Consider the following 56,865-nt stretch of genomic DNA (forward strand, 5'->3'; position numbering starts at 1 on the left):
CGGCCCCGAGGCGGAGTTCTACATCTTCGACTCGATCCGGCACTCGACCGGCATCAACGAGGGGTACTACCACATCGACTCGGTCGAGGGTTCCTGGAACTCCGGCGCGCTGACCGGCGAGAACGGCGGCCCCAACCTGGGCTACAAGACCCGGGGCAAGGGCGGCTACTTCCCGGTGGAGCCCTACGACCACCAGAGCGACCTGCGCTCGACCATGATGAGCAACCTCACCAAGGCGGGCCTCGAGCTCGAGCGCGGTCACCACGAGGTGGGCACCGGCGGCCAGGCGGAGATCAACTACAAGTTCGACACGCTGCTGCGGTCGGCCGACAGCCTGATGCTGTTCAAGTACATCATCAAGAACACCGCCTGGGCCGAGGGCAAGAGCGTCACCTTCATGCCCAAGCCGCTGTTCGGCGACAACGGCTCCGGCATGCACTGCCACCAGAGCCTCTGGATGGACGGCGAGCCGCTCTTCCACGCCGAGACCGGCTACGCGGGCCTGTCCGACATGGCGCGGCACTACATCGGTGGGCTGCTCAAGCACGCCCCGTCGCTGCTGGCGTTCACCAACCCGACGGTCAACAGCTACCACCGCCTGGTGCCCGGCTACGAGGCGCCGATCAACCTGGTCTACTCCGCCCGCAACCGCTCGGCCTGCACCCGCATCCCGATCTCGGGCGACAACCCCAAGGCCAAGCGCATCGAGTTCCGCGTGCCGGACCCGTCGGCCAACCCCTACCTCGCCTTCTCGGCGATGCTCATGGCCGGCCTCGACGGCGTAAAGAACAAGATCGAGCCGCCGGCCCCGGTGGACAAGGACCTCTACGAGCTGCCGCCCGAGGAGGCCCTGGGCATCGAGAAGGTGCCGGCGTCGCTGGACGCCGTCCTCGACCGGCTCGAGGTCGACCACGACTACCTGGTCGAGGGTGGCGTCTTCACCCCCGACCTGATCGAGACGTGGATCGAGTACAAGCGGGAGTTCGAGATCGACCCGATCCGCCTGCGCCCGCACCCGCACGAGTTCGCGATGTACTACGACATCTGAGTTCAGTATCGGGCTGACCTGCGGTTTTACCGCAGGTCAGCCCACTCAGTCCCCGACGAGTCCCCACGAGCTGCCAGCACAGCACCGACGGCGGCCCGTGCGGACTCGTCGCTGTCTGGCAGATCGGTCAACGGCGCACCCGATAGCGCAGGTGAAGCACCCGGTTGCCCTGAATCACCACGTCAGGATCCTCCAACAGGTGCTGCGCGTCGACCGACCCGAAGTAGCGCTTGCCGGACCCGAACACCACGGGTACGACGTCCATGCGCACCTCGTCGACCAGACCCGCGGCAAGCGCCTGGCCACCGACGTCGCCAGCGGCGACCTCGACCAAGCGGTCACCCGCAAGCTCCTGCGCCTTGGCCACGGCTGCCTCGACGCCGTCGACGAAGTGAAACGGCGCCTCGGGGTCCCAGCCCTCGGGCTCCGGCCGGTGTGTCACGACGACCACGTGGTCGATCCCGCTCGGAGGCTTCCCGTCCCAGCCGTCCGTCATGTCGAAGACGTGGCGGCCGGCGATTGTCACCCCGATCTGGTCCCAGTACGCCCGGATGTAGTCGTAGGACACCTGCGACACCTTGAGCGCGCCGCTCTCGTCCAACGGGACGTCACCGCTGGACAACCAGTCGAACAGCGGTCCGGGCTGGTCATTCTCGTCCGCGATGAAGCCGTCCACCGACACCGAGCTGTACATGACCACCTTGCCCACGGGGCTCTCCTCTGATTTTTGGTGTGCCCCCAAAAATTAGCGTGTCGTGAGCTGTCGCTCTTGTAAGAAATCAATCGGCCGGCAGCGGCCAGCCGTCCAGCGCGTGGCCGGGATGTTCGCGCAGGAACCGCCGCCGGACTTCGACGTACCGGGTCGGCGTGAGCCCGGTGAACGCCCGGAACTCGTGGCCGAAGTGGGCCTGGTCGAAGTAGCCTGCGCCACACGCGAGGTCGCCCCAGTCGATCGGTCCGGCGGGGTTGATCGCGAACACGGTGGCGGTGAAGCGGTAGGCGCGGGCCAGCCGCTTCGGCGTGACGCCGATGAGCTCCTTGAACCGCCGTGCCAGATGTGTGCTGCTGACACCGGCTGCCACGCTCAGGTCGCCGATCGCCACCGCCCCGCTGGTCGCCGCGATGACGCTGCTCGTGTGGCGGACCAGCCCCAGGCCGGCGGTCTCGCACAGCCGTCGCATCAGCTCCTCCTCGAGCAGCGTCAGCATCTCGTGCGGTCCGTCCGCCGTGGCCAGCCGGTCCCGCAGCTCAGCGATGGCGGGCCGGCCCCAAACCTGCTCTACCGTCACCGGCCGGTCACACAGCTCGGCCGAGGGCATCGGCAGGAACGGCGCCGGCCCCCACGGCTTGAAGTGCACGCCGACGGACCGGGTTCGGAGTGGGTATTCGAACTCCCACGCGCGGGTGGGCACGGTGACCACGCAGCCGTCGGCGTACTCGGCCGTCTCGATGTCGGTGCCGGCGCGGATGCGGAACGGCGCCCCGAGGTTGACGATGAGCAACGCCGACGGGCTCGGCGGCAGCATCAGCCGGGCGTACGGCGACGCACCCTCCAGGTAGTAGAGGTCGTCGATCAGCCCGTCCAGCGGCGGTCGCGGCACTTTGGACACGTACTCCACGCGCACAGCATCGCCGACGCCCGCCGGTATCGCGCGCGGGGATGCGGCGCCGACACCGCGTGAACAGCTTCGAAGGCACCAAACCCCGCCGAACGGTCAGTGAACTCGCGTCATGAAGTCCGCGATCTCCTCGCCGAGGCGTTCACCCGCGTCTTCCTGCAGAAAGTGACCGGCACCGGTGATCGTCGGGTGGTCGACGCCGGCCGCGCCCGGGACCCGCGCCCGCAGCACCGGCGCCATCGGACCGGTGATGGGGTCGCCGTCGCTGAACGCGCACAGGAAAGGCTTGTCCCACTGCCGCAGGACCCGCCACGCCGCCAGGTTCGCCGGCGCCGCCGGATCCTCGAGCGACACCGGCACCAGCCCGGGCATCACCTTCGCGGCGACCTTGTACTCCTCGGCCGGGAAGGGCGCGTCGTAGGCGGCACGGACCTCGTCCGACAGCGGTGTCCGGCATCCCGCCTGCACGAACCGGCCGATGTCCAGCGCCGACGCCTTCTCCACGGCCCGGCGGAAACTCCACCACTCGGCGGGCATCGTTTCCTCCCCGGTCGGCAGGCCGGTGTTCGCGGCCACGATCCGGGCCACCCGGGCGGAGTGCTCCGCCGCCAGGCGCAAACCGATCAGCCCGCCCCAGTCGTGCCCGACGACCGTCACGTCGCGCAGGTCCAGCACGTCGAAGGCCAGCGCGCGCACCCACTCCACGTGCGCGGCATAGGAATGCGCGGCCGCGGGTGGTTTGTCCGACCGGCCGAACCCGACCAGATCCGGGGCCACGGCGCGGATCCCGGCCGCGGCGAGCACGGGCAACACCTTGCGGTACAGGAACGACCAGGTCGGTTCCCCGTGCAGCAGCAACGCGACCGGCCCGTCCGCCGGGCCCGTCGAGACGTACGCCATGCGCACCGAACCGACCTGTGCGTACGTCGGCTCGTAGGGGAAGTCCGGCAGGGACGCGAACCGCGACTCGTCAGTACGCAGCATGGCCTTCAGGTTACGGCTCTATCAGCGGCACGTACGGGCTCTGTTCCTTCGACAGCGGGATGTTGTAGGTCTGCGCGAGGTGCGAGGCGATGTCGTGGAACAGCGGCGCCGCGGTCTTGCCCTCCGGCGGGCCGCCGACGTAGTGGGGCCGGTCGATCATGATGCCGACCACGAACCGGGGCGAGTCCGCCGGCAGGATGCCCGCGAACGTGATCCAGTGGTTCTCGCGACTGTAGCCGCCCCCGCCGTCCTTGACCTGCTGAGCGGTGCCGGTCTTGCCGGCGATCTGGTAGCCCGTCAGTGCCGCTTTCACACCGGTGCCGTTGTTGGGGACCGGTGCCTCCTGCATCACGGCGCGGAACATGTCCCGCACGGTCTTGGCGGTCTTCGCGTCGACCACGCGCACCGGCTTCGGCGCTGGCTCGGCGATCCGCTCGCCCTCCGGGGTGATCCGCGCGGCCACGATCCGCGGTGGCACGCGCACACCGTCATTGGCGACCGTCTGGTACATGCCGGCCATCTGCAGGATGGTCATCGACACACCCTGGCCGATCGGCAGGTTGCCGAACGTCGACCCCGACCACTGGCCGCGGGGCAGCACATGGCCTGCGCTCTCGCCGGCCAGGCCGACGCCGGTCCTCTTGCCGAGACCGAGCTTCGTCATCAGGTCGGAGAAGCGGTCCTGCCCGCACTCCTGGGCGAGCATCAGCGTGCCGACGTTCGACGACTTCGCGAAGATGCCGGTGGTGGTGAACTGCTGCGGGGGATGGCCCCACGCGTCCTCGATGGTGCGGTCCGACACCTTGATCGAGTCCCGCACCGTGTGCGTGTCCAGCGGCGAGGTGAGGTTGTAGTCGATCACGCACAGGGCGGTGATGATCTTGTTCACCGAGCCGGGCTCGTACGCGTTGGTGACCGCCGGGTTGCCGAGCAGGTCCTGGTTCTCGTTCCAGTTCGGCTGGCTCGGGTCGAACGTCTTGTCGTTCGCGAGCGCGTAGACCTCCCCGGTCTTGGCGTCCATGATCACCGCGCTGCCGCTGCGGGCCTCCGCCTTCGCGACGTAGGCGGAGAGCGCCTGCTGCAGGAAGTACTGCAGGTCCGCGTCGATGGTCAGTTCGATGTCCGAACCGTCCTTCGCCGGCCGCACGTCACGCTCCGTGCCGGGGATGACGACCCCGTCGTTGCCGCCCTCGGTGGCCACGGTCTGCCGACCGGGTGTGCCGGCGAGCTGGTTGTCCCGCAACGACTCCAGCCCCGCGAGACCATGCAGGTCGTGCTTCTCGACGTCCTTGTTGTCCATCCGCCAGTTGGCGATGCCGATGATGTTCGCGGCCGTCGACTTGCCGGGATACTCCCGCTCGGCGCGGTACTCGGCGATGATCGACGGGAACTCGTCCTGGATCGCCCGCGCCACCGCCGGTTCGACGCCGTCCACCAGGTACACGAACGACTTGTTCGCACGGAGCTTGCCGAGCAGCTTCTGCTCGTCGATGCCGAGTTTGCCCGCGATTCCCTTGGCGATCTTCGCGGTCTCGGCGTCGAAGTCCAGCCGCTTGCGATCACCGTCCTCGAGCTTCGCGTTGGCGCTCTCGATCTGCGCTCGCATCGCCCGTGGCTGGAACGCGAGTGTCCGCGACTCGACGCTGAACGCCAGCTGCGCCCCGTTGCGGTCGATGATGGAGCCGCGCTTGGCCGGAAGGTCGATCTCGGTGGTCCGCTGCTGCTCCGCCTTGGCGGCGAGCGCCTCCGCCTCGAACCCCTGGACCTGGATGAGCCGCACCCCGGCCGCGACGAGCGCCGCGATCAGCAGAAACCGGACGACCACCACCCGGATGTGGTGGTTTGCGGGCCGCCGCCTGCGCGCGAGCCGCCGCGGCCCGACCGGATTCCGGCGGGGCGGCGGGTACGGCCGCCCGGACCCGTGAACCGCCCCACGCGGCGGCGCCCCACCGCGCGAGGGCTTGCCGGACACGGCGACCCGTGGCACGGGCCGTCGGACAGGCGCGCCAGGCCGGCGCCCACTCTGCTGCCCCGCTCTCCGGGGCTGTCCGGGCATCAGCGGTCCCCCACCGCCGGCCGCCCAGTGCGCTGAAGGACGCCTTCCTCACGCTGGGCGTCACGAAGGCGTCCTTCAACACATGGCCACCGGCGAATCCGCGCGGTCGCGTGCATCAGCCGGCTCCCTGCCCGGCGGGTTGCTCACCCTGCTGCTCGGTGCCCTCGGGTTGCGCAGCACCGGCCGCCGGGTCCGCCGGCGGCTGGGCGGGCGGCGGCGCCTGCGCCGGGACGGGCTCACCGACGAGGGTGACCGTGCCGTCCGGGTGCACGACCAGCCGGGCCGGGTCGCCGGACGGGACCATGCCCATCGCCTGCGCGCGTTCGGCCAGCCAGGCAGCCGACTCCTTCTCCGTCACCTCGCGTTGCAGGTCGGCGGCACGCTCGGCAAGGCGGTCGGCCTCGTCCTTCGTCTGCTCGAGGCGGTAGGAGTCGGCGATCGCCTGCGTCGACAGCCACAGCGTCGCCGCGACCCCGACCGTGAGCACGACGATGATCGACACCACGAACGACGCACGACCGGCGCCGGTGTCGAGGTCGTCCTCGATCGGGCGCTCGATGCGTCGTCCCTCACGCTCGGCCCGTCGGGCATACGCGCGTTGGGCCGCCGCCGTGCGGGACCGGCTCGGCACGACCGGCCGCTTCTCGACGGGCCTGGGCGCCGTCTCACAGATGACTCGGCCACGCGTCGCCGGGCCCGCGTCGACTCGGTCTGGATAGTCATGCTGCCTCCAGAATCCGCTCGGCCGCACGCAACCGCACCGAGGCCGCCCGCGGGTTGTGTTCGGTCTCCTGCTCGTCCGCCTGCTCAGCGCCTCTGGTCAGCAGCTTCAGCTGTGGTCCATGGCCCGGCAGCTCCACCGGCACCCCGGGCGGGGTGCGTGACTTGGCCAGCGCCGCGAGCGACTGCTTGACCAGCCGGTCCTCCAGCGACTGGTAGGACTCGACGACGATCCGGCCGCCGACACGCAACGCGTCCAGCGCCGCCGGGAGCGCGGCACGCAACGCGTCCAGCTCCCCGTTGACCTCGATGCGCAACGCCTGGAAGGTCCGCTTGGCGGGGTGTCCGCCGGTGCGTCGCGACGCCGCCGGCACCGCCTCGTACAGCAGCTCGACCAGGCGGCCGCTGTTCGTGAACGGCGCGCGGGCACGCTCGCGCACCACCCGGTCGACGATCCGCTTCGCGAACCGCTCCTCGCCGTACTCCCGCAGGATCCGCACCAGCTCGCCCGGCGGGTAGGTGTTCAGCACCTCGGCCGCGGTCAGCGACGCGGTCTGGTCCATCCGCATGTCCAGCGGCGCGTCATGGGCGTAGGCGAACCCACGCGCGGCCACGTCGAGCTGCATCGACGAAACGCCGAGGTCCATCAGCACGCCAGCGAGCGAGCCCCGGGCCGCGATGCCGAGCCGGGTCAGCACGTCCGGCAGCTCGTCGTAGACGGCGTGCACGAGGTGGACCCGGTCGCCGTGGCGTGCGAGGCGCGTGCCCGACCGGTCGAGTGCCTCCGGGTCCCGGTCGAGCCCGACAAGTGTCAGCGCGGGGTGGGCGGCGAGCAACGCGTCCGCGTGGCCACCAAGGCCGAGGGTGGCGTCGACGAGGATGGCGTCCGGGGTGTCGAGTGCCGGCGCGAACAGCGCGAGCACGCGGTCCAGCAGCACGGGCACATGCGCCGTTCCGTTTTCGGACATGCCGAAGACACCCCCTCTCCCGCCTCATAGATGTCTACGCGGATGCCGCCAGGTCCCCGCCCGCTCGTCGCACCTGGCGCCGGGGAAGGTGTGCCAGGGTCGAAAGCGAGCGGAACGGAGGCCTCACGACACCCGCGTCGGTTGCCCGGAAACGCACGTCAGAACACGCCGGGCAGGACCTCCTCCCGAGCCTGGGAGTAGTCGTCCTCGTGTTCGTCCAGGTAGGTCTGCCACGCTTGCGCGTCCCAGATCTCCAGCCGGGTGATCGCACCGATGACCACGCACTCCTTGGTCAGCCCGGCGTAGCGCCGAAGCTCCGGTGCGATCGCGATCCGCCCCTGCCCGTCGGGTCGCTGCTCGTCCGTGCCGGCGAACAGGTACCGCTGGTAGGCGCGCACCGCCTCGTTCGTCAGGGGCGCCGCGGCCACCTTGCGTGCCATCTCCTCGAACTCGGCACGCGGGAAGACATAAAGACAGTGGTCCTGTCCCTTGGTGACCATCAGCCCACCCGCGAGCGCGTCCCGGAACTTGGCAGGCAGCGTGAGCCGCCCCTTGTCGTCCAGCTTCGGGGTGTGCGTACCGAGGAACACAGGGTCCGCACCTCCCCACCGGTCCAGGCGGACCAGCCATGGAGCCCCCTTCCGCCCCACTTGCGGCCACCGTACCCCACTTTTCACCACAGTCAACGGCGAATGACCGGGTTCGCCGGCGTGTCGACCGTCATTTGCCCTGGTAAACGCATGGGGGTGAAGGTGGGGGGCGGTGGAGGGACTCCCCCGACCGGGTGCCTTCGCGGACACCGTTGGCTGCCCTCAGGGGCAACCGAACCGGCAGAACATACGTCTATGAATGCGCCAGGAGGTTCGCCGTGGGGCGATGTGGGGAATCCGGAACACCCCGGCCCCACGAGGCGTAGAAGATAGAAGGACAGCCCACCGCACTCCCCGTATCCTGAGGGGTGGGGTACTTCTCACAGGTTTGACACACTTCGTAGCAGGCTTGCGCCGAACGAAGTTCACAGGAGGTCGCGTGACGTCGAGTACCCCGCCATCGGCGCTGTCCGGCAACCCTTACCCGGTGAACGGCGGCGACCCCTACCAGGTCGGTGCGACCCACCCGACGGTCGAGCACACACAGAACAACAACCACTACCGGCCGGTTTCCGCGCTCGACGAGCTGGGCGCCGCCGCGCAGCGGATCGCCGCGAACGTGGAGCGGGTGCTGGTCGGCAAGCCGGAGGTCGTGCGCATCGCGCTCGTCACACTGCTCGCCGAGGGTCACCTCCTGGTCGAGGACGTGCCAGGCGTCGGCAAGACGTCTCTGGCCAAGGCGCTCGCCCGCTCCATCGACTGCACCGTCAGCCGCATCCAGTTCACCCCGGACCTGCTGCCATCCGACGTGACCGGCGTGTCGATCTTCAACCGGCAGACCAACGAGTTCGAGTTCCGGCCCGGCCCGGTCTTCGCGAACATCGTGGTCGGCGACGAGATCAACCGCGCCTCCCCCAAGACGCAGTCGGCGCTGCTCGAGTGCATGGAGGAGGAGCAGGTCACGGTCGACGGCAACACCTACCAGCTCGAGTCGCCGTTCATGGTCATCGCGACCCAGAACCCGATCGAGATGGAAGGCACCTACGCGCTGCCGGAGGCGCAACGCGACCGGTTCACGGCCCGCGTGTCGATCGGGTATCCGGACCCGGCCGCCGAGCTGGCGATGGTCGACGAGCACGCCGGCCACAACCCCCTCGCCGACCTGCAGCCCGTGTCGCACGCCGAGCAGGTTAAGCACCTGGTCGAGACCGTGCGCGCGGTCAAGCTCTCCCCCGACATCCGCCGCTACGCCGTCGAGATGGTCTCCGCGACGCGGCGGCTGCCGGAGATCCGGATCGGCGCCTCACCACGGTCCACACTGCACCTGGTGCGCGCCGCGCGTGCCCAGGCCGCCCTGTCCGGCCGTGACTTCGTCGTCCCCGACGACGTGCACGCCGTCGCCGTGCCGGTGCTCGCCCACCGGCTCGTGCTCACCCCGGAGGCCCAGGCGAGCCGCCGTGTGCCGGCCGACCTGATCCGCGCGCTGGTACAGCGGGTGCCGGTGCCGCAGGCAACACGCGGGACCAGGTAGGACTCCTGTGAGCGGAGCTTGCGCAGCGAACCATCAAGACTCACGGCGCCACCGCACCCGCGGAGGGTGCCGGAGGAGCGGAGCCTGCGGAGCGTTCCGGTGCCACGGAGCGGGTGAGGAGGCGCTGTGGCACGGCCACTGAAGGGTGCGCTGTCGGGCCTGACCACGCGGGGACGATGCCTGCTCGCGGCCGGGCTCGCGGCGGCGCTGTGCTCGATCGTGTTGAACGAACGCGACCTGCTGCGCGTGTCCGTGTTCGTGGTGGCCCTGCCGATCATGGTGTGCCTGCTGACCGCCGTGGCGCGAGTCGGCCTGCACGCACAGCGCCAGATCCTCCCGATTCGTACCCCGGTCGGGGGGCGGGCCGAGGTGACGTTGCACATCACGTCGACCGGTCGCCTGCCGACGGGCGGGCTGCTGGTGTCCGACGGGGTGCCGTACTCGCTGGGCGGCAAGCCGCGGTTCGTCATCGAGCACCTGCCCCGGCACACCGGCACCCGGCTGCGCTACCACGTGCAGCCGATGCTGCGCGGCGTCCAGCAGCTGGGCCCACTGAAGGCGACGATCACCGACCCGTTCGGGCTGGCGGAGTTCGAACGCGAGCTGGCGCACACGTCCCGGCTGATCGTGGTGCCACGTGTGGTGAAGCTGGTCGGCGTGCCGGGCGGTTCGGGTCTCGGCTCGGGCGACGACGGCTCGGTGCGCCTGAACGCGGGTCAGGGCGAGGACGACGCGATCGTCCGGCCGTACCGTCAGGGCGACGACCTGCGGAAAGTGCACTGGCGGTCCACGGCCAAGCGCGACGAGATGATGGTGCGGGTCGAGGAGCGGCCGTGGCGTGGCGGTACGACCGTATTGCTCGATCACCGTGCCTCCGCACACCGAGGGACCGGCGCGAACTCCAGCCTGGAATGGGCCGTGTCGTTCGCCGCGAGCGTGTGCCTGCACCTGCACCGCTACGGCCAGCGGATCCGGCTCATCACCGAGTCCGGCGGCATGATCGTCCGTGACTCCGGCGACGGCACACACAACGACAACGCGGTGCTCGACGCGCTGGCCGCACTGCAGGCCACCCCGTCGGGGACGATGGACAACCCCCGCGACCCAGCCGGCGGACAGGAACTGATCGCGATCCTGGGCGCCACGACCCCCGAGGCCCTGTCGCAGCTGATCAGCCAACGCTCACGCAGCACCCGCAACCTGGCGGTGCTGCTGGACACGGCGGCGTGGGCCGCTGCCGGCGAGACCAGCCAGGCCACCGACCTGGACGGCGCGACCGCGCTGCTGCGTGGCGCGGGATGGGGCGTGACGGTGGCCCGGCCGAACATCCCCATGACGGCGACGTGGGCCACCCTGTGCCGCACGCACGGCTCCCGCGCGGACGCGGTGATCCCGAGCTGACCGGAGCGGACATGACGACGACCCGCACCCAGGAACGCGACGCTGTGGCGACGACCCGATTGGCGAGACAGTGACGACAGCAACCCCAACCCGCCCGCCGTCGGGAGTCCCCGGCGGCGGGAGAGGCGGCCGCGGTCCCGCTGGTGGCCCGCCCGTCCCGCCACCACCGTCCGGCGAGCTCACCTCCGCCCAGTGGTCCATGACAGTCACCCCGGTGGTGGCGGCCATCACCACGCTCTGCGCGTCCCTCGCGCTGTCGGGTGTCATCGATGGGCTGCGCTGGTGGGGTTACGCGGGCGTGGCCGTCACCGTGGTCACCGCGACCGGGCTCGGGTTGCGCGCCATTCGCACACCGGTGTTCCTGGTCGGGCTCGCGCAGCTGTTCGCTCTCCTGTGCCTGCTGGTCTCGCTGTTCACCGACAACGGGATCCTCGGCCTGCTCCCGGGGCCAGCCGCGCTGGCCGAGCTCGGCGGGGTACTCGAGAACTCCATCGAGGTCGTGCGGACCGGAGTGCCTCCCGTGCCGGCGGGGCAGGCCGTGCTGTGCCTCGTGGTGATCGCCATCGGGTTGGTCGCCGTGCTCGTCGACACGCTCGCGGTGTCCGCCGGCACGCCAGCCGCCTGCGGTTTGGTGCTGCTGTGCGTGTACGCGGTGCCGGCGTCACTGGCCGACGAGATGCTGCCGTGGTGGGCGTTCGTGCTGGGGGCGCTGTCCTTCGCGGCGCTGCTGGCGGTGGACGGGACGCACCGGCACCAGATGTGGCGCAACCGCCCGACGGTCCAGGGCACGAACGGTGGCCTCGGAGGTCCCGCGGCCCTGGTGTCCGGGGCGGTCGCGGTCGCGTTGTTCGCGGGCGCGACGGTGACCGTGATCGGCACGGTCGGCCAGCTTCCTGGCGGCAGCGGCGGCAACGGGCAGGGCGGCTTCGGGCTGAACCCGTTCACGTCGCTGCGCGGCATGCTCGACCAGGACGTCAACATGGAGCTGTTCCGCGTCCGCAACATGGATGACGACGACGCCCGCTACCTACGTGCGATGACCCTGTCGGTCTATGACACCAACGGTGGCTGGAAGCTCGAGAACGAGCGCGAACTGCCGAGCGGCGACCCGGTCGACGAGCCGCTGAAGTTCCCGCCCGGCTACGAGGGACCGCAGTCCCGTGACACCACCGCGGTCACGATCGAGCCGATCAACTTCGAGGACCACTGGGCGGTGCTGCCCGGGGTACCGGTCCAGCTGCGCGGGCTACCGGACGACATGCGCTACGACGTGACCAGCGGCATGGTCTACGGCGAGGACTCCCGCAAGCTGGCGACGTACACCGTGAACGCGGACCTCAACGCACCGACCACCGAGGAGTTGTCGGCCGACGGCAACTTCGGTCAGACCGCTCAGATCCCGGACATCTACACGGGCTCCGAGGGGATCAGCGAGGACGTCACGAAGCTGGCGCAGACCCTGACCGGCGACAAGAACACCACCTTGGAAAAGGTCCGGGCCATCAAGGACTACTTCCTCCCCACGAACGGCTTCAAGTACGACACCCAGACCGCGGTCGGCAGCGACGAGAGCGGGCTCGAGGACTTCCTGTTCGACAGCAAGTCCGGGTTCTGCGAGCAGTACGCGTCGGCGATGGGCATCCTGCTGCGGGCGGCCGGCATTCCCTCGCGCCTCGCCATGGGCTACACGGCCGGCTACCAGAGCGGCGACTACCGGACCATCACCACCCAGAACGCGCACGCGTGGGTCGAGGTGTTCTTCCCGTCGTCCGGCTGGATCACGTTCGACCCGACGCCGCTGTCCGACGGCACGACGTGGAACCCGCCGTACGCTTCGGACACCGGCCCCATCAGCAGCCCGTCGGACGACCCCGAACCGACGCAGTCGTCGGCGCCGCCGACCACGGCGTCCGCCCCGAGCACCACCGCGGCCGGCGACGGGGGCCCGGACAACCAGGCCGGTCCCGGGAACGCCGACGGCAGCGGCCCGGCACCCTGGCTGTGGGTCCTGATCGGCCTGGCGGTGGCGAGCGCGGTCGGGTTGACGGTGGCCGGTGCCACCTCAGGCAACCGGCCTCGCCGCCGGGGCATGCTGCTGCCGCTCGCGATGGGTGCTTGGGGCCTTGTGCTGGTGTTCGCCGCGGCCGTGGTGTCGTGGTGGCTCGCGGTGCTCGCGGTCGTGCTGCTGGCCGCCGGGGCTCCGGGCCTGATCCGGGAACGCCGGCGGCTGTCGCACCGCCACGAGATCCACGGCGGCGGCCCGACGGCGGCGACGTCGGCGTGGTCGGAGCTGCTGGCCGAGTCCCGCGACCGCGGCATCGAGGTCGGCTCGACGGAGACGGTCCGCGCGGCCGCCCGCCGGATGGCCCGCGAGCACTCCCTCGATGACGGCGGCAAACGCGCCCTGCGCACGGTCGTCAGCGAGGTGGAACGCTCCTGGTACGGCGGCGCGGACCAACCGACCACGACCCTGGCCCCAGCCTTCGACGAACTGATCCACGACCTCCGCCAGAACTCCCCCCTCGGCTGGCGAGCCCGCCTACTCCCCCGCTCAGTACTCCGCCGCCCCTAACCCGCGCGAGTCCAACCTCCCAGACCCGCGTGTCCAACACTGGAGACCGCTGAGTTCAACAAATCGCGCATCACCGATTTGTTGAACTCAGGCGTCCAGATTGTTGGACACGCGGGTCTCTGGTGTTGGACACGCGAGGTTAGGTGGGGTGTTCGGGTGGGCCAGTGGGCGTTGGGACCAGGCCACGTCGTGCCAGGCGTCGTGTTTCCAGCCGATGTGGCGGTAGGTGCCGATCGGTTCGAAGCCGAGTACGTGGTGGAGGGCCGTGCTCGCCTCGTTCGGCTGGGTGATGCCCGCGACGGCGGTGCGGTAGCCACGGTCGGACAGGCGAGCGAAGAGCGCCTCGTACAGGGCGCGGCCCGCACCCGTGCGGCGCCTGCCCTGCTCGATGTACACGCTCACCTCGCACGACCACCGGTAGGCGGGGCGCGCCTTGTACGGTCCCCCGTACGCGTAGCCGACCACCCTGCCGTCGATCTCGGCGACCAGCCACGCGTGGGTCTTCCGTGACGCCTCGATCCGTGCGGCCATCTCGGTCTCCGTCGGCGGCTCCAGCTCGAACGTGATCGTCGTGTCCAGCACGTACGGCGCGTAGATCGCCGCGCATGCCCCCGCGTCCCCTGCCTCAGCAGCATCCCGAACCAACATGTCGAAGATAGTAAACACACCATCCACTATCGTGGAAGCATGACGGACGCTCTCACGACGGCGATCGCCACCACACTGCATGCCGCCCGCCAGGCCCGCGGCCTCTCCGGAGGCGCGCTCGCCGACCGCTCCGGCGTGTCCCGCGCCATGATCAGCAAGATCGAGCGCGGCGAGACACAGCCGACCGCCGCCCTGCTGGCCCGGCTGGCCGGCGCCCTGGGCATGACGCTGTCGGAGCTCGTCGCGCGGGCCGAGCAGGACCAGAAGAGGCTCGCCAGGAAAGAAGACCAGCCCGTCTGGACCGACCCGGAGACCGGCTACGTCCGGCGCGCCGTGTCACCGGTCGCCGGCGGGCCACTCGAACTGGTCGAGGTCGAGCTGCCCGCCGGCGCCGAGGTCGCCTCCCCCGCCGCGTCCTACGAGCTGGCGCACCACCAGATCTGGGTACTCGACGGCCGGCTCACCTTCCGCGAGGGCGACACTGTGCACCGACTCGGACCGGGCGACTGCCTCCAACTCGGTACGCCGCAGCCGTGCGCGTACGTCAACGACTCCGGCGCGCCGTGCCGGTACCTGGTGGTGCTCGGCCGCCGCTAGACGGCCGGGTAGCGGTTGTAGTCCGGGAAGTTCCCGTACAGCAGCTCGTCCGCCGGGCCCTGCGTCACCGCGTGGACCAGGTGCACGCCACCGACGAACGCGCCCTTCCACGACCCACCCCGGCCACCGAAGGGCTCCTCCCGGTCCCCACGGGAGCGCGGCTTGTTGACGCCGACCTTGAACGCCTGCACGTGCTCTGCCAGCTCACCCGCCAACACCTCGTCGTCACAGGCGATGCTGGCCACGAGCGCGCCGTTGGACGCGTTCATCTGCGCGAGCAGCTCGGCCTTGGTGTCCACCACGACGATCGTGTCGACCGGCCCGAACGGCTCCTCGTGCATGAGCCGCGACGCGCCGGGCGGGGCGAGCAGCGTGGTCGGCGCGACGTACGCGGACGTGTCCTGCCCTGGCAGGAACCGGCCATGGTCCAGGCTGCCCCGATACAGCGGCACGGCCCCGTGGCGCAGCGCCTCGTCCACGCGACGGCTCAGGTCGCCCGCCTTGGCCGAGGAGATCATGGGCCCGAAGTCCAGGACGGGCGGCTCCCCCGACTCGTCGACCGCGAGCGGGTGGCCGAACCTGATCGACTGCACGACCGGCAGGTACGTGGCGAGGAACGAGTCGACGAGGTTGCGCTGCACCACGAACCGCGGGTAGGCGGTGCACCGCTGCTTGGCGTACTCGAAGCCCTTCTTCAGGTGCGCGGCGAGCGTGTCCCAGTCGGAGAACTCCCAGATGCCCCAGCAGTTCAGGCCTTCCTGCTCCAGCATGTGCCGCTTGCCGGTGTCCACGAGCTGTGTGGCGACCTTGCCGCCGTTGTCCCGGCCGCCGACGAACGCGAGCGCGCCGATCTCCATCGACCTGACCAGCGCGCCGGACAGCTTCGAGCCGTCCCCGGACAGCAGCGTCACCGGCAGGCCGGCGTCGTTCATGAGCGCGTGCGCGACCGTGAGGCACACCGCGCCGCCCTGGGTCGGGGTCTTGGCGACCACCGCGTTGCCGGCGAGCAGCTGTACGAGCTCGGCGTGCACCAGCACCGACATCGGGTAGTTCCAGCTCGCGATGTTGCTGACCGGGCCGGGCAGCGGCGTCCGCTCGAACGGCCGGCCGTGGGCGTCGGTCGCGAGCATCTCGTCGATGTTGTCGAGGTACCAGCGGACGCCGTCCAGCGCGCGGTCCACGTCCGCGCAGGCGAGCTTCCACGGCTTGCCGATCTCCCACGCGAGCAGCAACGCCAGGTCGTCGCGGACCTCGGTCATCGCGTCGACGGCCGCGGTGACCCTGGCCTTGCGTTCGGCGAGCGGCACGTCGGCCCACTCACGGTGCTGCTGGTGCGCGGCCGAGACGGCCTTCAGCGCCGTCGGCTCGTCGATCTTGGACAGCTGCCCGATCGTGGACTGGTCGACCGGCGAGACCATGGGCGACCGCTCGCCGCCGTCCTGCCACCGACCCTCGTACAGGTTCCGCAGACGGTCACCGGCGAAGCCATGGGGCGCCACCTCGGCGACCCGTTCCGCCAGTCGCGCCCATTGTGCGTGCTCGGGGATGCGCAAAGCCACGGCCAACCTCCATCACTGAGACGGGTGCTCCAGCGATAGTTACCCGTCAGTACGGAGAAGTCATCGACTCTGCGTCGGACGTCACGCACAAAAGTGCCGGGCGCCCCCCAGCATGAGGACGCCCGACTGTTCTACGACGCTATGGTCCGTCTTCGAACCGCTTGCGGAAGCGGTCCTCCATACGTTGTGAGAACGAGCTTCGGCGCGCTTTGGGCGGGCCTCCGCCTTCTGTCTCCACGGCGCCCTCCTCGCCCTCCCCGCCTCGTCGCATGGCGGAGAGCGTGAGCAGCGCACCAAAGAACATGACCAGGAAGCCGAGCAAGCTGACTACGGGGACACCGCCAGGCTTCAGCGGCAGGATGACTCCCAGGACCAGAAGCGCGACACCCAGCACGAACAGCGCGATGCCCTGAAGGCGTCGACGCCGTGAGGGGCGGCGCAGTCGTGCACCCCGCACACTGGATGCGAACTTCGGATCCTCGGCGTAAAGCGCACGCTCAATCTGGTCGAGCAGTCGCTGCTCGTGCTCGGAGAGTGGCATCAGTTCCTCCTCCGGCACAGCGGTCGCGAGCGCCGGGCGATCACGGGTCAAGGCCGCCGGACCCGGCGGGCGCCCCACTCTGGAGGCGTCACCCTCAAGGATACGAGTCCCGAGGCTCCGCGACTACCCGATCCGGAATCATGGTCGTATGCGTCAGCAAAACCCGGCCTTCGGTCAGTTTGCCATGAAGCCCGTCGCCCCTTGTCAGGTGGGTTGAGTGGACCCCATGACGGCGCTTCGCCAGATCGCGTTCCTACTTGAACGTGTTGGCGAGCCCACACACAAGGTGCAGGCTTTTCGCCGCGCGGCGGGGGTAATCGGCGGTCTGGACGCCGCCGAACTGGCTAACCGGGTTCGTGCCGGGACCCTCACGGCGCTGCCGAGCATCGGCAAGACGACCGCTGCGGTGATCACCGAGGCCGCCCGAGGTGAGTCGCCCGCCTATCTGCAGCGCCTGCTGGCCGGCGGGCTCGAGCCACTCGTCCCGGGCGGCGAGGCGATCCGGGCGGAACTGCGGGGCGACTGCCACACCCACTCGGACTGGTCGGACGGCGGCAGCCCGATCCGGGAGATGGCCGAGACCGCGATCCTGCTCGGCCACGACTGGATGGTCCTGACCGACCACTCCCCCCGGCTCACGGTCGCGAACGGGCTGTCCGCCGAGCGGCTGCGCCGACAGCTCGAGGTGGTCGCCGAGCTCAACCGCGAGCTCGCGCCGTTCCGGCTCCTGACCGGCATCGAGGTCGATATCCTGCTCGACGGCTCGCTGGACCAGGAGCCGGAGCTGCTGGCCGAGCTGGACGTGGTGGTAGGGAGCGTGCATTCGAAGCTGCGGATGCCGGGTGCGGAGATGACCGAGCGCATGCTTGCGGCGATCGCCAACCCGCACCTGGACATCCTGGGTCACTGCACGGGCCGGAGGGTGCGGGGCCGGGGCCGCCCTGAGTCGGAGTTCGACCCGGAGGCGGTGTTCACCGCGTGCCGCGACCACGGGGTGGCCGTGGAGATCAACTGCCGCCCGGACCGACTCGACCCGCCGCGACGGCTCCTGCGGATGGCGGTGGAGATCGGCTGCGTGTTCTCGATCGACACCGACGCCCACGCGCCGGGTCAGCTGGACTGGCTGCCGTACGGCTGTGAACGCGCCGAGGAGTGTGGGGTGCCACTCGATCGGGTAATGAACACGAGAACGGCCGACGATCTCCTCACATGGACACGCTCATGACGCCATCGCACCCGCTCCGTGGCACCGGAACGCTCCGCAGGCTCCGCTCCACCGGCGCCCTCCGCGGGCTCGATGGCGTCCTGGATATCGATGATTCGCTCCGCAGGCTCCGCTCATGAGAGAACCGGACGAGCTGGCGGACGGCATCGCGGTGGTGTCCGAGGCGAAGCGCGTCGCGGTCCTGTCCGGCGCCGGAGTCTCGACCGAGTCCGGGATCCCGGACTTCCGTGGCCCGAACGGCCTGTGGACGCGCGACCCGAGCGCGGAACGGATGTCGAGCTTCGAGGCCTACCGCGACGACCCGGAGGTGCGGCGCCGGTCGTGGCAGGCGCGGCTCGCGCACCCCGCCTGGTCGGCGGAACCGAACGACGCGCACCGGGCGCTGGTGTCGCTGGAACGCGCCGGCCGACTGGTGGCGCTGGTGACGCAGAACATCGACGGGCTGCACCAGCGGGCCGGCTCGGTGTCGGTGCTGGAACTGCACGGCACGATGCACGAGACGGAGTGCCTGTCGTGCGGTGACCGCAGGCCGATGCTGGAGGCTCTCGACCGGGTGGCCGCGGGTGAGGTGGACCCGCCGTGCCTGGTGTGCGGTGGCGTGATCAAGTCGGCCACCATCTCCTTCGGCCAGGCACTCGACATGAACGTGTTGATGGCGGCCAGGGATGCCGTGACGTCGTGCGACCTGATGCTCGCCGTCGGCAGCTCGCTGTCGGTGCAGCCGGCCGCCGGCCTGGTCGGACTCGCCGCCCGCGCCGGCGCGACCGTGGTGATCTGCAACGCCTCGGAGACCCCGTACGACGACCTGGCGGCCATCGTGCTGCGCGGCCCACTCGGCGAGGTGCTGCCGGCGCTGGTCAGCTGACCCGCACACCCGCGGCGCGCAGAGCCTCCTCGATCCGCAGGCGCTCGACCTCCCGGTCGAGCCCTTCGGCCACCGTGTCGAGCCGGTGCGGCACCTCGAGGGCGGTACACGCCTGCACCAGCAACGCGTCGTAGGCCTGCCGCGTGGCCACCCGCCGGACCGCCGGGGTGCCGGGCGGGAACTCGGCAAGCGTCCGGTGGACCCGCCGCAGGTCGGCGGCGAGCTGCTCGATGGGCGGCGTGGCCGGCTCCGGCCCACGGCGCCTCCTGCGGACGTAGGCCCCGACGGCGTCGACCGTCCCCGGCGTCCGCAACAGGAGCCAGAACAGCAGAGTGGGCGCGACCACCGCGGCCACGAACAGCAACAGGTTCCCGAAGGGCACCATGCCCAGGAATTCTACGGCTCGTTCGGCGTCCACGAGGCGAGCGCATCGGACACGAACGGAATTACCTCCGCCGCGGTGGCCTGCCACATCGTGGCCTGCGCTCGTGCATGGGCACGGTCACGAGCGAGGCCACGAACGCTTCGATCTCGTCGGTGAGCTGGGTCAAGCGCGCTCGCCCCACCACCGGGTCGCCGTTCCGAACGCCGCGATCGTCTCCTCGGCATGGCGCCACATCCTCCGCCGCGGCTCGGACATCGCCACGATCGCCGCCGAGGCACGATCCGCGGCGAGGAAGTCGAGGATCAGCCAGGGCTGGGCGATGGTCCACACTTCCTCGGTGTAGAGCTGGGCCATGTGGGAGGTCCTGGGGCTCACCGAGATGCCGTCGAGCAGGGCCCGCAGGTCGGTCATCGACGCTCACAGTTCCCCCGCCAGCTCTCGCGTCCGTACGGCGAGCAAATCCTCGCGCGCCGGCTCCGCGCACCTCTCCGCCGCCGCCGTCACGCGAACGAAGGCGGTGTGCACGACCGAGTTCAGCTGCTCGGTCGTCGGTCCGCTCCGAGGCTTCTCGCCGTGCGGCCCTTTCCGCCCGAACAGCCACGCCATCGCTTGCCCCCAGTCTTCGCGCCCTGCCCGCCAGGAACGTTACTCACCGCCGGGGGCTCGTCGGGTCGGATCTGTTGTCGAGCAACGAGGCCGGGCGAACGGCCGCGCCGCCGAACTTCGCACGGGCCTGGTCCGCGGCCTGGTCGGCGTCACGCCAGCCGCGTTCCGGGGCGTCCAGTAGCAGTTGCTGTCCCCCGGTGCCCTCCTCCAGTTGTTCCATGCGCACGCCGATGAGCCGGATCGCGCCCGGCGGGGTCTGCTCGTCCAGCAACCGGCACGCGGTCCGGTAGATCTCCTGCGTGACGTCCGTGCCGACCGGCAGCGTCCGCGAGCGGGTGATCGTCGTGAAGTCACCGAAGCGGACCTTGATCGACACCGTGCGGCCGCGCAGTTCCCTGCGGCGCAACGTCGCCGCCGTGCGTTCGGACAGGCGTAACAGCTCCTGTTTGAGCCCGTCGCGATCGGTCCGGTCGGTCTCGAACGTCTCCTCGGCGCCGACCGACTTGTCCACCGACTCCGGCTCCACCGCGCGGTTGTCGTGGCCGTTGGACAGCGAGTGCAGGTGCTCGGCGGCCGCCACGCCAATGGCCCGTCTGAGCCGGGCGAGCGGCATGGCGGCCACGTCCGCCACCCGGTTCAGCCCGATGGCCGACAGTCGCTCCGCCGTCTTCTTGCCAACGCCCCACAGCGCGGACACCGGCAGCGGGTGCAGGAACTCGAGGACGTCCGTCTTCGGCACCACCAGCATCCCGTTCGGCTTCGCCAGGCCGGACGCCAGCTTGGCAACGAACTTGGACGACCCGACGCCGACCGAACAGGTGATGCCCCACTCGTCCGCCACCCGTGCGCGGACCTGTTCGCCGATCTGACCCGGCGTCATCCGCAGCCGCCGCAGCGCACCGGCCACGTCGAGGAACGCCTCGTCCAGGCTGAGCGGCTCCACCAGCGGCGTGATCTCCCGGAAGATCGACATCACACCGGCGGACGCCTCGGTGTAGAGCGAGAACGTCGGCGGCAGGAACACCGCGTGCGGACACAGTCGGCGGGCGTGTGCGGTGGGCATGGCCGACCGGACCCCGAAGGTCCGCGCCAGGTAGTTGGCGGAGCTGACCACCCCTCGGCCGCCGGTGCCGCCCACGACGACCGGCTTGTCCGCCAGCTCCGGCCGCTCACGGATCTCCACGGACGCGTAGAACGCGTCCATGTCCACGTGCAGGACCGGACAGCCGGTGTCATCCGGCCACGTGCCGTCCTTCGCCTTGTAGCGGTCGACCAAACCGCGCGGCAGATCTCCGCTACGACCCATGGGAGGCAGCTAAGCAGAGGCCACCGACAAAGTCGCACCGCCGACCTTTCCGAGCGAAAGTCCCATTCGCTCGGGTCCGTTGCTGACAACCACCACCGCCTCCCCGCATCGTGGAGGCATGACACCAGCGAACCACCTCGTCAGCTACCCACGACCGGTTTCCGTGCCATCGCGTGCAGTCGGGCCGCGATGTCCCGCAGCGGTGGGGTCAGCGCCAACTTCACCTCCAGCGCGGCCAGCGCGTCATGTGCGGAGGGGTCCTGTTGCAGCACTGAACCGGGCACCAGGTCGCTCAACACGCCATGCCCCTGTACCAGCTCCACCGTCAGGCCGGCGTCGGTCAGCAGCGCCAGCAGGCCCTCGGTGTCGAACCGGCGCAGCAGCGTCTCGTCCGGGAGTCGGCCCGCCGGGTCCTCCGCGAGCCGGGCCGCCTCACCCAGCCGGCCGGCCAGCGCGCGATGCAGCAGCGCGGCGGTCCGGTTGGCGACCAACACGGACACCGCCCCTCCCGGTGCGGTGGTGTCGGCCATCGCCGCGATCGCGTTCTTCGGGTCGTCGACCACCTCGAGCAGGCCATGCGCGAGCACCAGGTCCGCCGTACCGGCCGGCATCACCTGACCGAGGGCGTCGCTGTCCGCCTGGACGGCCGTGATCCGGTCGCTGACCCCGGCATCGGTGGCACGGCGGGACAGTGTGGCGAGCGCGTTCGGGCTCGGGTCGACAACGGTCACCACGCAGCCGGCGGCTGCGAAAGGGACCGCGAGCACGCCACTACCCCCGCCGACGTCGAGCACTCTCGGCGGTTCGCCGTCACGGCGCAGGCGTGCGGCGGTCAGCTCCGCGTCGAGCGCGAGGCGAACTGCATCCGGTCGCATGAACCGGAAGCGTAGGCCCCGTAGGGTGCATAGCGTGCAAACGGTGGCGGTGCTCAGCCTCAAAGGTGGTGTCGGTAAGACGACCATCGTGCTCGGCCTTGCTTCGGCCGCGCAGCGTCGAGGTACACGCACCCTGGTGGTGGACCTCGATCCGCAGTGCAACGCGACGGCCACGCTCGACCCCGAGGACACCAAGGCGACGCTCGCGGAGGTCCTGGAGACGCCGCGGCCCTCGGTGCTGCGGGACGCGATCGCGCGCAGCGGTTGGGGCGAGGAAGTCGACGTGCTGGTCGGGTCCGAGGATCTCGAGCTGCTCAACGACCAGGACCCCGATCCTCGGCGGCTGGACAAGCTCAACAGAGCGCTCACCGAGGTCAAACACCTGGCGGAGGACGGCGAGCAGCCTTACAAGCTGGTGCTGCTCGACTGCCCGCCTTCGCTCGGTCGGCTGACCAAGTCGGCGTTGAGAGCGGCGCAGGGCGCGCTGCTGGTGACCGAACCGACCCTGTTCTCGGTGTCGGGCGCGCAGCGTGCGTTCGAGGCGGTGGAGCAGGCGGCCGAGGACCACAACCCGGAGCTGTCGCCGCTCGGTGTGGTGGTGAACCGCGTGCGGCCGCAGTCGTACGAGCACCAGTACCGCATCGCCGAGCTACGTGAGCACTTCGGCAGCCTGGTCATGCCGGTCGCGCTGCCGGACCGGCTGGCCGTGCAACAGGCGCAGGGCGCGTGCGTGCCGATCCACTCGTGGGGCACGCCGGGATCGAGAGAGGTGGCACTGGCGCTGAACCTGCTGCTGGCGCGCGTACTGCGCACGGCGGGTCGAGCTCGGCCACGCCCGGTCATCCGAACCGACGAGACAGAGGTCGACGAGGACGAGCGGGTAGTCCAGGACGGCTGAGATCACTCGATACAGATCAACGACCGACACGTGGTCGTGGTTGTCGGCGGGGTGGTGGTCGCCTGACGCGGTGTCGTGGTCGTCGTGGTGGTTGTCGTCGTCGCGGTCGTGGCGGTCGTTGTAGTCGTGGTTGTCGTCGTAGTCGTCGTCTTGGTGGTCTCGCTGACCGACGACGGCTGCGACGACGTGGGTCTCGCGGTGGTGGTCCGGGCGGGCTGCGAAACGGGCGGGATCGGCTCCAGGGCGCCCAACTCACCGGGATCGCCCTCGGGTCTGTCATCACCCAACGTGCCGAAGGCGAACAACGTGCAGACGACCGCACCCACGACGGCGCCAACGGCCAGCCGGCCGTGTCCGCTTTGCAGGGTGGACCCCATGTTGGTGTCCTTCGGGTAGGTCCAGCGGCCACTGGATAGTTGACCAAGGAATGTACATCACCCGAATGGGTGAGTCACGTTCGGATCACGAGTCGGTCCCGGCTTCTGCCGTGAGTGAAGCGCCGTAAATGACTTTGCCGACTTGGCCCAGCGCCCGTAGTGTCGGATGTACACGAGAAAGGAGGTGGTCCGAAGGTGTATTCACATAGGACTCGTGAGGTGGCTGTCCGCTAGGACCACCCGAACCGGACATGGTGTTACCGGCTGCGCTACACGGCTGACATCGGCTTTGTCGATGCCGTAGACGCGCAGTGTGGTCGGCGAATACCAGGCAGTCACCCAGCCCTCGGTGCTCTCAGGGACCTAGTCCGCCCCTGGGCCTGCGCAAGCAGGAGAAAGCCCGAGGGCTGCACTATTTCCAGGCCCAGGGCACCGAATTCTCAGCCCCACAAGCACCGCACGGCGACGGCACCTCACTTACCCAACTCAGCCAGCCTCCGCTGCACAAGCCGCCACGCCTGGCCCGAAGAACGCTCGGCACCCTTCACCGAACGGCCCGCCGCACCAACCCCAACCGCGGGCGAATTCTCAGCCCACAAGCACCGCACAGCGACGGCACCCCACTCACCCAACTCAGCCAGCCTCCGCTCCACCTGCTTGCACAAGCCGCCACGCCTGGCGATTCTTCACCGAACGACTCGCCGCACCCACCCGACGACGAACGTCCAACCCGACCGAAACCGAACTCCCAGCCCCACAAGCACCGCACGGCGATGGCGCCTCACTCACCCAACTCAGCCAGCTTCCGTTCCGCCTGCTGCACGAGTCGCCACGCCTGACTCGCACGGCGTTCAGCATCTTTCACCGAACGGCTCGCAGAGCCGACCCGACGACGGGCGTCCTTCTCCGCCGATTCCGCGGCGTCGAGTTCCTCGTAGACCTGTCGCACCCGTTCGGTGGCCTCGTCCGCGCCCTTCTGGGCCTGCGCCAGGATGCGTTCCTCCTCCTTGCGGTCCGCCTCGGCCTCCTTCACCGCGGCGCGTGCCTTCTCCAGGTCCTCCTGTGCGGCCGCTCGGCGGCGGTCCAGTTCGGCTTGTTCGCGGTCGGTCCGTTGCTTCTTCGGTGCCGGTTTCGCGGGTCGCTTCGCCGGGGCCATGTCTGTCGATGGCCACGCCGCGGCCGTCGCGGCCAGATCCTTCGCCGAGGTCAGTCGGCCGGCGAGCAGTACACGGGCCACGTCCGGATCGGCGATCGCGGTGGTGAAGATGTCCTCCAGCTCCCGCATCACCCCCTCGGTGAGCTGGCCGCCGAGCTCACCGGCCTGCCGGACCAGCGCGGCGACCAACTTCGTCCGCTGCTGTGACAGCGAGCGCAGCTCCCCGCCGTCCAGGTTGGCGTGTGCCTCCCGCAGGGCCTCGCCAAGTGTTGCCAAGCGGTCGAGGTCCGCGTCCGGGTCACGGGCCAGCTGGTTGGCCAGCCACGCGGACGTGGTCGGCTTGGCCAGCTTCTCGATCGCGGCCGCGAGCGTGGTGTCCCCCGCCGCTTTGGCTTCCTTCGCCAGTTCCTTGCGGCGTGGCGTGAAGTCCTCGCGGGTGCTGGCGTAGAGCTCGTCGGCGGCGGTGTCCAGGTCGGCAGGCACACCCCCATCCTGCCGCGCCGCCTGCGATGAAACGATGCTCGGGTGGTCTACCAGCGGATTGTGCGACCAGTGTTGTTCCGAATGGGTGGTGGGGACGCCGAGGTGGCGCACGAGCGCACCCTCAGGCTCACCACGCGGCTCGCCACCATGCCACCGCTCGTGGCCGGGCTGCGGCGGTACTTCGGCGGCAGCGGCCCGCGGACCGTGTTCGGTGTCCGGTTTCCCGGCCCCGTCGGGCTCGCGGCGGGCATGGACAAGGACGGGCGTGCGCTGCGGGCGTGGCCGGCGTTCGGGTTCGGGTTCGTCGAGGTCGGCACCGTCACCTGGCACGCACAGCCTGGCAACCCGAGACCGCGCCTGTTCCGGCTGCCGGCCAGCGAGGCTGTGATCAACCGCATGGGCTTCAACAACGGCGGCGCCGAGGCCCTGGCGGCGCGGCTGCGCGAGCTGGGGCCCCTGACGGTTCCGCTCGGCGTGAGCATCGGCAAGTCGAAGGTGACACCGGTCGAGGAAGCCGTCGAGGACTACCGGTCCTCGCTGCGGGTGCTCGAACCCCACGCGGACTACTTCGCGGTGAACGTCAGCTCCCCCAACACACCCGGGCTGCGCGGCCTGCAGGACAAGGCCGCGCTGGACACGCTGCTCGGTGCACTGTCGACAACGGTGCCGCTGCTGGTGAAGATCGCCCCGGACCTGACCGAACCAGCGATCGCCGACGTCCTCGAGGTCTGCACTGCCCACAACGTGGCCGGCCTGATCGCGACGAACACCACCCTGTCCCGCGACGGCATCGCCGCGGCCGACACCGCGACGGCCGAGCAGGCCGGTGGGTTGAGCGGCCGGCCCCTCACGGCCCGGGCACTGGACGTGGTGACGTTCGTGGCGAAGGAGACGGGCGGCAACCTGCCGATCATCGGAGTCGGCGGCATCCACACCGCGGACGACGCCCAACGCATGCTCGACGCGGGCGCCTCACTCGTGCAGCTCTACACGGGCTTCATCTACCGCGGACCAGGCCTGGTCCGGGCGATCAACCGCTCAACACAACCCCGCTGACCACGGACGGACGAGCGGCCGCAGGGGCTCAGTCGGGTCAGACGGTTCCCGCAACGCCATCACCAGACCAGCCAAACGATCAGTCGCATCGACCAACACCTGCTTCGGACCCACCAAAGAGGAGACCACCCCCGACCCGCCACAGCCACCCAACAGCGGCAGCCGATCAAGCCATCCACAACCGCTCACAAAACTGGCAAACTCCCTCGATCAACGATCCACGTTCCACGGCTGTCCCAGACAGGGCGTGTCAGCGCGGATCGGACAATTCCCGCAACGCCATCACCAGACCAGCCAAACGATCAGTCGCATCGACCAACACCTGCTTCGGACCCACCAAAGAGGAGACCACCCCCGACCCGCCACAGCCACCCAACAGCGGCAGCCGATCAAGCCATCCACAACTGCTCACAAAGCTGGCAAACACCCTCGACGGTCCACGTTCCACGGCTGTCCCAGACAACCGCAGGGGCCTGTCAGCGCGGATCGGACAATTCCCGCAACGCCATCGCCAGGCCAGCCAGATGGTCAGTCGCGTCGGCCAGTTCCTGCTTCGGACCCGCCGAGGAGCTGGCCGCCACCACCCGACCCGCCGCGGCCACCAAACCGCAGCAACCGATCAAGCCATCCACAACCGCCCACGAAACTGACAAACACCCTCGACGGTCCACGTTCCACGGCTGTCCCAGACAACCGCAGGGGCGCGTCAGCGCGGATCGGACAATTCCCGCAACGCCATCGCCAGGCCAGCCAAACGATCAGACGCATCAGCCAACACCTGCTTCGGACCCGCCGAAGAGGAGGCCACCACCCGACCCGCCACAGCCACCAGGCTGCGGTAGCCGATCAAGCCATCCACAACCGCCAACGAAGCTGGCAAACACCCTCGACGGTCCACGGCTGTCCCAGACAACCACAGAGGCGCGTCAGTGCGGGTCAGACAGCTCCCGCAACGCCATCGCCAGGCCGGCCAGGTGGTCAGTCGCGTCGGCCAGTTCCTGCTTCGGCCCTGCCGAAGAGCTGGCCGCCACCACCCGACCTGCCGCGGCCACCAGGCTGCGGTAGCCGTTCAGGCCTTCCTCCAACTGCTCACGAAGCTGGCGGACACCGTCGATCAAGGGTCCGCGTTCCATGGGCGGCGCGTGGTCGCGGGCCAGTTCCACGGCGGCCAGCTGCGCCGCGACCGCACGGAGGGCCTGTGCTGCCTCGGCGCCCGTCCGCTCCGCCTCCGCCACCGAGTCCAGTGGCACTGGGCCCTGCGTGCCGGACAGTTGCCGGACCAGTTGGGCCAGCGCGTCCTCCGCCTCCGCCAGCCGCTGCATCGGCTCGTGGGCCGCCGAGTCCTTCGGGGGCATCGGGGGGCGTGGGGGTGCGCTGACCGCCGCCGGCTTGTGCTGGCGGTCGAACTCGGCGCGGGCGCGCTTCAGCAGCACCATGCGCCGGGTCGAGCGGATTGACAGCGCGCCGGTCGCGGCCACGCCGGCCACCCCGCCGGCGATCATCGTCGGCTCCGGGCCCTCGCCGACCATGCCGGTGAAGGCCATCGCCACGTACACGACCAGGAACACGCACACGATCGCCCACGCCAGCGCCCACCGGGACGCCCACAGCTGCTTGCGCTCGAGCCGGCGGCGCTGCCGTTCGATGCGGACGCTCTCGTCACGGCTGCGCGCCAGGGCCTGCTGGCTGCGCGCCATCGCGTCCTGGACCTGCGCCATCACCGAGTTGCGCACGTCCGCGTTCAAGTACTTCCCGACCATCTGGGTCAGCTGATAGATGTCCCGACCACGCGGCGCCATCGGCAGCCTCCCCTAACCCTATGAATCGCGACCGGGGCTCAAGAGCCCTGCTGGTTCGCCTTCTGCTCCTGCGCGACCCGCTGTGCGATCTCGGCCTGGATGTTCTGCTGGGAGGACGCGCCGCCCGACGCACTGCCCGACGCGGCGCCGCTGATCTGCGGGGCACCACCGGACATGGACGCGCGGATCTGGTCGAGCCGCGATCGGCCTGCCATCTCCGTGGTCGACGCCTGGACCTCCATCATGCGGCCCTGCACCGAGTTCTGGGCGAGCTCCGCGGACCCGAGCGCGGTCGTGTACCGCTTCTCGATCTTGTCGCGGATCTCCTCCAGCGACGGCGTGTTGCCGGGCGCGGCCAGCTCGCTCATCTGGTTGAGCGACTTGGACACCTGCTCCTGCATCTTCGCCTGCTCGAGCTGGCTCAGCAGCTTCGTGCGCTCGGCCAGCTTGTTCTGCAGCATCATGGCGTTGCGCTCGACCGCGGTCTTGGCCTGCGTCGCCGCCTGCAGCGCCTGGTCGTGCAGCGTCTTGAGGTCCTCGATGTCCTGCTCGGCGGTGACCAGCTGGGTCGCGAACGACTCGGCGGCCTGCTCGTACTGGCGGGCCTTCTCCTCGTCACCCTTCGAGCGGGCCTCGTCGGCGAGGACCAGCGCCTGCCGAGCGGACGACTGCAGCTTCTCGACGTTGCCGAGCTGCCGGTTCAGCTTCATCTCCAGCTGCCGCTGGTTGCCGATCACGGCCGCGGCCTGCTGGGAGAGCGCCTGGTGCTGCCGCTGGGCCTCCTCGATGGCCTGCTGGATCTGCACCTTGGGGTCCGCATGCTCGTCGATCTTCGACGAGAAGGCCGCCATCAGGTACTTCCAAGCCTTCACGAACGGGTTGGCCATCTCCTCCGCCTGCCTTCTCCACGCTGTCGCTGTTCCCCGGTTGGCCATACCACCGGTAGCCGGTTGGTATGGCAACGCCCCGTCATCACTGTGGGTTCCATCGTGTCAGGTGCGCGGTGCATCTCACCACTGGACCCGGCAGAAATCAGGACCTATTCAGGGATGGCCCTGACCTGCCGGACCGATCTCGGGGTTGGTGAGTGGTCGCACCTCGACAAGACCATCCCGCAGGCCGTCGAGCCTACCTGTGGGCTCGACGGCGGCACCGGAACTCACGGTCAACGAAATGCCAAAAGAAGGCGCGTTCGGGTGAACGCGCCTTCCTCGAGCGTGAACTCAGGCCGCGAAGATCGCGGCTGCCTTCGCACCGAGCGAGGACTCCATGTGGTGGCTCAGCACCGGCTGGAGCCGCAGGTCGGCCAGGTTGTCCCCGACCACCGCGGGTACCAGGCGGCCGCCTTCGACAGCTCCGACAGACGCACGTGGGCCAGACTTCTCCCCCGCCCCCACATCGCTCCGCTCGACCTGCTCCGCGGTCTCCGGCAGCTCGACCGACTCGAGCGCCCCGATGTCGGTCGCGACGTTGTGCATCAGGACTGACAGCGGCAGGTCCAGCGCCTCGCAGATGGCCGCGAGCAGCTCGCTCGACGCCTCCTTGCGACCACGTTCGACCTCGGACAGGTATCCCAGGCTCACCCTGGCGGCTCGGGAGACCTCACGCAGCGTGCGTCGCTGGTTCGTGCGGGCGTGCCGGAGCCGATCACCGATCGCCTCGCGCAACAGCACGGTCATCGCTCGCCTCCCTTCAAGATCATCCGCCGGATCGGGTGGGTCCGGCATGGTGACCACGTTACCGAGACCTTGCGATCATCGGCAGCGACATCACGGTCCGTACGCCAAGGGCGAACGACCGAACACCGTCGGGTGTTCCCTCAAGTATGGCGAACCCGCTTGAGCCCGACACTAGTCTCGCTGGTCCGCGAGCGCTCTGAGCAGGTCCAACGCCGCCTTGACGGCACCGGAACGCACCTGGTGGCGGTTGCCGTCGACCCCGATCGTGCGTACTTCGGCACGTTCCGGTCCCGACACGCCGATGTGCACCACTCCTGGCTCGATCCCATCCTGTGGGTCGGGTCCGGCCACCCCGGTCAACCCGATCCCCCAGGTCGCCCCGCACACAGCCCGTGCGCCGTCCGCCAGTTGGGCGGCCACGTCCGGATGTACGGGACCGTGCTCGGCCAGCAGGTCGTCGTCGACTGCGGCCAGCTCGCGCTTGAGCTCGGTCGCGTACACGACGAGCCCGCCGCGGACCACGGCGGACGAGCCCGGCACGCTGGTCAGCAGCGCCGCGACCAGCCCACCCGTGAGGGACTCGGCGGTGGCCACCGTCTCGCCCCGCTCCTTCAACACGCCGATCAGCTCGGTTAGTCCCCTCGCGTCGACGCCGACGGTCTCGGCGAGGGGGTTCCTAACCACGGGCCGCCCGCAGCCGCAACGCGCGCACCACGTAGTCGACGCCGGTGACCATGGTCAGCGCGAGCGCGATGCCGATGCCCACCCACAGCAGCGGGTCGAACGCGGCAGGCAGCGGCAGCAGGTACAGACCGATCGCGATGATCTGCGCGAACGTCTTGACCTTGCCGCCATAGCTCGCGGCGATCACTCCGTAGCGGATCACCCAGAAGCGCAGCAGTGTCACCGCGACCTCGCGGCCCGCGATGGAGAGCGTCACCCACCACGGCAGCTCGCCGAGTATCGAGAGCCCGAACAGCGCGGCGCCGGTCAGCGCCTTGTCGGCGATGGGGTCGACGACCTTGCCGAAGTCGGTGATCAGCCCGTACTTGCGGGCCAGGTGACCGTCGACGAAGTCGGTGATCGACCCGACGACGAACACGACGAACGCCACCATGCGCCAGCCCAGGGAGTGACCGCCGCCGGCGAACAGGGTCACCAGGAACACCGGCACCAGCACCAGCCGGGTGACGGTGAGGATGTTCGCGATGTTGACCAGCGGAACCCGGGCGACAGCCGCGCCCAACGCCTCCGACGGCGTCGAGCCGTCGGCAGGCTGCGCACTCATCGGAGCACCTCTAGCGGCCGGACCATCAGATCCACACCTTCTGACCCGACGACCTTGCCGACGACGAAGTCACCCACCGACGCGTCCTCGGCGTCCAGCAGCAGGCATTCGCCGTCCACCTCGGGACCCTGGTGCGCGGCGCGGCCGGCGACGCCGTCCTCGTCGTTCCGCTCGACCAGGACCCGCACCTCGTCGCCGATCCGGTCCTCGGCACGCTGCGCGGTGAGCTGTTCGACCAGGTCCGACACGCGGGCGACCCGGGCGCCGACCTCGTCGGGATCGAGCTTGTCGCGCAGTGTCTCGGCCTCGGTGCCGTCCTCGTCGGAGTAACCGAACACGCCAACCACGTCCATCCGTGCCTCGGTGAGGAAGTGCTCCAGCTCGGCGAGCTCCTCCTCGGTCTCGCCCGGGAAGCCGACGATCACGTTGCTGCGGATGCCGGCGGCGGGGGCGAGCGCGCGGATCTGGTCGATCAGCGCGAGAAACGACTCGGTGCCGCCGAAGCGGCGCATCCTGCGCAGCACGGTCGAGCTGGCGTGCTGGAAGGACATGTCGAAGTAGTCGGCGACGCCGTCGCTGCCCGCGATGGCCGCGAGCAACTGCGGCCGGGTCTCCGCGGGCTGCAGGTAGGACACCCGCACCCGTGCGACACCCGGGATCGCCGCCAGCTTCGGCAGCAGATGGGCAAGCGCGTCAGGGCCGCCGTGCTCGCGGCCGAGATCCTTGCCGTAGGAGGTGGAGTTCTCGCTGACCAGGAACAGCTCGCGGACACCCTGCTCGGCGAGCCAGACACCCTCGGCGAGGATCTCGTCCGGCGTCCGGGACACGAACGCGCCGCGGAAGGACGGGATCGCGCAGAACGAGCACCGCCGGTCACAGCCGGAGGCGATCTTCAACGACGCGAACGGCGCGTCGTCGAGCCGCTTGCGCAGCACCCGGGGGCCCCAGCCGTGGCCGGGGACGGACAGGTCGGTCGGCTTGCGCTCCACCGGCGTGATCGGCAGCAGCGTGCGCCGGTCCACCGGCTGGTGCGCCGCGATGGCCCGCCCCGCGACCACGTCGTCGAGCCGCTCCCCCAGGTTCGGGTAGTGGTCGAAGCCCAGCACGGCTGCGGCCTCGGGCAGGCTCTCGGCCAGCTCGGCGCCGTAGCGTTCGGCCATGCAACCGACGGCGACCACCTTCGCGCCGGTCTCGGTGGCGTCGAGGAGCACGTCGACGGAGTCCTTCTTGGCCGACTCGACGAACCCGCAGGTGTTCACCACGACCACGTCGGCGCCCTCGGCGTCGTCGGTGACCTCCCAGCCGCCAGCGGCGAGGCGACCCGCGAGCTCCTCGGAGTCGACCTCGTTGCGGGCGCAGCCCAGAGTGAGCAGGGCGGCACGGCGCGACGGCGGTGGTGTTGGCACGGGTTCAGCCTAACTGTCCGTGTACCGGGGTCGATGTGTGCCGCGTGAGTCCGACGTGGCAGGTTGGCTCCGTGAGCGGAGCTTGCGGAGCGAACCATCGGCACCACGCCGACGAACGGCGTGACCGAGCCTGCGAGGGGACGGCGTGCGCGGCGTGATTGAACCGGTGGTTGTCCGAAGAGCACGGGTCAGTGACGTGCGGGGGATCAAGGCCATCATCGACACGTTCGTCGGCAAGGTGCTGCTGGCCAAGGAACTCGTGACCCTGTACGAGGACGTGCAGGAGTTCTGGGTGGCCGAGGTCGACGGCGAGCTGGTCGGCTGCGGAGGGCTGCACGTGCTGTGGGAGGACATCGCGGAGATCCGGTCCATCGCGGTGCTGCCGAGGGCGGCCCGGCTCGGCATCGGCGGCCTCCTGGTGGAGCGGCTGCTGGCCACGGCGCGGGCGCTGGGACTGCAACGCGTGTTCGTGCTGACCTTCGAGACCGCGTTCTTCGGCAAGTTCGGGTTCGTCGAGATCGACGGCACCCCGGTGGCACCCGAGGTGTACGAGCAGATGCGCCGCTCCGCGGACGAGGGTGTCGCCGAGTTCCTGGACCTGCCGTACGTCAAGCCGAACACGTTGGGCAACGCACGGATGCTACTGGAGTTACCCCCGATAGATACCCAGATGTAAGCCTCTCGGGGGTTTGCGGTTCGGGTGACACGAGGCGTAATGGAGCGGACACCTTCCACCGCCGTGAGGGAGATCTCCGTGGCCACGTCAACCCTGCGCCGTGCCGCCAGAGCCACCATCACCAGCCTCGCCGTCGCCGGTACCGTGCTCGCGGGCACCACGACCGCGTCCGCCGCGCTCGACGCCGGCAAGTTGCGCCAGGTGACCGACCAGTACGTCTTCTCCACCGGGCTGAACCCGTTCCAGACCATCCGGACGCAGCGGCCATACGCCGACCAGCTCAACTGGACCTCGGACGGCTGCTCGAACTCGCCGGACAACCCGTTCGGCTTCAACTTCGTGAAGGCCTGCTACCGGCACGACTTCAGCTACCGCAACTACAAGAAGCAGAGCCGGTTCACCGAGACGACGCGGCTGTCCCTCGACAAGAAGTTCAGGTCCGACATGTACGAGGTCTGCGGCAGCAACTGGGCGTGCAAACGGGTCGCCGACGTCTACTACGCGGCCGTCCGCGAGTTCGGCGACAACGCGGTCAGCACCGCGCAGGCGGTCGACAGGGCCATCGCGGCGATCACGTGAGTGGCCGGGTGGGGCCGCTGGGAGGCCCCACCCAGGTTCACGTCGTCGCCCCCTCGCCACGACACCGCGACGGTAACGGCCCGACCGGCCCCGCGGAAACCGCGGCGAGGGAAGCTGCGTGAAAGTTGCGGCTCGCCCGGACGATGGTTCGTCCGGGCGAGCGAGGTTCAGCAGTTGCCCGTGACCGACCGGCCGGCGAGGCGGTCCGCCACCCAGCCGGTGACGCTCGGGCTCATGAGCGCGGCCGTCGCGAAGTGGCCACCGGTGTTGGTGCGCCAGAAGGTCACGTTCCCGCCGCCCGCGCACCACGCCGCTCGCAGGTTCACGCTCACCTGCACGGGCAGGATCTCGTCGCCGTTGGAGTGGTAGAGCAGCACAGGTGTCCTGGGCGTCGCCCCGCCGAGCTTCTGGGCGTCCACCTTGGCACTCCACTCGGGACGGTTGAGCAGATCCTCCGTCAGGTAGTCGGACAGCGTGTGGCCCGCGTACTTGTCCGACTGCAGCTCGTCGACGCAATCGTCGGCGAGGTCGGCCACCGCGGCGCGCCCGGTGTCGTTGAGGTACGGCGTCATGTCGAGCTCCGGGTAGGTCATGTCGACGCCGTAGCCCGCGGCGAACACCAGTCCGGCGTTGTCCCCGCCGTCGTTGTGCTCGGCGACGATCTTCAGGTCCGCCGGCGGCGCGCCGACCGCGTAGGCGGCGATGTTCAGCTCCGGCGCGTAGGTCGGCGCGAGCTGCGCGGCCCACCCGGCGCCGTGCCCACCCTGGGAGTAGCCGACGATCGCGACCTTCGTGCCGGCGGACAGCCCGGTGCCCGGCAGTCGCAGCGCGGCCCGCACGACGTCGAGCGTGACGTTGCCCTCGGAGCGACCAGCCATGTAGGTGTGCGGCCCAGGCGTGCCGATGCCCTCGTAGTCGGTCACGGCGACCGCGATCCCCCGGGTCGCGTACTGGTGGATCAGCAGCCCTTCGGTCTCGTCACCGGCCTCGAGATGCCGCGACGGCGCGCACTGGTCGCCGAGGCCGTGCGTGCCGGGCGCGTACCCGACGATCGGCGTGCTGGCGGTGGCGCCCTTCGGCACGATGACGGTGCCACTGACGGTGATCGGCGCCCCCGTGGTGGACGTCGACCGGTAGGTGATGGACCAGACGTTGGCGTAGAAGAAGCCCGGCGCACTGATGGCCCGGGCGGTGATGACGTCACCGGCCGCCCGTGTCTGCGCCGCGGCAGCCGGCACCGTAAGCCCGACAAGGGCCAACAACGCACTGGAGAACAGGACCAACACACGGCGAACGGACATAATCGCTCCTTTGCGATCGGCAGGGATTCCGGTTCGCGGCCTTTGCTACTCGAAGGTAGCTACTCCACAGTAGGCAATCCGCACCTGCCGGCATAGGTCCGTTCGGCCGTCAGTCCTCTTGGAACTCCGTGGTCAGATCACCTGCCGCACCAACGCCCACACGCCGGTCGACGGATTGCGACTGTGCTCGGTCCCCACGTCGTCGCACCTACCCCTGGCCCGCTGGACCGCGTCATCGACGCCCGGCGCGAAGTCCGCGAAGCGGAGGCTGCTCTTGTGGTATCGCGGTACGTGCCTGATCAGCCGAGGCTCGACATCGTCGTAGCAGGTCAGGGGTGCCGTGCACAGTTCGAAGTGCAACAGAAGCCAGTACTCGAAGCAGGGGTTGGAGATCGCCAGGCTGACGCGCTTCTGGGCGGCTGCCACCAGCGCCTTGGGCACGTCGAACTCGTCCACGTCGATGACACACCAGACCTCGTCGCAGCCCATCATGTCCCGCTTCTGAGCAGCGAAGCGAACCAGCGAAACAGGATCGACACCCTTGGCCTCCACGACCACCTTGACCGCGGGATTTCGTCGCTCCTTCTTCAAACCGCGGAAGTATTCCGGCTCGGTCGCCTTGGCGCCACAGACAACGAGGATCTGGCTCCGCTCCTCGCGTACCGGCGCTCGGCGGGTACGCCGGTTCTCTCGTCTGGTCATCGATCCCGCACGGCATTCACGAAATCCTGGTGGTCGAGCACTGGGACCGCCCCATAGCTGCCGCCCAAATACCTGCGCTCAAGGTTCTGATCCCGCCTAGGCTTGAAGTCGGTCAGCGGATAAAGCTCCGTGGCGCCATTGCTGTTCTTCTGCACAAACCAGATCTGGTCGCGATTGAGTACATTGTCACCGATCATCGTACCCAGCAGACTCGTGTCGTGAGTGGTGAAGATGAGCTGGGCGTTCTTGCTGTTCGTCTCCGGATCCCGAAAGAGCCCAACCAACTGAGCCGTAAGCAGGGGGTGCAGACTCGTGTCGATCTCGTCGACCGCCACCACCGCTCCTTCGTCGAGCGCTTCCAGTACGACTGGCAGCAACGCCAACCAGGAGAGCGTCCCGTCCGACTCGTCGCCGATTCCGAACAGTTCGCCTTCCACACCGTGTTCGAAGCGCAGTTCGACCCCGGCCCTGTCGACATAACGCGAATCGACCGTCTCTTCGACGCGGACTCCGGTGATGCCGACATCGGCTGCTGACAGCAGAGAAACTAGGCGATCATAGTTCCCGGGACTATCATCAAGGAAACGCTGGACTCTTGTAGCCAAGAACCGCGGCCGCCGAGCACTTCTTATACGCAAGCCAGTCCGGAACCATCTATAGATCGGAAGCAGCGGATTCAAATTAAGTCTAGCGGCCGCACTCAAGAACAAAGAGTTCGACCTCGTGAGCTCTTCCAACATTTCCAGCTTCGGCTTGAATTCACCAAGGGTACTTCCGAAGCTAATTTCGTCATGCCGCCGACTGAACAATGTCCTTCGTCGTTTTTCCGGATAGGAGTACAACCATTCCTCGAGCACTTCATTGTCATCAACACTGAACCCGTACATATACGGCACACCGTCGACGACGACTTCAACCACGAAGACGGACGGCTCAGTTCTGTTCGCCACATTCAGACGGAATGGTTTTCGGGGGATTTTCTCATCGGCTTCCCAACTGGCGAACGAAAGCCGCACCGCTTCCTGCATGAACGCGAGGCCACCGATCACGTTCGACTTGCCGGAGGCGTTGGCGCCGTAGATGGCGGTCACCGGCACCACAGGGTTCTCGGACTGGCGCGAGGGCATCAGCAGAAGCTCCTGCTCCTCCGCGATCGAGCGGTGGTTGGCCAGGCGGAAGCTGCGCAGCACGCTGACCCCCTTCCAGGACGAGCTTCAGGCCGTTCTGTACCAGTAAACCGCACAAACGGCTGTCAAGCTCTCCCAGATCGGGGCTTTCAGTCCTCTTCGAAGGTGTCGTCCTCGTCCGACGGGGGTGGGCCGCCGCCGCGGATGGTGTACAGGACTGCTTCCAGTTCGTCTGGTTTGACGAGGACGTCGCGGGCCTTGGAGCCTTCCGACGGGCCCACGACGCCTCGGCTCTCGAGGAGGTCCATGAGGCGTCCCGCTTTGGCGAAGCCGACCCGTAGCTTGCGTTGCAGCATGGACGTCGAGCCGAACTGGGAGGTCACGATCAGTTCGGCGGCCTGCAGGAGCACGTCGAGGTCGTCGCCGATCTCCTCGTCTATCTCCTTCTTGTCGCCTGCCTTGGCTGCGGTGACGCCGTCGGTGTACTCCGGTTGCCCCTGTTCCTTCACGAACGAGACGATCGAGTTGATCTCCTCGTCGGTGATGTACGCGCCCTGGATGCGGACCGGCTTCGACGCGCCCATCGGCAGGTACAGGCCGTCGCCCATGCCGATCAGTTTCTCGGCGCCCGGCTGGTCGAGGATGACCCGCGAGTCGGTCAGGGAGGACGTGGCGAAGGCCAGCCGGGACGGGACGTTCGTCTTGATCAGGCCCGTGACCACGTCCACGGACGGGCGCTGTGTCGCCAGCACGAGGTGGATGCCGGCCGCGCGGGCCTTCTGTGTGATCCGGACGATCGCGTCCTCGACGTCGCGCGGGGCGGTCATCATCAGGTCCGCCAGCTCGTCGACAATCGCCAGGATGTACGGGTACGGGCGGTACTCGCGCTCGGAGCCCGGCGGCGCGGTGATCTCGCCCGACTTCACCTTCTTGTTGAAGTCGTCGATGTGCCGGACCCGGTTGGCCTGCATGTCCTGGTAGCGCTGCTCCATCTCCTCGACGAGCCAGGTCAGCGCGGCCGCCGCCTTCTTCGGCTGCGTGATGATCGGGGTGATCAGGTGCGGGATGCCCTCGTACGGCGTCAGCTCCACCATCTTCGGGTCGATCAGGATCATCCTGACCTCGTCCGGGGTGGCCCGCGCCAGCAGCGACACCAGCATCGAGTTGACGAAGCTCGACTTGCCGGAACCCGTCGAACCCGCGCACAGCAGGTGCGGCATCTTCGCCAGGTTCGCGGTGACCATGTGGCCCTCGATGTCCTTGCCGAGGCCGATCACCATCGGGTGGCTGTCCTTGACCGCCGTGTTGGACCGCAGCACGTCCCCCAGCCGCACCATCTCGCGGTCCGAGTTCGGCACCTCGATGCCCACCGCCGACTTGCCGGGGATCGGCGCGAGCAGCCGCACGTTGTCGGTGGCCACCGCGTACGCGATGTTCTTGGTCAGCGCGGTGATCTTCTCGACCTTCACGCCCGGGCCCAGCTCCACCTCGTAGCGGGTGACCGTCGGACCGCGGGTGAAGCCGGTGACCTGCGCGTCGATCGCGAACTGGTCCAGCACGCCGGTGATCGCCTCGATCATGGCGTCGTTGGCGCGGCTGCGGGACTTCGGCGCGTCGCCCGCCTCCAGGATGGTCGGGTCGGGCAGCGTGTAGTCGCCGTCAACCACGCGCGGGGTGAGCGCGAGCTGCCCCTGCTGCTCCTTGGCCTGCGGAGTCTCCTTGACCTCGGCTGCCGGCTTCGCGCGCTTGCGGGGCGGCTTCGGCGGGGCCGGGGGCTCGGGCGGCGGGGGGATCTCCTCGCCGACGCCGGTCTCGGGAAGCGGGAGCTGCTCGCCGTCCTCGGCCATCGTGGCCTGGCGGCGGCGCGACGGGCGGCGCAGGCGAGACGGCTCCGCCTCCGGAGTCTCGGCCTCCTCTTCGCCGAGCAGGTCGATGCCTTCGGCTTCGCGATCCTCCGGGTCCATGCCCAGTTCACGTAGTCGCGTCGGGATGTCACGGAACCGGGTGCCGGTGAACACGAGCACGCCGAACCCCAGCACGAGTACCAGCAGCGGCAGCGCGACCCACGCCGTGACGCCCTTGGCCAGCAGCCCGCCGGAGATGTAGCCGAGCGCGCCACCCGCGTACATCCGGCCGAGGTTGTCTCCCGGCAGGTCGGAGAAGATGTGCAGGACGCCGAGGAGGGCCAGGACGAACAGCAGCGTGCCGATCACCAGCCGCGGCCGCTTCTCCGGCTGCGGGTCAGACCGCATCAGCGCGATGCCGATCACGAGCAGCGTCAGCGGCAGCGCCATGGCGGCGGCGCCGACCACGGAACGCGCGCCGATCTCGAAGTAGTGGCCGATCGGGCCGGCCGCTCGCCACCAGATGCCGGCGCCCGCGATCACCCCGAGCGCGATGAGCGCGAACGCGAGCCCGTCCCGGCGGTGTGCCGGGTCGAGCTCCTTGGTGCGTCCGACCGTGCGGGCGATCCCGCCTGCCCCTTTGGCGAGCAGGCCCCAACCGCCACGCAGGCCGCGGTACAACGCGCCGCTGGTCGAAGCCTTGCTGGTGGTCCTGCGGATCGGTTGGCGGGCCGCCGGGCGCGTCGACCTGGCGTTCTTCGTGGTCTTGGTGGTCTTGGCCGGTGCGCGTGTGGACTTGGCACGACTTCCAGAGCCGCTGCTAGCGCCGCGGCTCTTGGAGCTCCTGGAAGCTGCTGCCCGGTTCGCCATACCCCACACGGTAGTCGGCCCTCACCACACGAGTCACTCCCGCCACACCGACCCCATGGCCCCTGGAGACCGCCTGTCGGGTCCGTGCGATGCTCCGCTCATGGTCGCGCTGTCTCGTCGCAGTTCCGAGTCGACACGCCGGTGGCCCCGGCCCCAGAAAGTCTCGCCGATCTGGCGGGCCATGACGCTCGTGGACCGGGGGTTCGTCCGGCTGGTCGGCAAGCTGGAGATCACCGGCGCCATCCCACCCGAGCTGCGTACCCGGCCGATGCTGATCGCCGCCAACCACATCGGGGTGTTCGACGCGTTCGTGCTCACGGCCGCGCTGCGCGAGGCGGGTGTGAACCCCCGCTTCCTGCTCACCGCCGGCCTGCTGGACACGCCGGTCGTCGGGTGGGGGCTGCGGCAGGGCGGCAGCATCCGCGTTGACCGCGGTAAGGCCAACATCGCCGAGGCGTTCGAGCGCGTCACCACGGCCCTGCGGGAGACCCCGGGCCCGGTGCTCGTGTACCCGGAGGGCCGTATCAGCCACGACCCGGGCCTGTGGCCGGAACGCGGCAAGACGGGTGCCGCCCGGATGGCGCTGGCCGCTGACGTGCCGGTGTTGACGATCAGTCAGTGGGGTGCGCACGAGGCCGTGTACTGGGGCACTGAGGTCGTGAGCGGGTGGCAGGACATCAAGCCACTCGTGAAGTCCTGGCTGATGGCCATCTGGCGCCGGCCCACGTTCCGGGTGCACTTCGGTCCGGTGGTCGACCTGGCCGATCTGTCGCCCGACAAGCCCGGCGACGCGATGCGTGCCCACAAGCGGATCATGCAGGCCATCGCCGACAACCTGGTGCCGCTGCGCCGCGACGAGCTCGACGGGCCGAGGTTCCACGACCCGACGCGACCGACGGACAGCAGAAGCCCCTGGAAGCCACAGCTGTAGGGGCCTACAGCTTCAGGGCCTGGGCCGGGATGGCCATGCCCGTGCGGAGAGGGTTCAGCACCAGCATGGTCGAGAACCGGCGGATGTTCGGGGCCTCGTTGAACAGGCGCTCGGAGACCTCCTTGTGGTGGGCCATGCCGGACGTGGTGAGCACGACGACGTAGTCCCATTCGCCGTAACACACGTACACCTGCTGTACCTCGGGCGCGGCGAGCAGCCGGCGTTGGAACGCGTCGAGCAGGCGTTGGGACTCGCGCTCCACCGCGACCAGGACCACCGCCGTGACCAGGTCATGGCTTGCGCGCGGGTCGAGGACCGCCGCGAGACGGGTCAGCAGGCCGCTCTTGCGGTACCGCTCGATCCGCCGTTGCACGGCGCTCGGTGACAGGCCCACCACCTCGCCGAGCTCACGCAGCGTCCGGTCGGCGTCGGCCTGGAGTTCGTCCAGCAGTCGATGATCGATCTCATCCAGCTTCACGCAAAAATTTTGCGCCCAGGCGGGAGAATTTTCAATCGTGATCACGTCGGGTTCGCCTAGCGTGAAGTGTACAAAATCCCTGTTGACGAAAGGGTAACCAGACGATGACAACCGAGGCACCCGACCATCCGGCCATCGCTGTCACCGGCAACACCCGAACGAGGGTTAGCCGCGGCACGACGCTCATCGTGCTGGCGTCGGTCTGCTTCGGGACGTCCGGGCCGCTGGTGAAGCCGACGATGGACGCCGGGTTGTCACCCCAGCAGGTGGCCAGCTTCCGGATCGGGCTGGCGGCCGTGCTGTTGGTGGCCTTCGTGGCGGTCACGAGACCCGGGCTGCTGCGGGTACGCCGAGCGGACCTGCCGCTGCTCGCCGCCTACGGACTGGTCGGGGTGGCGGCGGTGCAGCTGCTGTACTTCGCCGCGGTGTCGCGCATTCCGATCGGTGTGGCGATGCTGCTGGAGTTCACCGCGCCGATCCTCGTGGCCCTGTGGGTGCGGTTCGTGCGGCGGGTGGTGCTGTCGGCGCGGACCTGGATAGGGACCGCGGTCGCGCTCGTCGGGCTCGCCATGGTCGCGGAGGTGTGGCAGGGTCTGCGGCTCGACGCGCTGGGCCTGCTGTTCGCCGTCGGCGCGGCCCTGTGTGCCGCGGCGTACTTCCTGATCGGTGACCGCGCGGTCGGCACGCTCGAGCCGCTGGGGCTCGTCACGTGGGGCATGGTGATCGGTGCGGTCGCGATCGCCGTGATCGCGCCGCCGTGGGCGATGCCCGGTGACATCCTGACCAGCGACGCGGACTTCGGCGGCTGGCACGTGCCGGTGTGGACGCTGGTGGTGGCCTGCACGGTCGTGAGCACGCTCATGGCGTACCTGCTGTCGATCAGCGCCATGCGGTACCTGCCCACCAACGTGGTCAGCGTGCTGGCACTGGTCGAGCCGGTCGTGGCGACCGCGATGGCCTGGCTGGTCCTCGGCCAGGCCCTCACGGTCGTTCAGGTCGTCGGCGCCGCGGTGCTGCTGGCCGGCGCCGCGGTCGTCCAGCTCGCGTCGCGCACTACACGGGAATGACGGTCGGCACGATCATCGGGCGGCGCCGGTAGGTGTCCGCCACCCAGCGGCCAACGACCCGGCGCACGGCCTGGGCGATCCGGTGCGTGTCGGTGATGCCCTCGGACTCGGTGTGCGACAGCTCCATCTCCACCAGGGACACGACCTCGTCGAGTGCCTTCGGGTCGTCGGAGAAGCCGCGGCCCGAGATCGTCGGCGCCGTGACCGCGCGACCTGTGCTCGACTCGACGGCCACGGTGATCGCGATGAACCCGCCCTCACCGAGGATGAGCCGGTCGGACAGCGTGGACTCGCCGACGTCGCCGACGGACAGACCGTCCACGTAGACGTGACCGACCTCGACGCGGCCGCTGATCCTGGCGCGGCCGTCCACCAGGTCGACCACCACGCCGTCCTCGGCGATGACCACGTGGTCGGACGGCACACCCGTCGCCACGGCCAAAGCCGCGTTGGCCCGCAGGTGCCGCCACTCGCCGTGCACCGGCATGACGTTGGACGGGCGGACCGCGTTGTACAGGTACAACAGCTCGCCGGCCGACGCGTGGCCGGACACGTGGACCTTCGCGTTGCCCTGGTGGACCACGTTGGCGCCCAGCCGGGCCAGCCCGTTGACCACGCTGAACACCGCGGTCTCGTTGCCGGGGATCATGGAGCTGGCCAGTACGACGGTGTCCCCCGCGAGGATCTGGATCTGCCGGTGCTCACCACGCGCCATGCGGGACAGCGCCGACAGCGGCTCGCCCTGCGACCCGGTCGACACGAACAGCACCTGGTCCCCGGGCAGCTCGAGCGCCTCGTTCAGGTCGACGAACAGCCCTTCCGGCACGCGCAGGAGCCCCAGCTCGGCGGCGATGCCCATGTTGCGCACCATCGAACGGCCGACCAGGGCCACGCGACGCCCGTTTCGCACCGCCACGTCGAGCACCTGCTGCACGCGGTGCACATGGCTCGCGAAACAGGCCACGATCACCCGCTGCTGTGCCTGCGAGATCACCCGCTCCAGCACCGGGCCGATCTCCCGCTCCGCCATGACGAAGCCGGGCACCTCGGCGTTGGTCGAGTCGACGAGAAAGAGGTCCACGCCTTCGTCACCGAGGCGGGAGAACCCGGCCAGGTCGGTGAGCCGGCCGTCGAGCGGCAGCTGGTCAAGCTTGATGTCACCGGTGTGCAGCACCACGCCGGCCGGCGTGCGGATGGCGACCGCGAGTGCGTCCGGAATGGAGTGGTTGACGGCGAAGAACTCGCACTCGAAGTCGCCGTAGGAGACCTTGCCGCCCTCGATCACCTCGACGAGGTTGGGGGTGAGCCGGTGTTCCTTGCACTTCGCGGCGACCAGCGCCAGCGTGAAGCGGGAGCCCACGACCGGCAGGTCGGGGCGGTGTCGTAAGAGGAACGGCACGGCGCCGATGTGGTCCTCGTGCCCGTGGGTGAGCACCACCGCCTCGATGTCGTCCATGCGGTGCTCGATCGCGCGGAAGTCCGGCAGGATCAGGTCCACGCCGGGCTGCTGGTCCTCCGGGAACAGCACACCGCAGTCGACGACGAGCAGCTTGCCGGCGTACTCGAACACGGTCATGTTGCGGCCGATCTCGCCGATTCCGCCCAGCGCGACGACGCGCAGTCCTCCATCGGTGAGCGGACCGGGTGGCACTAGTTGTGTCACCGATGAACCTGCCCGGCGCTGGTGTGGGTGGTGGCCGGGACGTACGCGGCGGCCGCGTCGGCCTGGGCGACCCTGGCGGCGGCCACGTCCGACGGCGCCGCGTCGGCCAGCGGCACGCCGGCGTCGGACAGGTCGGACGCGATCAGCTGGACCTGTTCCGGCGTGGCGGGCGGCAGCGGTAGCCGGGGATCGCCCACGTCACGGCCTCGTAGTCGCAGCGCGGCCTTCACGAAGATCACGCCGCCGACCCGGCCCATGGCCCGGTACACCGGCAGCAGTCCACGGTGGACCGTTCGTGCGGTGCTGACGTCGCCGTTCTCGTAGGTCTCCAGCAGCCGGCGCAGTCGGCCGGCGACCACGTGCCCGATGACGCTGACGAAACCGACGGCGCCGACCGACAGCCACGGCAGGTTCAGCGCGTCGTCGCCCGAGTAGTAGGCGAGGTCGGTGTTGGCGATGACCTGGCTGCCGGCGAGCAGGTCGCCCTTGGCGTCCTTGACCGCCATGATCCGCGGGTGCTCCGCGAGTCTGCGCAGCGTGTCGACCTCGATGGGCACGACCGAGCGCGGCGGTATGTCGTAGAGCATGTTCGGCAGGCCGGTCGCGTTCGCGACGGCCGTGAAGTGCGCGACCAGCCCGGCCTGCGGCGGCCGGGAGTAGTACGGGGTCACCACGAGCAGACCGTGCGCGCCGGCCTGTTCGGCCTCACGGGCGAGGTGCACGGAGTGCGCGGTGTCGTAGGTGCCGACGGACGCCACCACGGTCGCCCGGTCCCCCACCGCGTCCACGACCACCCGCACCAGCTCGGCCTTCTCCGCGTCGGACGTCGTCGGCGACTCGCCGGTGGTGCCACTGACCACCAGGCCGTCGTTGCCGAGCTCCACGAGGTGACCGGCGAGGCTCTGCGCCGCGTCGAGGTCGACCTTCCCGTTCGCGTCGAACGGGGTGACCATCGCCGTGAGCACCTGGCCGAACGGCCTTCCTGGCTTGGCTGTCGGGCACGTGTTCATGCTCGTAGACGCTACTCCACGGACGACGTGGACATCTGCCTGCCTTCGTGGTCGTACAGGACACAGTAGATCGTCCGCCGCTGCTCCCACGCCCTGTCGGTCGGCACGAGCGCGCGGTAACGCAGCGAGGACGTGTCGGGAACGACCTCGGAACCAAACATTCCCGTGCAGTGGCCTTCGGCGAAGCGGCTGAGGTTGTCGAACCCGGGATGGCCGATGTCGGTCCACTCCTCGTAGTCCTCGTCGGGGTTCTCGTAGTAGCTCCGCGACGCGAACACCTCCAGCGAGTGCGGCTCCGAGCACTCGACGTGCGCGCTCTGCGTGATCAGCCGGCCCTCGGTGAGCTCGCTGTTCAGACAGCCGCCGGACGGACTGCTGTCCCATGTGAACTCCTTGAGGTAGCCGTCATCGCCGATGCCGTAGGTGAGGGTCGGGTCCATGTCGACGGGGACGTCCGGGCCCGGTTCGGTGGCGACCCGCAGGAAGTAGCCGGCGACCAGCAGTGCCACCGCCGTCACGGCGGCCGTGACGAGCACGGGTTTCCCCAGCTGTCGGCCCGGGGCCCGGCGCATCGTCGTGCCTCTTGGCACGACCGGTGCCGTGGCGCCTTCCGGCGGGGTGCCCATCGCCTGTGCGAGCAGGCCGCGTACCTGGGCGGCGGACGGCCGTGCCTCGGGATGTGTGTTCAACAGGCCGGTGATCACCGCGGCCAGCGGGCCATGGCCACGCGTCAGGAACGGGACCTCGTTCAGGATCGCGTGCATCGTCGCGGCCGTCGACGAGCGCTCGAACGGGGAGTACCCCTCGACCGCGAAGAACAGGACCGCGCCGAGCGCCCACAGGTCCGAGCCCGCGTCCGCGTCCTGTCCTCGGAGGCGCTCCGGGGCCATGTAGACGGGTGAGCCGACGAGGATGCCGCTCGTGGTGAGGTGCGGGTCGTCCGTGGACTGGGCGATGCCGAAGTCCGTGAGCTTCACCCGCCCGTTCGGCAGCACCATGATGTTGGCGGGCTTGACGTCCCGGTGCACCACACCAGCCGCGTGCGCGGCGTCCAACGCGGACAGCAGCTGCTCGGCGAGCCGCGCGACGGTGTTCTGCGGCAGCGGCCCGTGGTCCCGCACGAGCTGGGACAAGGTGGTGGCCTGGATCAGCTCCATCACGATGTAGGTGGTGCCGGACTCACGCAGCACGTCGTACACGGTGACCACGCCGGGGTCGTTGAGCCGACCGGCCGCGCGGGCCTCGCGCAGCACCCGCTCCTCGAACACCGTCTTCTCGGCCGGCGCGACGTCGTCGGGCAGATGGAGTTCCTTGATCGCGACCTGACGGCCGATCGTCCGGTCCTCCGCGAGCCACACGATGCCCATGCCACCACGGCCGATCTCGGTGAGCATCGCGTACCGCCCGGCGATCAGGCGCTCGCCCGTCCGCACCTGGTCCACGGCGACATCCCTTCTTCCCGGCTACCCGACACTCCGACCGGGAGAAGAGCCATCCGGTTCCCCGTCACAGACCGCGGCGCAACCCCTTGACCGCCGCGATGCCGGACTGGTCGCCATCGAACCCGACGCGGGCGGCGTCGCGGCCCACGGCGAACAGCAGCAGCTCACCGGGCTCGCCGGTGATCGTCACCGTGTTCGGTCCACGCCGGACGGTGTGCTCCTGGCCGTCCGGGCGGCGTAACACCAGGCCGACCGGGCTGCGGCGCAACGTCAGCCGCGCGGTGCGGCCCAGACCGGTCCACAGTGCCGCGTCCCGGCGGGCGTCCGGTTCCCTCGGCTCCCAGCCTTCCTGGCCGCGGCGCGCGTCCTCGTGGTGCACGAACAGCTCGACGCTGTTGACGGCCGCGTCGACGGCGGGGACACGGGTCGGCCACCACACCGGAGGGCCGCCGCGGACGAGGTCGACGAGCTCACGCCACGGGCGCTGGGCGTAGGAGTCCTGCACGTGCTTGGTGTACCCGGCGAACGGCTTGAGCAGGATGCCGGGCGCGGCGTCCGCCCGGCGTTCGCGGATCACGAGGTGGGCGGCAAGGTCCCTGGTGAACCAGCCGGTGCACAGGGTCGGCTGGTTCGGGCCCAGCTCGTCGAGCAGGTCACACAACGCGGCACGCTCGCGGGCGGCTAATGACATAGGTGGCAAACCCTCTCAGTTCTTCGGCACGACCTGGTCGGTGAGCTGCTTGCCGTCCCGGCGCGCGATCAGGCAGTACAGGTTGCGGTTCATCTCGGAGGACGGCGCCTCCCACGACTCCTTCGCCGGCACCAGCGCCGTGTGTACGAGCGAGTCCCGCTGGCCCGCCGGCACGGCCTCGTTCAGGCCGAACACGAGTGAGCAGGACGCCTCGGCGAGCGCGCGCAGCGCGGACTGGTCGGGATACTCGGTGTCCTCTTCGGACCCGAAGGGGTTGTACTCGTAGAGCACCTCGAAGTCGTGCGGGCCCGCACAGTCGGTGCTGCCCGTGTAGCTGCGGCCCGAAGCGAGCGGTGCGGCCCCGCAACCGCCCTGGCCCAGCTCGAACTCCGGGATGTCCGCGGTGGCGTCGCCGTAGGAATAGGTCGGGCCCTTCGCTGGGTCGACGTTCGGGTCGACGAGCCCGGTGCGACCCCAGAACCAGCCACCGGTGAAGGCTCCGGCGACCAGCAGGACGACGGCGGCCACCCACGGCCACGGGTTGCGGCGCTTGACCGGTCCGGTGCTCTCCCGGGTGGAGTTCGCCGGGTAGAGCGCGGTTCCCGCGTGCGGGACCGTCTGGTGCACGACCTGTGTGAGCAGCCCACGGACCTGCTGTGTGGACAGCCGGGCTTCTGGCTTGGTGTTCAGCAGGCCGGTGATCACCGCGGCCAGCGGGCCCTGGCCACGCGTCAGGTACGGCACCTCGTTGAGGATCGCGTGCATGGTCGCGGCCGTGGACGGACGCTCGAACGCGGCCCGGCCCTCCACCGCGTAGAACAGCGACGCGGCCAGCGCCCACAGGTCCGAGCGGGCGTCGGCCTGCCCGCCGCGGATCACCTCCGGCGGGAGGTAGGTCGGCGAGCCGACGAGGACACCGCTGGTCGTGAGGCGGGGGTCGTCGGTGGACTGGGCGATGCCGAAGTCGGTCAGCTTCACCCGCCCGTTCGGCAACACCATGATGTTCGAGGGCTTCACGTCCCGGTGCACCACACCAGCCGCGTGCGCGACCTCCAACGCCGACAGCAGCTGCTCGCCGATCCTGGCGACCGTCTCCGCGGGCAGCGGGCCGTCACGGCCCACGATGGCGGTGAGCGTGGGTGCCTGGATCAGCTCCATCACGATGTAGGTGGCGCCGGACTCCTGGAGCACGTCGTACACCGTCACGACACCGGGGTCGTTGAGCCGGCCGGCGGCCCGGGCCTCGCGCAGCACGCGTTCCTCGAGCACCCGCCGCTCCTCCGCGGGCACACCGGCGGGCAGGTGCAGCTCCTTGATCGCGACGCGGCGACCGATCGTCCGGTCCTCCGCGAGCCACACGATACCCATGCCACCACGGCCGATCTCGGTGATGATCGCGTACCGCCCGGCGATCATCCGCTGGTGGGCCACCTGTTCGGGCTGCTGGGTCACGACGGCACCACACCCGCTCCGTAGGCTCCGCTCCACCGGCGCCCTCCGCAGGCTCCGCGGGCTCCGTGCCGTCGTGGGTGTTGATGGTTCGCTCCGCAAGCTCCGCTCACGACGATGGATGTTAGATGGCGGTATGGCGCCCTGGGTGCTCCACGTCGACCTCGACCAGTTCATCGCGGCGGTCGAGGTGTTGCGGGACCCGTCGCTGGCCGGCAAGCCGGTCGTGGTGGGCGGTCGGGGCGACCCCACCGAGCGGGCGGTGGTGGCGACCGCGTCGTACGAGGCGCGCGAGTTCGGCGTGCACTCGGGCATCCCGTTGAAGCTGGCCGCCCGTCGGTGCCCGGAGGCCGTCTTCCTGCCGTCCGACCCGTCCGCGTACGACGAGGCGTCGGCTCAGGTGATGGCCGTGCTGCGGTCGTTCGGTGTGGTCGTGGAGGTCCTGGGCTGGGACGAGGCCTTCCTGGGCCTGCCGGACGGCGACCCGTTCGCGTTCGCGCGCTCGGTGCAGGAGGCGGTGCTGGCGCGGACGCGGCTGTCCTGCTCGGTGGGCATCGGCGACAACAAACTGCGCGCCAAGCTGGCGACGGGTTTCGCGAAACCGGCCGGCGTGTACCAGCTGACCCGGGAGAACTGGTTCGCCGTGATGGCGGACCGGCCGACGACGGCGCTGTGGGGCATCGGCACGAAGACCGCCCGCAAGCTGGCGGAACTGGGGTTCGCGACGGTGGCGGACCTGGCGCAGGCGGACCCGGACGTGCTGGCGGCTCGCCTCGGTCCTCGCATGGGGCCGTGGTACCGGGGGCTGGCGCGGGGTGCCGGCAGCGCGGAGGTGACCGGGACGCCGTACGTCGCGAAGTCACGCAGCCGGGAGACCACGTTCCAGGAGAACCTGACGGCACTGCCGGAGATCACCGCGGAGGTGGTGACGCTGGCGCACCGCGTCGCCGCCGACGTGGTCGGTGAAGGCCGGCTGGCGGCCCGGGTGGCGGTGAAGGTGCGGTTCGCGCCGTTCTTCACCCACACCCGCAGCATGACGCTGCCGGCACCCACCGACGACGCCGCGCGGTTGGAAGAGGCGGCGCTGACCGTGCTCGGCAAGTTCGAGCTGGACCGGCCGGTCAGACTGCTGGGAGTACGAGCCGAGTTCCCGGACGCCTAGGGCGCGTGTGCCACCTCGTGGCCCGCCTCGGCCAGGGCCTTCAACGCCCGTTCCAGGTCGGCGGACTTCACCAGCACGTGGTCGGTGTCGTAGGTGGACACCGCCAGCAGGGTGACGCCCGCCGCGGCGAGCTCGCCGGCCAGTGCCGCCATCACCCCGGTCAGGTCGAACTCCAGCGGGCCACGGACGGTGAGCAGGCGCCAGCCGGGCCGGGAGTGCTCGCTCGCCGGCGCCACGTCGCTCGGGCACACCACTGACACACCGTCCGCCGTGGCGGTGACCGACACCAGGCCCGCCGACTCGATGTGCGGTGGGGCGGCGCCCGTCGACAGGCGGGCGACCGTGTACTCCCCCGGCGCCAGGTCGATGGCGAGACGCTTCACGACGCTCAGCCCTCGGTCACGAACGGGCTCGACGCCACTTCCGTGCCGTCCGGGAGGGTGGAGATCACGAAGTCGTTGAAGACGTTCGCCGCCGCCTTCTGCAGCTGACGCAGGCATTCGACGGCCAGCTGGCGGATCTCGACGTCCGCGTGCTCACTCGCCCGCATCGCGATGAAGTGGCGCCAGGCGCGGTAGTTGCCGGTGACGACGATGCGGGTCTCGGTCGCGTTGGGGAGGACCGCGCGGGCGGCCTGCCTCGCCTGCTTGCGGCGCAGCGTCGCGTTCGGCACGTCCGCGAAGTGCTCCTCGAGGCCCTCCAGCAGCTCGGTGTACGCGGCGACACTGGCCTCGGCGGCCTTCATGAACTTCTCGTGCAGCACCGGGTCGTTGGCGATGACGTCCGGCTCGACCATGGCGGCCCTGCGTTCCGGCACGTACCGCTGCGACAGCTGGGAGTACGAGAAGTGGCGGTGGCGGATCAGCTCGTGGGTCAGCGACCGCGAGATGCCGGTGATGTAGAAGCTGACCGTGCCGTGCTCCAGCACCGACAGGTGGCCCACCTCGAGGATGTGGCGCAGGTAGCCGGCGTTGGTGGCGGTGACCGGATTCGGCTTCTTCCACGACTGGTAGCAGGCACGACCGGCGAACTCGGCCAGCGCCTCGCCGCCTTCCGCGTCCGTCGACCACGGCACGTCCTCCGGCGGGAAGAACTCCGTCTTCGCGATGAGCTGAACCCTGGGCGACACGCTCTCCGTCATGCCGGAGAGCCTAACCGCCGCGCGGACGCGCCCGCCGCATCGCCGCATGCTGTCAGCCACGACACTTGCGTGACGTCATTCGTGGTGTCACCATGGCGTCATGGATCTCACACCGTACATCGCCTCGTTGCGGGAGGACCTCATCACGGCCGCGTCGGCCGGCGACGAGAACACCCGCCGCGCTGCTGAGGTGCTCGCGGCGGCGCTGGAGCCCGCCGCGCGCCTCGCGATCATGAACGCGCTGTCCGACCTGGCCGCCGAGGTCACCGCCTCGCTGGACGACCACGTCGTGGACGTCCGCCTCGCCGGACGCGACGTGCAGGTGGTGGTCACCGGCCGGGGGGCGCCGCACGAGGACCCACGCGCGGACGACGTCCCGCCGGTCGACGACTCAGGGGGCGACATGAGCAGGATGACGCTGCGGCTGTTCGAGCAGCTCAAGGCGAAGGCCGAGCAGGCGGCGGCGGCGCAGGGGGTCTCGCTGAACACGTTCGTGCAGCAGGCCGTCCAGGGGGCGCTGCACCGCAAGGGCGGCTTCGGCGGCAAGGAATGGAGCCGGGAGTGGAGCCGCGGTTGGAACGCCGGCCCGGAACGCGGGCAGGGCTCGTCCCGCGTGCACGGCTGGTACGAGGGGTGACGGCGATGAACGACGAGCAAGCCGACAGCGGCATCGTGCGCCGGCAGAGTTTCGAGACCGAGGGGCCGGTGGAGCTGAGCCTCTCGACCGGGGGCGGCGCCATCACCGTGCGACTGGTCGACGAGCCGGGTGTGCACGTCGAGATCCGCCACGACCCGGCCGCCGGCAGCCCGTGGACGCAGGGCATCACGAGCCTGGTCAGCTGGGTCAACACCCAGTTCCCCCAGTTCAGCGGGCAGTTCGGCGAGTCGGTGCCGGCCGAGTCGAGCGTGGAGGCGGAGGCCGTCCGGCAGACCACGGTGGACTACACGGCCGGCCGTCTGAAGGTGCAGACCCCGAAGGAGCTGCAGCTGCGGAACGTGCCGATCGCGGTGTCGGTGCAGGCGCCACTCGGGTCCCATGTGGACGCCCGCACCGGCTCGGGCAACGTGACGGTCTCCGGCCGCGCCGGCCGCCTGGCCGTACACACCGGTTCCGGTCGCGTCACGTCCGACCAGGCCGAGGGCAAGGCACAGGTCGACACCGGTTCCGGCACCGTCCGCCTCGGCCCGATGACCGCCGGCCTGCGGGCGAAGACCGGCACGGGCGACATCGAGGTGACCGCCGTCGGTGGCGCCAGCACGGTGGTCACGGGCAGCGGTGACGTGTGGCTGGGCGGCGTGACGGGCGATGTCATGGCCCGCACCGGCAGCGGCCGCGTGACCGTCGCGAACGCGGCGTCCGGACAGCTGGAGCTCCACACCGGCTCCGGCGCCATCCACGTCGGCATCCGCAAGGGCAGCCCGGCGGAGGTCGACCTGTCCTCCGGCTCCGGCGAAGCCCGCAGCGAGCTGGACCTGACGACCACGCCGCCGGAGAACAAGCCCTCGCTACGCATCCGCGGCCGCACCGGCTCCGGCAACGCGGTGGTCACCACCGCGATCGAATAGCCACGACCGACGGGGGTTCGTCCGGGTGACGGCTCCAGCACCGGAGACGTCACCCGGACGACGAGGGTGACCGCGGGCTCAGCCCGGGCAGGACGACGTGGTCGGCAGCGGATACTCCAGGTCGAAAGCCGCTGTCGCGTCGAGGCCGTCGTCGGGGTCTGGCGGTTGGCGTTGTCCGCTGTAGCTCGGGGCCAGTTCGCCTCGTTGGTAGGCGTCGCAGGCTATCGAGTAGCCGTAGCCGCGTACCGGACCTGGCGACAGGCCGCGGTCCGTTTCGGGCCAGCGTTCGTCGGTGATCGTGTAGTCCGCCTCGAAGCGGTCCACCGTCACGATGTCCATCAGGTCGTTGAGACGGTCCGGGGCGGACGGGGCGAAGGCATAGGCGAAGACGTAGTTCGTGTGCACCGTCAGCGCGCCGTCGGGGGCCTGTTCCGCCCACATCTCGCCCATGACCTTCGGTGTCGCCGGCAGCAGGTGGAAACCGTCGGCGATGCGGGTCGCCAGTGCGTAGCCAACTCGGGACGGCTGCGCCAGGTCCCGGGTCGCGGTCGCACGCGCCGACGGTGCCAGCAGTGCCAGGTAGGGCTCGTGGTCGTGCTCCTCCAGCACCGCCGGGTTGAGCCGTGCCGTGATCAGCACCTGCCGCACCCGCTGGTACGCGGCCGCCACCTGCTCCGCCGAGTACGTGCCGACGGGAGCGGCCGCTGGTGGCACGATGCCCGCCGCCCCGTCCCCCCAGCCCTCCGTCGGCGTGCCGGCGAACGGCCGCGACAGGTCCACGCTCGGGCGGTCCGTGTTCGGCGGTGACATCTCGGTGACGCTCAGCCGGTTGCGGTCGGCGAGCACCGCGCTCACCACCAACAGCACCGCCAGCGCCACGATCGACACCACCGCGACCCGGTGCCGCCGCAGGAACGACGGCTCCCGCGACGGGCCGACCACCTGCCGCTGCCGGCGCCGCCACTCGGCCCGCGCCTCCCGTTCGTCCTTTTTGGACAGACGGAGGTCACGCAGGTCCGGATGATCGTCCAGATTGTCGATATCCACTTGTCCCCCAAGACAAATCAGGCCCGGGATCCTAATTCATGCCTTGAGGGCGGCGCGCACCTCCTTCACCAAGTTGCCATTGGACCCGACCTCCACCGCGTCGAGTTCGAGCCAGAGGGCCATCGTGCGTAGTTCTTCCGCCAGTTCGCGTGCCACGCGAGCGGTGTCGACGCCCGGCTCGGCGAACACGCCCCGGGCCCGCAACACGCCCGCCATCCGGTCGGTCTTCAGGTCGACGCGGCCGACGAGCTGACCGTCGAGCAGGAACGGGAAAACGTAGTAGCCGTAGACCCGTTTCGGCTCCGGCACGTAGATCTCGATGCGGTAGTGGAAATCGAAGATCCGCTCGGTCCGCTCCCGCCGCCAGATCAACGGGTCGAACGGGCACAGCAACGCGCGGCCCGTGACCTGCCGGGGGGTGCGGGCGTCGACGTGCCGGTACGCCGGGTGCTGCCACCCCTGCACGGTCACCGCCTCGACCAGGCCCTGCTCGACCAGGTCGGCCAGGGCGACCTTGCTGCGGGCGGGCGGCAGCCGGTAGTAGTCCCGCAGGTCCGGCTCGGTGCCGATGCCGTGCGCGGACGCGGCACGCAGCATCAACTGCCGCGCGGCCTCCTCGTCGGACACCGGCGGCGCGGACAACGTCTCGGGCGGGAGCACCCGCTCGGGTAAGTCGTACAGGCGCTGGAATCCCCGCCGCGTTCCGGTGGTCAGCTCACCGGTGGCGAACAGCCACTCGCACGCGTGCTTGACCGCGGACCGGTTCCACCAGCCGCCAGGCGCCTTCTTGGCCCGGCCCTCTGCCAGCCCCAACTCGTCCTCGAGCGGTCCGGCTCCGATCGGGCCCAACTCCTTGACCGCGGCCAACACGTCGTCGAACAGGCCGGGGGCGTCCTTCAACAGAGACGCGAACCGGGACGCGTACTTGCGCTCGTACTCCCGCATCCGCCACCGGAACAGCGGCCAGTCCGCGACCGGCAACAGGCTCGCCTCGTGCGCCCAGTACTCGACGAGCAAGCGTGGCCGGCGGGCGCGGTGCGTCCACGCCGCGTCGTCGACCAGCTCGGCCGGGTACGGGCCGAGCCGGGAGAACAGCGGCATGTAATGCGCCCGCACGGCGACGTTCACCGAGTCGAGCTGGATCAGCCGCACCCGGTCGAGCACCCGCCGCAGGTGCCGCCGGGACACGTCTCCCCCGGGCCGTGTGTCGGTGAACCCCTGTGCGCCCAGCGCGATCCGCCGCGCGACATCCGCACTGACGGATGCGCCTGGCGTGGTCGTGACCTCCATGCCGACACCTTGGCATGGACCACCGACAAAAATCAGTTGATGGGGCGGAAGGCCGAGCCGGTGATCGTCTCCGTGTCGTTGATCGAGGAGACGCAGCGATAGACGCCCAGTTCGGTCGACTTGTCGTCGCTGGAGGGCGGCAGGATGGTCGGCTCCCATCGCTCCTCGCCGAGCTGGAGCGCCTCGCCGAACCGCGACGCCATCAGGTTCTCCATGGAGCACACCTGCTGCACGACCGGGTGCGCCTCCAGCACGTCCGTGAACGGGTCGGCGACATCGCCCGGCACGAGCGCGATCGCATAGGTCTCGAAGGCGTGGTCCTGGTCACACGACAACCGCCGGATGCTCTCGATCTCGCCGTTGACCACGAACATGCTCGACCAGCATTCGGCCTTCTCCACGCAGGCCGCCTGCCCACCCTCCACCGTGGCCGCGGGGCAGCCCTCGGTGACGGTCCGCACGCCGTAGATCTCCGCGGAGGTCTTCGTGCTGGTCGTGGCGGGTGCGGTCGTCTGGCTACCCGGATCGTCGGCGGCCCGCTGCCCACCGTCGCTGTCGGGGTTACGCAGCACGAAGTACCAGACGCCCGCCAGGACCAGCACGGCCGCGAGCGCGACGCTCAGCCAGATCGCGGCCACGTTCTTCTTCTTCGGCTGGGTCGGTGTGGAGTCCTGCCGGTAGAACGGCGCCGGCCCGGTCGGCCCGGACGGAAAGGGACGCACACCGGCCGGCGGGGACGGCGGGTTCGACGGGCGGGGTGTGGCCACCGTCATCACCGGTGAGGTGACCGCGTGCCGAGGACTGGGGAAGTCCCCGACGTTCAGCTGGGACAGGTCGGCCCGCAGCGACGCCGCCTCCGGGTACCGGTGCCCTGGGTCCCTGGCCAGCCCGCGCCGCAGCACGGCCATGAACTGCGGCGGCACGCCAGGGAGGTCCTCGATCGGGGCGTCGTGCAGGCGGATGATCTCCGGCACGCTCAGCTCACGGTCGGGTGGGTACCTGGGTGGCCGGCCGGCCAACAGCGTGTACAGGGTGGCCGTCAGCGCGTACACGTCGGACTGCGGTGTCGGCGGCGCCAGGTGGAACTGCTCGGGCGCCGCGTACGCCGGGGTCAGGGCCTCGAGTGTGACCGACGTGTCGCGCCCCGTCTCCATCAGTGCCGCGAGGCCGAAGTCGGAGAGGGCGACCGTGCCGTACCGCTTGATGAGGATGTTGCCCGGCTTGATGTCGCGGTGCAGCACGCCGAGGTCGTGGGCGGCGGCGAGCGCGTCCCCGATCTTCTGGCCGATGTCGGCGACCTCGCGGGGCGGCAGGGGGCCACGCTGTGCGAGCGAGCCGCCGGGGCACAGCTCCATCACGATGAAGGGCCGGGAGTCCGGCAGCACACCCGCGTCGTAGATCTCCACCACGTGCGGATGCCCGGACAGCCGTCCCGCGGCACGGACCTCGCGGAGGAACCGGCGCTGGTCGCGGTCGTCGAGGATCACCCGCGTGTCCACCTTGATGGCCACCTCGCGGTCGATCGTGAGGTGCCGGGCGCGGTAGACCACGCCGAAGCCGCCGCGCCCCAGCGGATCGCCGATCTGGTAGCCGGGGACGGAGATGGTCACGGGCGAAGAGCGTAGCCGAGGAAATTTCCACATCAGCGCGGTATCGCGAGATCACCCGGTCCCACGATCCTCTAGGTTCGCTGGCATGGCCGAAGCCACCGTCCGTCCCGCCGAGCCGTCCGACGCGGCCGAGATCGCCCGCATCCAACTCGTCACGTGGCGCGCCGCCTACCAGGACCTGCTGCCCGCCGAGGTGCTCGACGGGTTCGACGAGGCGGAGGCCGAACAGACCTGGCGCCACGCCATCGAGCGAGGCCCGGCCCGTGTGTTCGTGGCCACAGAGGGCAGTTGGCACGTCGGCTTCTGCGCGGCCGGCAGGTCGCCCGAGGACGAGTCGTCGGCCGCGGACGGCACCCCGGCGCCGGACGCCGACCAGGTCGCGCTGGTGAGCACGCTGCTCGTGGAGCCGCGCTGGGGTCGCCGAGGGCATGGCGGCCGGCTGCTCGCTGCCGCGGGCACGGCCATGCTCGCGAATGGACTGACCAGGGGAATCACCTGGGTCGCCGAGGCGGACAAGGCGTCGCTGAGCTTCTGGGAGCGGGCCGGCTGGACGGCCGACGGCACGGTGCGCACACTCGACGCGGCCGGGCGACCACTGAGAGAAGTGCGTCTGACCGGCACGCTCGCGTTCGAGTTGCGAACCTGACACAACCGGTAAGCCCCGCCCGACGTCTACCGTAGTGGAAGTCGCCGCCGCATGACCCCGTTCTCACAGGGCACTCAGGTAAGCTGCGGCCGTCTTTGACCTCGACTGGAGTTTGCCTGTGATCGCGTGGCTCGGTTTGACGCTCGGCGTCGCGTTCGGGTCCGCACTTCTCCCTCTCGTCAGCATCGAGATCTTCCTCGTCGGCCTCGCGATGCAGCAGCCTCACATCCCGTGGCTGATGCTCGGTGCGGTCGTCGCGGTCGGGCAGGTGGGCGGCAAGCTGATCTACTACTACGCGGCCAAGGGCGACCTGCATCTGCCGAAGTTCATGCATC

Annotated in this window: 57 protein-coding genes and 1 pseudogene (1 of these 58 only partly in view); 19 read left to right on the forward strand and 39 right to left on the reverse strand. The window is 69.8% G+C overall.

Going from position 1 to position 56,865, the window contains the following annotated elements:
- The coding region (gene glnA / locus VF106_RS28190) for a type I glutamate--ammonia ligase (RefSeq protein ID WP_330842889.1) at positions 1–1,048 on the forward strand (1,048 nt) is incomplete at its 5' end.
- Positions 1,049–1,175: 127 nt separating this feature from the next.
- Here glnA and VF106_RS28195 read toward each other — a convergent pair.
- From VF106_RS28195 to mraZ, 7 genes are all read right to left on the reverse strand, one after another.
- Complete coding sequence (locus tag VF106_RS28195) at positions 1,176–1,757, reverse strand: dihydrofolate reductase family protein (protein WP_330842890.1); 582 nt, start codon at positions 1,755–1,757, stop codon at positions 1,176–1,178.
- Between the two features lie 70 nt (positions 1,758–1,827).
- A complete protein-coding gene (locus VF106_RS28200; protein ID WP_330843039.1) occupies positions 1,828–2,649 on the reverse strand; it encodes a helix-turn-helix domain-containing protein in 822 nt (273 codons plus the stop codon).
- 114 nt (positions 2,650–2,763) lie between these two features.
- Positions 2,764–3,651, reverse strand: coding sequence for a haloalkane dehalogenase (locus tag VF106_RS28205; RefSeq protein WP_330842891.1), 888 nt, complete (start codon positions 3,649–3,651; stop codon positions 2,764–2,766).
- Positions 3,652–3,661: 10 nt separating this feature from the next.
- Entirely contained in the window at positions 3,662–5,623 is a 1,962-nt protein-coding gene (locus VF106_RS28210) for a peptidoglycan D,D-transpeptidase FtsI family protein (RefSeq protein WP_414639083.1), read from the reverse strand.
- 199 nt (positions 5,624–5,822) lie between these two features.
- Complete coding sequence (gene ftsL, locus VF106_RS28215; protein ID WP_330842893.1) at positions 5,823–6,338, reverse strand: cell division protein FtsL; 516 nt, start codon at positions 6,336–6,338, stop codon at positions 5,823–5,825.
- A gap of 88 nt (positions 6,339–6,426) precedes the next feature.
- Complete coding sequence (gene rsmH, locus VF106_RS28220) at positions 6,427–7,395, reverse strand: 16S rRNA (cytosine(1402)-N(4))-methyltransferase RsmH (protein ID WP_330842894.1); 969 nt, start codon at positions 7,393–7,395, stop codon at positions 6,427–6,429.
- 158 nt (positions 7,396–7,553) lie between these two features.
- A complete protein-coding gene (gene mraZ / locus VF106_RS28225; RefSeq protein WP_184814412.1) occupies positions 7,554–7,985 on the reverse strand; it encodes a division/cell wall cluster transcriptional repressor MraZ in 432 nt (143 codons plus the stop codon).
- A gap of 439 nt (positions 7,986–8,424) precedes the next feature.
- Here mraZ and VF106_RS28230 point away from each other — a divergent pair, with 439 nt between their 5' ends.
- The 3 genes from VF106_RS28230 (at position 8,425) to VF106_RS28240 (ending at position 13,489) form a co-directional block, all read left to right on the forward strand.
- Positions 8,425–9,516, forward strand: a complete 1,092-nt coding sequence (locus VF106_RS28230; protein ID WP_414639075.1) for an AAA family ATPase — start codon at positions 8,425–8,427, stop codon at positions 9,514–9,516.
- Positions 9,517–9,654: 138 nt separating this feature from the next.
- Positions 9,655–10,917 carry a DUF58 domain-containing protein gene (locus tag VF106_RS28235; protein WP_330843041.1) on the forward strand — a complete coding sequence of 421 codons (1,263 nt, stop codon included), beginning with the start codon at positions 9,655–9,657 and terminating at the stop codon, positions 10,915–10,917.
- Positions 10,918–11,116: 199 nt separating this feature from the next.
- Entirely contained in the window at positions 11,117–13,489 is a 2,373-nt protein-coding gene (locus VF106_RS28240; RefSeq protein ID WP_330842895.1) for a transglutaminase TgpA family protein, read from the forward strand.
- Positions 13,490–13,576: 87 nt separating this feature from the next.
- On the opposite strand, the gene VF106_RS28245 is transcribed toward VF106_RS28240, so the two are convergent.
- On the reverse strand, positions 13,577–14,137 hold the full coding sequence (locus VF106_RS28245) for a GNAT family N-acetyltransferase (RefSeq protein ID WP_330842896.1): 561 nt from the start codon (positions 14,135–14,137) through the stop codon (positions 13,577–13,579).
- Positions 14,138–14,176: 39 nt separating this feature from the next.
- On the opposite strand from VF106_RS28245, the gene relB reads away from it, so the two are divergent.
- Complete coding sequence (gene relB / locus VF106_RS28250; RefSeq protein WP_330842897.1) at positions 14,177–14,734, forward strand: type II toxin-antitoxin system RelB family anti-toxin; 558 nt, start codon at positions 14,177–14,179, stop codon at positions 14,732–14,734.
- Here relB and VF106_RS28255 read toward each other — a convergent pair.
- Both VF106_RS28255 and VF106_RS28260 read right to left on the reverse strand, forming a co-directional pair.
- Positions 14,731–16,293, reverse strand: a complete 1,563-nt coding sequence (locus VF106_RS28255) for an aldehyde dehydrogenase family protein (protein ID WP_330842898.1) — start codon at positions 16,291–16,293, stop codon at positions 14,731–14,733. The two genes, relB and VF106_RS28255, sit on opposite strands and share 4 nt — an antisense overlap.
- Before the next feature lie 139 nt (positions 16,294–16,432).
- Entirely contained in the window at positions 16,433–16,834 is a 402-nt protein-coding gene (locus VF106_RS28260) for an SCO2097 family morphological protein (protein ID WP_330842899.1), read from the reverse strand.
- Between the two features lie 217 nt (positions 16,835–17,051).
- Here VF106_RS28260 and VF106_RS28265 point away from each other — a divergent pair, with 217 nt between their 5' ends.
- Both VF106_RS28265 and VF106_RS28270 read left to right on the forward strand, forming a co-directional pair.
- Positions 17,052–18,059, forward strand: a complete 1,008-nt coding sequence (locus VF106_RS28265) for a PHP domain-containing protein (RefSeq protein ID WP_330842900.1) — start codon at positions 17,052–17,054, stop codon at positions 18,057–18,059.
- A 115-nt stretch (positions 18,060–18,174) separates the two neighbouring features.
- Positions 18,175–18,924, forward strand: a complete 750-nt coding sequence (locus tag VF106_RS28270) for an SIR2 family NAD-dependent protein deacylase (RefSeq protein ID WP_330842901.1) — start codon at positions 18,175–18,177, stop codon at positions 18,922–18,924.
- Here the strand turns inward: VF106_RS28270 and VF106_RS28275 are convergent.
- From VF106_RS28275 to VF106_RS28295, 5 genes are all read right to left on the reverse strand, one after another.
- Entirely contained in the window at positions 18,917–19,309 is a 393-nt protein-coding gene (locus VF106_RS28275) for a hypothetical protein (RefSeq protein WP_330842902.1), read from the reverse strand. The two genes, VF106_RS28270 and VF106_RS28275, sit on opposite strands and share 8 nt — an antisense overlap.
- Before the next feature lie 162 nt (positions 19,310–19,471).
- The gene (locus VF106_RS28280) at positions 19,472–19,720 is read right to left on the reverse strand and encodes a hypothetical protein (RefSeq protein WP_330842903.1); all 249 of its coding nucleotides are present in this window, start codon (positions 19,718–19,720) and stop codon (positions 19,472–19,474) included.
- 6 nt (positions 19,721–19,726) lie between these two features.
- A complete protein-coding gene (locus VF106_RS28285) occupies positions 19,727–19,915 on the reverse strand; it encodes a hypothetical protein (RefSeq protein WP_330842904.1) in 189 nt (62 codons plus the stop codon).
- Between the two features lie 43 nt (positions 19,916–19,958).
- Entirely contained in the window at positions 19,959–21,221 is a 1,263-nt protein-coding gene (locus tag VF106_RS28290) for a DNA polymerase IV (RefSeq protein WP_330842905.1), read from the reverse strand.
- 140 nt (positions 21,222–21,361) lie between these two features.
- Positions 21,362–22,096, reverse strand: coding sequence for a methyltransferase domain-containing protein (locus tag VF106_RS28295; protein WP_330842906.1), 735 nt, complete (start codon positions 22,094–22,096; stop codon positions 21,362–21,364).
- Positions 22,097–22,130: 34 nt separating this feature from the next.
- Between VF106_RS28295 and VF106_RS28300 the strand changes: the two genes are divergently transcribed.
- Positions 22,131–22,994: a ParA family protein gene (locus tag VF106_RS28300; protein ID WP_330842907.1), complete on the forward strand. Its 864-nt coding sequence runs from the start codon at positions 22,131–22,133 to the stop codon at positions 22,992–22,994.
- 75 nt (positions 22,995–23,069) lie between these two features.
- Positions 23,070–23,390: a hypothetical protein gene (locus tag VF106_RS28305; RefSeq protein ID WP_330842908.1), complete on the forward strand. Its 321-nt coding sequence runs from the start codon at positions 23,070–23,072 to the stop codon at positions 23,388–23,390.
- A 762-nt stretch (positions 23,391–24,152) separates the two neighbouring features.
- On the opposite strand, the gene VF106_RS28310 is transcribed toward VF106_RS28305, so the two are convergent.
- Complete coding sequence (locus tag VF106_RS28310) at positions 24,153–25,010, reverse strand: hypothetical protein (protein ID WP_330842909.1); 858 nt, start codon at positions 25,008–25,010, stop codon at positions 24,153–24,155.
- 42 nt (positions 25,011–25,052) lie between these two features.
- On the opposite strand from VF106_RS28310, the gene VF106_RS28315 reads away from it, so the two are divergent.
- Positions 25,053–26,066 carry a quinone-dependent dihydroorotate dehydrogenase gene (locus VF106_RS28315; RefSeq protein WP_330842910.1) on the forward strand — a complete coding sequence of 338 codons (1,014 nt, stop codon included), beginning with the start codon at positions 25,053–25,055 and terminating at the stop codon, positions 26,064–26,066.
- Between the two features lie 476 nt (positions 26,067–26,542).
- On the opposite strand, the pseudogene VF106_RS28320 reads toward VF106_RS28315, so the two are convergent.
- From VF106_RS28320 to rimO, 8 genes and pseudogenes are all read right to left on the reverse strand, one after another.
- A pseudogene (locus tag VF106_RS28320) lies at positions 26,543–26,695 on the reverse strand (phage shock envelope stress response protein PspM); the annotation flags it as partial.
- 77 nt (positions 26,696–26,772) lie between these two features.
- Positions 26,773–26,925, reverse strand: a complete 153-nt coding sequence (locus VF106_RS28325; protein WP_330843054.1) for a hypothetical protein — start codon at positions 26,923–26,925, stop codon at positions 26,773–26,775.
- Positions 26,926–26,992: 67 nt separating this feature from the next.
- On the reverse strand, positions 26,993–27,865 hold the full coding sequence (pspM, locus tag VF106_RS28330) for a phage shock envelope stress response protein PspM (protein ID WP_330842911.1): 873 nt from the start codon (positions 27,863–27,865) through the stop codon (positions 26,993–26,995).
- A gap of 38 nt (positions 27,866–27,903) precedes the next feature.
- Positions 27,904–28,752: a PspA/IM30 family protein gene (locus tag VF106_RS28335; protein WP_330842912.1), complete on the reverse strand. Its 849-nt coding sequence runs from the start codon at positions 28,750–28,752 to the stop codon at positions 27,904–27,906.
- 336 nt (positions 28,753–29,088) lie between these two features.
- Entirely contained in the window at positions 29,089–29,544 is a 456-nt protein-coding gene (locus VF106_RS28340) for a helix-turn-helix domain-containing protein (protein WP_330842913.1), read from the reverse strand.
- A gap of 171 nt (positions 29,545–29,715) precedes the next feature.
- Positions 29,716–30,171, reverse strand: coding sequence for a CinA family protein (locus tag VF106_RS28345; RefSeq protein ID WP_330843042.1), 456 nt, complete (start codon positions 30,169–30,171; stop codon positions 29,716–29,718).
- A 49-nt stretch (positions 30,172–30,220) separates the two neighbouring features.
- The gene (gene pgsA / locus VF106_RS28350; RefSeq protein ID WP_330842914.1) at positions 30,221–30,832 is read right to left on the reverse strand and encodes a CDP-diacylglycerol--glycerol-3-phosphate 3-phosphatidyltransferase; all 612 of its coding nucleotides are present in this window, start codon (positions 30,830–30,832) and stop codon (positions 30,221–30,223) included.
- Positions 30,829–32,238 (reverse strand): 30S ribosomal protein S12 methylthiotransferase RimO, encoded by a 1,410-nt coding sequence (gene rimO / locus VF106_RS28355; RefSeq protein ID WP_330842915.1) that lies wholly within the window; start codon positions 32,236–32,238, stop codon positions 30,829–30,831. The genes pgsA and rimO overlap by 4 nt, the downstream gene beginning before the upstream one ends.
- 166 nt (positions 32,239–32,404) lie before the next feature.
- Here rimO and VF106_RS28360 point away from each other — a divergent pair, with 166 nt between their 5' ends.
- Positions 32,405–32,914, forward strand: coding sequence for an amino-acid N-acetyltransferase (locus VF106_RS28360; protein ID WP_414639076.1), 510 nt, complete (start codon positions 32,405–32,407; stop codon positions 32,912–32,914).
- A gap of 78 nt (positions 32,915–32,992) precedes the next feature.
- The gene (locus VF106_RS28365; protein ID WP_330842916.1) at positions 32,993–33,493 is read left to right on the forward strand and encodes a phospholipase; all 501 of its coding nucleotides are present in this window, start codon (positions 32,993–32,995) and stop codon (positions 33,491–33,493) included.
- 167 nt (positions 33,494–33,660) lie between these two features.
- On the opposite strand, the gene VF106_RS28370 is transcribed toward VF106_RS28365, so the two are convergent.
- From VF106_RS28370 to VF106_RS28385, 4 genes are all read right to left on the reverse strand, one after another.
- Positions 33,661–34,794, reverse strand: a complete 1,134-nt coding sequence (locus VF106_RS28370) for a lipase family protein (protein WP_330842917.1) — start codon at positions 34,792–34,794, stop codon at positions 33,661–33,663.
- A gap of 132 nt (positions 34,795–34,926) precedes the next feature.
- Complete coding sequence (locus VF106_RS28375; protein WP_330842918.1) at positions 34,927–35,496, reverse strand: RloB family protein; 570 nt, start codon at positions 35,494–35,496, stop codon at positions 34,927–34,929.
- Complete coding sequence (locus tag VF106_RS28380; RefSeq protein WP_330842919.1) at positions 35,493–36,686, reverse strand: AAA family ATPase; 1,194 nt, start codon at positions 36,684–36,686, stop codon at positions 35,493–35,495. Before VF106_RS28380 ends, VF106_RS28375 begins: the two co-directional genes overlap by 4 nt.
- Positions 36,687–36,772: 86 nt before the next feature.
- Positions 36,773–39,337, reverse strand: coding sequence for an FtsK/SpoIIIE family DNA translocase (locus tag VF106_RS28385; RefSeq protein WP_330842920.1), 2,565 nt, complete (start codon positions 39,335–39,337; stop codon positions 36,773–36,775).
- 100 nt (positions 39,338–39,437) lie between these two features.
- Here VF106_RS28385 and VF106_RS28390 point away from each other — a divergent pair, with 100 nt between their 5' ends.
- On the forward strand, positions 39,438–40,268 hold the full coding sequence (locus VF106_RS28390; protein ID WP_414639077.1) for a lysophospholipid acyltransferase family protein: 831 nt from the start codon (positions 39,438–39,440) through the stop codon (positions 40,266–40,268).
- A 4-nt stretch (positions 40,269–40,272) separates the two neighbouring features.
- Here the strand turns inward: VF106_RS28390 and VF106_RS28395 are convergent, their stop codons facing one another.
- Positions 40,273–40,746, reverse strand: coding sequence for an Lrp/AsnC family transcriptional regulator (locus tag VF106_RS28395; protein WP_330842922.1), 474 nt, complete (start codon positions 40,744–40,746; stop codon positions 40,273–40,275).
- 104 nt (positions 40,747–40,850) lie between these two features.
- Here VF106_RS28395 and VF106_RS28400 point away from each other — a divergent pair, with 104 nt between their 5' ends.
- A complete protein-coding gene (locus VF106_RS28400; RefSeq protein ID WP_330842923.1) occupies positions 40,851–41,813 on the forward strand; it encodes an EamA family transporter in 963 nt (320 codons plus the stop codon).
- Here VF106_RS28400 and VF106_RS28405 read toward each other — a convergent pair.
- From VF106_RS28405 to VF106_RS28425, 5 genes are all read right to left on the reverse strand, one after another.
- Positions 41,800–43,476, reverse strand: a complete 1,677-nt coding sequence (locus tag VF106_RS28405; RefSeq protein WP_330842924.1) for a ribonuclease J — start codon at positions 43,474–43,476, stop codon at positions 41,800–41,802. The genes VF106_RS28400 and VF106_RS28405 overlap by 14 nt on opposite strands.
- Positions 43,473–44,486, reverse strand: coding sequence for a 4-hydroxy-tetrahydrodipicolinate synthase (dapA, locus tag VF106_RS28410; RefSeq protein WP_330842925.1), 1,014 nt, complete (start codon positions 44,484–44,486; stop codon positions 43,473–43,475). The genes VF106_RS28405 and dapA overlap by 4 nt, the downstream gene beginning before the upstream one ends.
- A gap of 11 nt (positions 44,487–44,497) precedes the next feature.
- On the reverse strand, positions 44,498–45,880 hold the full coding sequence (locus VF106_RS28415) for a serine/threonine-protein kinase (protein ID WP_414639084.1): 1,383 nt from the start codon (positions 45,878–45,880) through the stop codon (positions 44,498–44,500).
- Positions 45,881–45,992: 112 nt separating this feature from the next.
- Positions 45,993–46,619 (reverse strand): TIGR03085 family metal-binding protein, encoded by a 627-nt coding sequence (locus VF106_RS28420; RefSeq protein WP_330842927.1) that lies wholly within the window; start codon positions 46,617–46,619, stop codon positions 45,993–45,995.
- Between the two features lie 15 nt (positions 46,620–46,634).
- Positions 46,635–48,071: a serine/threonine-protein kinase gene (locus tag VF106_RS28425; protein ID WP_330842928.1), complete on the reverse strand. Its 1,437-nt coding sequence runs from the start codon at positions 48,069–48,071 to the stop codon at positions 46,635–46,637.
- A 133-nt stretch (positions 48,072–48,204) separates the two neighbouring features.
- On the opposite strand from VF106_RS28425, the gene VF106_RS28430 reads away from it, so the two are divergent.
- Positions 48,205–49,230: a DNA polymerase IV gene (locus VF106_RS28430; protein ID WP_330842929.1), complete on the forward strand. Its 1,026-nt coding sequence runs from the start codon at positions 48,205–48,207 to the stop codon at positions 49,228–49,230.
- Here the strand turns inward: VF106_RS28430 and VF106_RS28435 are convergent.
- Positions 49,227–49,613 carry an ACT domain-containing protein gene (locus VF106_RS28435; protein WP_330842930.1) on the reverse strand — a complete coding sequence of 129 codons (387 nt, stop codon included), beginning with the start codon at positions 49,611–49,613 and terminating at the stop codon, positions 49,227–49,229. The two genes, VF106_RS28430 and VF106_RS28435, sit on opposite strands and share 4 nt — an antisense overlap.
- Before the next feature lie 5 nt (positions 49,614–49,618).
- Positions 49,619–50,371, reverse strand: coding sequence for an FAD-dependent thymidylate synthase (thyX, locus tag VF106_RS28440; RefSeq protein WP_330842931.1), 753 nt, complete (start codon positions 50,369–50,371; stop codon positions 49,619–49,621).
- A gap of 100 nt (positions 50,372–50,471) precedes the next feature.
- Between thyX and VF106_RS28445 the strand changes: the two genes are divergently transcribed.
- Together VF106_RS28445 and VF106_RS28450 are read left to right on the forward strand one after the other, a co-directional pair.
- Positions 50,472–51,008: a toxin-antitoxin system HicB family antitoxin gene (locus VF106_RS28445; RefSeq protein ID WP_330842932.1), complete on the forward strand. Its 537-nt coding sequence runs from the start codon at positions 50,472–50,474 to the stop codon at positions 51,006–51,008.
- 5 nt (positions 51,009–51,013) lie between these two features.
- Positions 51,014–51,937, forward strand: coding sequence for a DUF4097 family beta strand repeat-containing protein (locus VF106_RS28450; protein WP_330842933.1), 924 nt, complete (start codon positions 51,014–51,016; stop codon positions 51,935–51,937).
- Positions 51,938–52,015: 78 nt separating this feature from the next.
- On the opposite strand, the gene VF106_RS28455 is transcribed toward VF106_RS28450, so the two are convergent.
- Genes VF106_RS28455 through VF106_RS28465 form a run of 3 tightly spaced genes read right to left on the reverse strand, consistent with a single transcriptional unit; the run spans position 52,016 to position 55,884 of the window.
- Complete coding sequence (locus VF106_RS28455) at positions 52,016–52,984, reverse strand: hypothetical protein (RefSeq protein WP_330842934.1); 969 nt, start codon at positions 52,982–52,984, stop codon at positions 52,016–52,018.
- A gap of 36 nt (positions 52,985–53,020) precedes the next feature.
- Positions 53,021–54,274 carry a winged helix-turn-helix domain-containing protein gene (locus VF106_RS28460; RefSeq protein ID WP_330842935.1) on the reverse strand — a complete coding sequence of 418 codons (1,254 nt, stop codon included), beginning with the start codon at positions 54,272–54,274 and terminating at the stop codon, positions 53,021–53,023.
- 32 nt (positions 54,275–54,306) lie between these two features.
- Entirely contained in the window at positions 54,307–55,884 is a 1,578-nt protein-coding gene (locus VF106_RS28465) for a serine/threonine-protein kinase (protein ID WP_330842936.1), read from the reverse strand.
- Between the two features lie 85 nt (positions 55,885–55,969).
- On the opposite strand from VF106_RS28465, the gene VF106_RS28470 reads away from it, so the two are divergent.
- Together VF106_RS28470 and VF106_RS28475 are read left to right on the forward strand one after the other, a co-directional pair.
- Positions 55,970–56,530, forward strand: a complete 561-nt coding sequence (locus tag VF106_RS28470; RefSeq protein WP_330842937.1) for a GNAT family N-acetyltransferase — start codon at positions 55,970–55,972, stop codon at positions 56,528–56,530.
- A gap of 118 nt (positions 56,531–56,648) precedes the next feature.
- Positions 56,649–56,865: the 5' portion of a hypothetical protein gene (locus VF106_RS28475; protein ID WP_330842938.1), read on the forward strand. The gene runs 293 nt beyond the window's last position; 217 of the gene's 510 nt are visible here — the first part of the coding sequence; the start codon lies at positions 56,649–56,651; its stop codon lies beyond the right edge, outside the window.

The organism is Actinophytocola sp. (assembly GCF_036378875.1).
GTDB lineage: Bacteria > Actinomycetota > Actinomycetes > Mycobacteriales > Pseudonocardiaceae > Actinophytocola.

What these genes read in the sequence shown, in the direction of transcription:
- VF106_RS28270 (WP_330842901.1), top strand. Translation starts at nt 18,175, where the DNA reads ATGAGAGAACCGGACGAGCTGGCGGACGGCATCGCGGTGGTGTCCGAG.
- relB (WP_330842897.1), top strand. Translation starts at nt 14,177, where the DNA reads ATGACGGACGCTCTCACGACGGCGATCGCCACCACACTGCATGCCGCC.
- VF106_RS28290 (WP_330842905.1), bottom strand. Translation starts at nt 21,221, where the DNA reads ATGGGTCGTAGCGGAGATCTGCCGCGCGGTTTGGTCGACCGCTACAAG.
- VF106_RS28245 (WP_330842896.1), bottom strand. Translation starts at nt 14,137, where the DNA reads ATGTTGGTTCGGGATGCTGCTGAGGCAGGGGACGCGGGGGCATGCGCG.
- VF106_RS28470 (WP_330842937.1), top strand. Translation starts at nt 55,970, where the DNA reads ATGGCCGAAGCCACCGTCCGTCCCGCCGAGCCGTCCGACGCGGCCGAG.
- rsmH (WP_330842894.1), bottom strand. Translation starts at nt 7,395, where the DNA reads ATGTCCGAAAACGGAACGGCGCATGTGCCCGTGCTGCTGGACCGCGTG.
- VF106_RS28275 (WP_330842902.1), bottom strand. Translation starts at nt 19,309, where the DNA reads ATGGTGCCCTTCGGGAACCTGTTGCTGTTCGTGGCCGCGGTGGTCGCG.
- VF106_RS28430 (WP_330842929.1), top strand. Translation starts at nt 48,205, where the DNA reads ATGGCGCCCTGGGTGCTCCACGTCGACCTCGACCAGTTCATCGCGGCG.
- VF106_RS28260 (WP_330842899.1), bottom strand. Translation starts at nt 16,834, where the DNA reads ATGCCACTCTCCGAGCACGAGCAGCGACTGCTCGACCAGATTGAGCGT.
- VF106_RS28370 (WP_330842917.1), bottom strand. Translation starts at nt 34,794, where the DNA reads ATGTCCGTTCGCCGTGTGTTGGTCCTGTTCTCCAGTGCGTTGTTGGCC.
- VF106_RS28460 (WP_330842935.1), bottom strand. Translation starts at nt 54,274, where the DNA reads ATGGAGGTCACGACCACGCCAGGCGCATCCGTCAGTGCGGATGTCGCG.
- dapA (WP_330842925.1), bottom strand. Translation starts at nt 44,486, where the DNA reads ATGAACACGTGCCCGACAGCCAAGCCAGGAAGGCCGTTCGGCCAGGTG.
- VF106_RS28295 (WP_330842906.1), bottom strand. Translation starts at nt 22,096, where the DNA reads ATGCGACCGGATGCAGTTCGCCTCGCGCTCGACGCGGAGCTGACCGCC.
- VF106_RS28205 (WP_330842891.1), bottom strand. Translation starts at nt 3,651, where the DNA reads ATGCTGCGTACTGACGAGTCGCGGTTCGCGTCCCTGCCGGACTTCCCC.
- VF106_RS28385 (WP_330842920.1), bottom strand. Translation starts at nt 39,337, where the DNA reads ATGGCGAACCGGGCAGCAGCTTCCAGGAGCTCCAAGAGCCGCGGCGCT.
- VF106_RS28450 (WP_330842933.1), top strand. Translation starts at nt 51,014, where the DNA reads ATGAACGACGAGCAAGCCGACAGCGGCATCGTGCGCCGGCAGAGTTTC.
- VF106_RS28285 (WP_330842904.1), bottom strand. Translation starts at nt 19,915, where the DNA reads ATGGCGTGGCTGTTCGGGCGGAAAGGGCCGCACGGCGAGAAGCCTCGG.
- VF106_RS28420 (WP_330842927.1), bottom strand. Translation starts at nt 46,619, where the DNA reads ATGTCATTAGCCGCCCGCGAGCGTGCCGCGTTGTGTGACCTGCTCGAC.
- VF106_RS28390 (WP_414639077.1), top strand. Translation starts at nt 39,438, where the DNA reads ATGGTCGCGCTGTCTCGTCGCAGTTCCGAGTCGACACGCCGGTGGCCC.
- pspM (WP_330842911.1), bottom strand. Translation starts at nt 27,865, where the DNA reads ATGGCGCCGCGTGGTCGGGACATCTATCAGCTGACCCAGATGGTCGGG.
- VF106_RS28400 (WP_330842923.1), top strand. Translation starts at nt 40,851, where the DNA reads ATGACAACCGAGGCACCCGACCATCCGGCCATCGCTGTCACCGGCAAC.
- VF106_RS28240 (WP_330842895.1), top strand. Translation starts at nt 11,117, where the DNA reads ATGACAGTCACCCCGGTGGTGGCGGCCATCACCACGCTCTGCGCGTCC.
- VF106_RS28445 (WP_330842932.1), top strand. Translation starts at nt 50,472, where the DNA reads ATGGATCTCACACCGTACATCGCCTCGTTGCGGGAGGACCTCATCACG.
- VF106_RS28280 (WP_330842903.1), bottom strand. Translation starts at nt 19,720, where the DNA reads ATGACCGACCTGCGGGCCCTGCTCGACGGCATCTCGGTGAGCCCCAGG.
- VF106_RS28335 (WP_330842912.1), bottom strand. Translation starts at nt 28,752, where the DNA reads ATGGCCAACCCGTTCGTGAAGGCTTGGAAGTACCTGATGGCGGCCTTC.
- VF106_RS28375 (WP_330842918.1), bottom strand. Translation starts at nt 35,496, where the DNA reads ATGACCAGACGAGAGAACCGGCGTACCCGCCGAGCGCCGGTACGCGAG.
- pgsA (WP_330842914.1), bottom strand. Translation starts at nt 30,832, where the DNA reads ATGAGTGCGCAGCCTGCCGACGGCTCGACGCCGTCGGAGGCGTTGGGC.
- thyX (WP_330842931.1), bottom strand. Translation starts at nt 50,371, where the DNA reads ATGACGGAGAGCGTGTCGCCCAGGGTTCAGCTCATCGCGAAGACGGAG.
- VF106_RS28415 (WP_414639084.1), bottom strand. Translation starts at nt 45,880, where the DNA reads ATGCTCACCGAGATCGGCCGTGGTGGCATGGGCATCGTGTGGCTCGCG.
- VF106_RS28340 (WP_330842913.1), bottom strand. Translation starts at nt 29,544, where the DNA reads ATGACCGTGCTGTTGCGCGAGGCGATCGGTGATCGGCTCCGGCACGCC.